The sequence below is a fragment of the Geodermatophilus sp. SYSU D00742 genome (assembly GCF_054049935.1).
Genome location: NZ_JBJGYJ010000037.1, coordinates 1 through 48,494 on the forward strand (window position 1 = coordinate 1; position 48,494 = coordinate 48,494).

The 48,494-nt window shown below is 75.7% G+C and carries 41 protein-coding genes, 4 tRNA genes and 1 pseudogene; 28 read left to right on the forward strand and 18 right to left on the reverse strand.

Annotated elements, in window-relative coordinates; all coding sequences use genetic code 11:
• Window positions 1-217: pseudogene (locus ACI78V_RS19690) on the forward strand (S-(hydroxymethyl)mycothiol dehydrogenase); the annotation flags it as partial.
• Window positions 214-822, forward strand: coding sequence for an MBL fold metallo-hydrolase (locus tag ACI78V_RS19695; protein ID WP_456853824.1), 609 nt, complete (start codon window positions 214-216; stop codon window positions 820-822). The pseudogene ACI78V_RS19690 and the gene ACI78V_RS19695, both read left to right, overlap by 4 nt.
• An 86-nt stretch (window positions 823-908) precedes the next feature.
• On the opposite strand, the gene ACI78V_RS19700 is transcribed toward ACI78V_RS19695, so the two are convergent.
• Entirely contained in the window at window positions 909-1,556 is a 648-nt protein-coding gene (locus ACI78V_RS19700; protein ID WP_456853825.1) for a DUF5701 family protein, read from the reverse strand.
• 143 nt (window positions 1,557-1,699) lie between these two features.
• Between ACI78V_RS19700 and purF the strand changes: the two genes are divergently transcribed.
• Complete coding sequence (gene purF / locus ACI78V_RS19705; RefSeq protein ID WP_456853826.1) at window positions 1,700-3,253, forward strand: amidophosphoribosyltransferase; 1,554 nt, start codon at window positions 1,700-1,702, stop codon at window positions 3,251-3,253.
• On the forward strand, window positions 3,250-4,311 hold the full coding sequence (gene purM / locus ACI78V_RS19710; protein ID WP_456853827.1) for a phosphoribosylformylglycinamidine cyclo-ligase: 1,062 nt from the start codon (window positions 3,250-3,252) through the stop codon (window positions 4,309-4,311). The genes purF and purM overlap by 4 nt, the downstream gene beginning before the upstream one ends.
• Before the next feature lie 138 nt (window positions 4,312-4,449).
• On the opposite strand, the gene ACI78V_RS19715 is transcribed toward purM, so the two are convergent.
• From ACI78V_RS19715 to ACI78V_RS19725, 3 genes are all read right to left on the reverse strand, one after another.
• On the reverse strand, window positions 4,450-4,674 hold the full coding sequence (locus tag ACI78V_RS19715; protein ID WP_456853828.1) for a DUF3073 domain-containing protein: 225 nt from the start codon (window positions 4,672-4,674) through the stop codon (window positions 4,450-4,452).
• A 182-nt stretch (window positions 4,675-4,856) separates the two neighbouring features.
• A complete protein-coding gene (locus ACI78V_RS19720; protein ID WP_456853830.1) occupies window positions 4,857-5,345 on the reverse strand; it encodes an ester cyclase in 489 nt (162 codons plus the stop codon).
• Between the two features lie 431 nt (window positions 5,346-5,776).
• Window positions 5,777-6,133, reverse strand: coding sequence for a hypothetical protein (locus ACI78V_RS19725; RefSeq protein WP_456853831.1), 357 nt, complete (start codon window positions 6,131-6,133; stop codon window positions 5,777-5,779).
• 189 nt (window positions 6,134-6,322) lie between these two features.
• Here ACI78V_RS19725 and ACI78V_RS19730 point away from each other — a divergent pair, with 189 nt between their 5' ends.
• On the forward strand, window positions 6,323-7,156 hold the full coding sequence (locus ACI78V_RS19730; RefSeq protein ID WP_456853833.1) for a GAF and ANTAR domain-containing protein: 834 nt from the start codon (window positions 6,323-6,325) through the stop codon (window positions 7,154-7,156).
• A 26-nt stretch (window positions 7,157-7,182) separates the two neighbouring features.
• Here ACI78V_RS19730 and ACI78V_RS19735 read toward each other — a convergent pair whose 3' ends face one another.
• Entirely contained in the window at window positions 7,183-8,253 is a 1,071-nt protein-coding gene (locus ACI78V_RS19735) for a Glu/Leu/Phe/Val family dehydrogenase (protein ID WP_456853835.1), read from the reverse strand.
• Between the two features lie 128 nt (window positions 8,254-8,381).
• Here ACI78V_RS19735 and ACI78V_RS19740 point away from each other — a divergent pair, with 128 nt between their 5' ends.
• The 4 genes from ACI78V_RS19740 (at window position 8,382) to ACI78V_RS19755 (ending at window position 12,754) form a co-directional block, all read left to right on the forward strand.
• Complete coding sequence (locus ACI78V_RS19740) at window positions 8,382-9,368, forward strand: sugar ABC transporter substrate-binding protein (protein ID WP_456853836.1); 987 nt, start codon at window positions 8,382-8,384, stop codon at window positions 9,366-9,368.
• 65 nt (window positions 9,369-9,433) lie between these two features.
• Window positions 9,434-10,414 (forward strand): ABC transporter permease, encoded by a 981-nt coding sequence (locus ACI78V_RS19745; RefSeq protein WP_456853838.1) that lies wholly within the window; start codon window positions 9,434-9,436, stop codon window positions 10,412-10,414.
• Window positions 10,411-11,229: an ATP-binding cassette domain-containing protein gene (locus ACI78V_RS19750; protein WP_456853839.1), complete on the forward strand. Its 819-nt coding sequence runs from the start codon at window positions 10,411-10,413 to the stop codon at window positions 11,227-11,229. The genes ACI78V_RS19745 and ACI78V_RS19750 overlap by 4 nt, the downstream gene beginning before the upstream one ends.
• 244 nt (window positions 11,230-11,473) lie before the next feature.
• Complete coding sequence (locus tag ACI78V_RS19755) at window positions 11,474-12,754, forward strand: M23 family metallopeptidase (protein WP_456853841.1); 1,281 nt, start codon at window positions 11,474-11,476, stop codon at window positions 12,752-12,754.
• 21 nt (window positions 12,755-12,775) lie between these two features.
• Here ACI78V_RS19755 and ACI78V_RS19760 read toward each other — a convergent pair whose 3' ends face one another.
• On the reverse strand, window positions 12,776-13,294 hold the full coding sequence (locus ACI78V_RS19760) for a hypothetical protein (protein WP_456853843.1): 519 nt from the start codon (window positions 13,292-13,294) through the stop codon (window positions 12,776-12,778).
• A 59-nt stretch (window positions 13,295-13,353) separates the two neighbouring features.
• Between ACI78V_RS19760 and ACI78V_RS19765 the strand changes: the two genes are divergently transcribed.
• Genes ACI78V_RS19765 through mftG form a run of 3 tightly spaced genes read left to right on the forward strand, consistent with a single transcriptional unit; the run spans window position 13,354 to window position 17,158 of the window.
• Window positions 13,354-14,223, forward strand: coding sequence for an MBL fold metallo-hydrolase (locus ACI78V_RS19765; protein ID WP_456853844.1), 870 nt, complete (start codon window positions 13,354-13,356; stop codon window positions 14,221-14,223).
• On the forward strand, window positions 14,220-15,539 hold the full coding sequence (locus tag ACI78V_RS19770; protein ID WP_456853845.1) for a class I adenylate-forming enzyme family protein: 1,320 nt from the start codon (window positions 14,220-14,222) through the stop codon (window positions 15,537-15,539). Before ACI78V_RS19765 ends, ACI78V_RS19770 begins: the two co-directional genes overlap by 4 nt.
• Complete coding sequence (gene mftG / locus ACI78V_RS19775; RefSeq protein ID WP_456853847.1) at window positions 15,536-17,158, forward strand: mycofactocin dehydrogenase MftG; 1,623 nt, start codon at window positions 15,536-15,538, stop codon at window positions 17,156-17,158. The genes ACI78V_RS19770 and mftG overlap by 4 nt, the downstream gene beginning before the upstream one ends.
• A 16-nt stretch (window positions 17,159-17,174) precedes the next feature.
• Here mftG and ACI78V_RS19780 read toward each other — a convergent pair whose 3' ends face one another.
• Window positions 17,175-19,229 (reverse strand): transglycosylase domain-containing protein, encoded by a 2,055-nt coding sequence (locus ACI78V_RS19780; protein ID WP_456853848.1) that lies wholly within the window; start codon window positions 19,227-19,229, stop codon window positions 17,175-17,177.
• A 255-nt stretch (window positions 19,230-19,484) separates the two neighbouring features.
• Window positions 19,485-19,691 carry a hypothetical protein gene (locus ACI78V_RS19785; RefSeq protein WP_456853850.1) on the reverse strand — a complete coding sequence of 69 codons (207 nt, stop codon included), beginning with the start codon at window positions 19,689-19,691 and terminating at the stop codon, window positions 19,485-19,487.
• A 186-nt stretch (window positions 19,692-19,877) separates the two neighbouring features.
• On the opposite strand from ACI78V_RS19785, the gene ACI78V_RS19790 reads away from it, so the two are divergent.
• A complete protein-coding gene (locus ACI78V_RS19790; RefSeq protein WP_456853852.1) occupies window positions 19,878-20,567 on the forward strand; it encodes a phosphodiesterase in 690 nt (229 codons plus the stop codon).
• Between the two features lie 6 nt (window positions 20,568-20,573).
• Here the strand turns inward: ACI78V_RS19790 and ACI78V_RS19795 are convergent, their stop codons facing one another.
• Window positions 20,574-23,156 carry an ATP-binding protein gene (locus ACI78V_RS19795; protein WP_456853854.1) on the reverse strand — a complete coding sequence of 861 codons (2,583 nt, stop codon included), beginning with the start codon at window positions 23,154-23,156 and terminating at the stop codon, window positions 20,574-20,576.
• A gap of 159 nt (window positions 23,157-23,315) precedes the next feature.
• Here ACI78V_RS19795 and ACI78V_RS19800 point away from each other — a divergent pair, with 159 nt between their 5' ends.
• The 3 genes from ACI78V_RS19800 to ACI78V_RS19810 all read left to right on the forward strand — a co-directional run bounded on the left by ACI78V_RS19800 (window position 23,316) and on the right by ACI78V_RS19810 (window position 27,048).
• Window positions 23,316-24,200 carry a hypothetical protein gene (locus ACI78V_RS19800; protein WP_456853856.1) on the forward strand — a complete coding sequence of 295 codons (885 nt, stop codon included), beginning with the start codon at window positions 23,316-23,318 and terminating at the stop codon, window positions 24,198-24,200.
• Entirely contained in the window at window positions 24,193-25,887 is a 1,695-nt protein-coding gene (locus tag ACI78V_RS19805; protein WP_456853857.1) for an FAD-dependent oxidoreductase, read from the forward strand. Before ACI78V_RS19800 ends, ACI78V_RS19805 begins: the two co-directional genes overlap by 8 nt.
• 168 nt (window positions 25,888-26,055) lie before the next feature.
• Complete coding sequence (locus ACI78V_RS19810; RefSeq protein ID WP_456853859.1) at window positions 26,056-27,048, forward strand: glycosyltransferase; 993 nt, start codon at window positions 26,056-26,058, stop codon at window positions 27,046-27,048.
• A gap of 139 nt (window positions 27,049-27,187) precedes the next feature.
• Here ACI78V_RS19810 and ACI78V_RS19815 read toward each other — a convergent pair.
• The 6 genes from ACI78V_RS19815 to ACI78V_RS19840 all read right to left on the reverse strand — a co-directional run bounded on the left by ACI78V_RS19815 (window position 27,188) and on the right by ACI78V_RS19840 (window position 30,126).
• Window positions 27,188-27,261, reverse strand: a tRNA-Phe gene (locus ACI78V_RS19815).
• Between the two features lie 24 nt (window positions 27,262-27,285).
• A tRNA-Asp gene (locus ACI78V_RS19820) sits at window positions 27,286-27,359 on the reverse strand.
• Window positions 27,360-27,374: 15 nt separating this feature from the next.
• Window positions 27,375-27,447: transfer RNA gene (locus ACI78V_RS19825), tRNA-Glu, on the reverse strand.
• A gap of 245 nt (window positions 27,448-27,692) precedes the next feature.
• Window positions 27,693-28,031 carry a hypothetical protein gene (locus ACI78V_RS19830; RefSeq protein WP_456853860.1) on the reverse strand — a complete coding sequence of 113 codons (339 nt, stop codon included), beginning with the start codon at window positions 28,029-28,031 and terminating at the stop codon, window positions 27,693-27,695.
• A gap of 23 nt (window positions 28,032-28,054) precedes the next feature.
• Window positions 28,055-29,572, reverse strand: a complete 1,518-nt coding sequence (locus tag ACI78V_RS19835; protein WP_456853862.1) for a metallophosphoesterase family protein — start codon at window positions 29,570-29,572, stop codon at window positions 28,055-28,057.
• Between the two features lie 74 nt (window positions 29,573-29,646).
• Window positions 29,647-30,126 (reverse strand): GtrA family protein, encoded by a 480-nt coding sequence (locus ACI78V_RS19840; RefSeq protein WP_456853864.1) that lies wholly within the window; start codon window positions 30,124-30,126, stop codon window positions 29,647-29,649.
• Window positions 30,127-30,356: 230 nt separating this feature from the next.
• Here ACI78V_RS19840 and ACI78V_RS19845 point away from each other — a divergent pair, with 230 nt between their 5' ends.
• The 3 genes from ACI78V_RS19845 to ACI78V_RS19855 all read left to right on the forward strand — a co-directional run bounded on the left by ACI78V_RS19845 (window position 30,357) and on the right by ACI78V_RS19855 (window position 33,546).
• On the forward strand, window positions 30,357-31,232 hold the full coding sequence (locus ACI78V_RS19845; RefSeq protein WP_456853866.1) for a Rieske 2Fe-2S domain-containing protein: 876 nt from the start codon (window positions 30,357-30,359) through the stop codon (window positions 31,230-31,232).
• Between the two features lie 51 nt (window positions 31,233-31,283).
• On the forward strand, window positions 31,284-32,171 hold the full coding sequence (locus ACI78V_RS19850) for a hypothetical protein (RefSeq protein ID WP_456853868.1): 888 nt from the start codon (window positions 31,284-31,286) through the stop codon (window positions 32,169-32,171).
• 580 nt (window positions 32,172-32,751) lie between these two features.
• On the forward strand, window positions 32,752-33,546 hold the full coding sequence (locus ACI78V_RS19855) for a class I SAM-dependent methyltransferase (RefSeq protein WP_456853870.1): 795 nt from the start codon (window positions 32,752-32,754) through the stop codon (window positions 33,544-33,546).
• Here ACI78V_RS19855 and ACI78V_RS19860 read toward each other — a convergent pair.
• On the reverse strand, window positions 33,497-35,233 hold the full coding sequence (locus ACI78V_RS19860; protein WP_456853872.1) for a LuxR C-terminal-related transcriptional regulator: 1,737 nt from the start codon (window positions 35,231-35,233) through the stop codon (window positions 33,497-33,499). The two genes, ACI78V_RS19855 and ACI78V_RS19860, sit on opposite strands and share 50 nt — an antisense overlap.
• Before the next feature lie 291 nt (window positions 35,234-35,524).
• On the opposite strand from ACI78V_RS19860, the gene ACI78V_RS19865 reads away from it, so the two are divergent.
• A tRNA-Lys gene (locus ACI78V_RS19865) sits at window positions 35,525-35,597 on the forward strand.
• Window positions 35,598-35,780: 183 nt separating this feature from the next.
• Here ACI78V_RS19865 and ACI78V_RS19870 read toward each other — a convergent pair.
• Window positions 35,781-39,026, reverse strand: coding sequence for an AfsR/SARP family transcriptional regulator (locus ACI78V_RS19870; protein ID WP_456853874.1), 3,246 nt, complete (start codon window positions 39,024-39,026; stop codon window positions 35,781-35,783).
• Window positions 39,027-39,193: 167 nt separating this feature from the next.
• Between ACI78V_RS19870 and ACI78V_RS19875 the strand changes: the two genes are divergently transcribed.
• The 5 genes from ACI78V_RS19875 (at window position 39,194) to ACI78V_RS19895 (ending at window position 44,333) form a co-directional block, all read left to right on the forward strand.
• Entirely contained in the window at window positions 39,194-39,439 is a 246-nt protein-coding gene (locus ACI78V_RS19875; RefSeq protein ID WP_456853876.1) for a cation transporter, read from the forward strand.
• Window positions 39,440-39,536: 97 nt separating this feature from the next.
• Entirely contained in the window at window positions 39,537-40,232 is a 696-nt protein-coding gene (locus tag ACI78V_RS19880; protein WP_456853878.1) for a DJ-1/PfpI family protein, read from the forward strand.
• Entirely contained in the window at window positions 40,229-40,948 is a 720-nt protein-coding gene (locus ACI78V_RS19885) for a DJ-1/PfpI family protein (protein WP_456853880.1), read from the forward strand. Before ACI78V_RS19880 ends, ACI78V_RS19885 begins: the two co-directional genes overlap by 4 nt.
• A gap of 95 nt (window positions 40,949-41,043) precedes the next feature.
• Window positions 41,044-41,736 (forward strand): DUF3159 domain-containing protein, encoded by a 693-nt coding sequence (locus ACI78V_RS19890; RefSeq protein WP_456853882.1) that lies wholly within the window; start codon window positions 41,044-41,046, stop codon window positions 41,734-41,736.
• Window positions 41,737-41,879: 143 nt separating this feature from the next.
• The gene (locus tag ACI78V_RS19895) at window positions 41,880-44,333 is read left to right on the forward strand and encodes a heavy metal translocating P-type ATPase (protein ID WP_456853884.1); all 2,454 of its coding nucleotides are present in this window, start codon (window positions 41,880-41,882) and stop codon (window positions 44,331-44,333) included.
• Window positions 44,334-44,375: 42 nt separating this feature from the next.
• Here the strand turns inward: ACI78V_RS19895 and ACI78V_RS19900 are convergent, their stop codons facing one another.
• The gene (locus tag ACI78V_RS19900; RefSeq protein ID WP_456853886.1) at window positions 44,376-45,008 is read right to left on the reverse strand and encodes a LysE family translocator; all 633 of its coding nucleotides are present in this window, start codon (window positions 45,006-45,008) and stop codon (window positions 44,376-44,378) included.
• 194 nt (window positions 45,009-45,202) lie between these two features.
• On the opposite strand from ACI78V_RS19900, the gene ACI78V_RS19905 reads away from it, so the two are divergent.
• The 3 genes from ACI78V_RS19905 to ACI78V_RS19915 all read left to right on the forward strand — a co-directional run bounded on the left by ACI78V_RS19905 (window position 45,203) and on the right by ACI78V_RS19915 (window position 48,459).
• Window positions 45,203-46,771, forward strand: a complete 1,569-nt coding sequence (locus ACI78V_RS19905; RefSeq protein ID WP_456853888.1) for a flagellin N-terminal helical domain-containing protein — start codon at window positions 45,203-45,205, stop codon at window positions 46,769-46,771.
• Window positions 46,772-47,172: 401 nt separating this feature from the next.
• Window positions 47,173-47,412 carry a hypothetical protein gene (locus tag ACI78V_RS19910; RefSeq protein WP_456853890.1) on the forward strand — a complete coding sequence of 80 codons (240 nt, stop codon included), beginning with the start codon at window positions 47,173-47,175 and terminating at the stop codon, window positions 47,410-47,412.
• 120 nt (window positions 47,413-47,532) lie between these two features.
• Entirely contained in the window at window positions 47,533-48,459 is a 927-nt protein-coding gene (locus tag ACI78V_RS19915) for a hypothetical protein (protein WP_456853892.1), read from the forward strand.
• The last annotated feature ends 35 nt before the right edge of the window (window positions 48,460-48,494 follow it).

Genomic DNA, 48,494 nt, shown 5'->3' on the forward strand with positions numbered 1-48,494 from the left:
GATCGAGGTCTTCGGCCGGGGTGGTGCGACGAAGTCCTCCTGGTACGGCGACTGCCTGCCCTCCCGGGACTTCCCGATGCTGATCGACCTCTACCTGCAGGGCCGCTTCCCGCTCGACGACTTCGTCTCCGAGACGATCGGCATCGACGACGTCGACGCCGCCTTCGAGAAGATGCACCACGGCGAGGTGCTGCGTTCGGTGGTCGTCTTCAAGTGAGTGCCCGGATCGACAAGACCGTCGTCAGCGGGGTCTTCAGCCTCGACGGGCAGGACTTCGACGTCGACAACAACGTCTGGCTGGTCGGCGACGACAGCGAGGTGCTCGTCATCGACGCCCCGCACGACGCCGCGCCGATCCTCGAGGCGGTCGGCGGCCGCACGGTGCGGGCGATCGTGCTCACCCACGGGCACAACGACCACATCACCGCCGCCGTCGCGCTGCGGGAGGCCACCGGGGCGCCGATCTGGTTCAACCCCGCCGACCGGATGCTGTGGGACGTGGTGCACCCCGACACCGCCCCCGACTCCGACCTGGTCGAGGGCACCCGGTTCGAGATCGCCGGGACGACGCTGACGGCGCTGCACACCCCCGGCCACTCGCCGGGCAGCACCTGCCTGCACGCCCCGGGTCTGAACACGGTGTTCACCGGCGACACGCTGTTCTGCGGCGGCCCCGGTGCGACCGGCCGGTCCTACAGCGACAAGCCGACCATCCTGAACTCGATCCGGTCCCGGCTGCTGAGCCTGCACGGCGACACCGTCGTCAGGACCGGCCACGGCGACGACACCACCGTCGCCGCGGAGGTCCACAACATCCACTGACAGGCCCCTCCCCCTCGTCGGGCCCCGCCCTCCGCACGCTCGGGGCGGGGCCCGGGAGTGCCCTGGAGGGGAGCGGTCCGGGCCTGTCAGGCGGCCGGCACACGTCGCTGGGCGGACGCGAAGCCCAGCCACGTGTGCCGGTTGCCGGCCCAGCACCAGCCGACCTTGGGTGCGTCGCGCCGCTCGCGGCCGTCGCGCCCCGTCCCGTTGCTGATCCACAATGCCGGCGTCCGGGCGTCGAGAACGCCGTTCGCCCTGCGCCGCCGCGAGCCGATCGTCATGAAGCAGCGGTTGCGGTCGAGGACCCCCGGCACCTGCAGCACCCAGTGGATGCCCTCGGTCAGCGTCAGCGGGGTGCGCCCGGCGCCGGTGAGCGCCGGCAGTGCCTCGTGCGGGCTCCGGTTCGCCATCGCGTCCCCGCGGTCCAGGTCCGCAAGCCCGTAGACCGGTCCGGCCGGCAGTTCCACCTGCTCGATCGGGGCGAAGGCGTCGACGTCGGTCATGTCCGCCACGACGAAGCCGCGGCGGCCCCGCAGCTCCAGCAGCGGCGCGAGCGCCGAGGCCGGCGCCAGGTCGGGGGAGAGCACGAGCAGCACGCCGGTGTCCTCGACGCGGGCGGCGCAGTCGCGCAGCTCGCGGGCCGACAACCCGGCGACCTCGTGCACGCCGAGGGCGACCAGGCGCTCGGCCTGGTCCGCGACGGGCGGGAGCGTGGTGGTCAGGGCGGCCGGCACGGGCACCTCCGGGCGGGGTGGGACACGGGCTGGGGGTCAACGCGCCGGTCGCCGTCCCGGGTTCCCGGGGACCGGGCGCCGGACGTGGGCACGGTCACCCCGCGGGTCGCGGGTCGGCGACCTCGCCCCGGTACCGTGGGGTGGTGCCTCGCGGTGATGGACGGCTGACGCACGACCTCGATCCCCAGTCCCCCGGACCCCAGGACGCGTGTGGCGTCTTCGGTGTCTGGGCGCCGGGGGAGGAGGTCGCGAAGCTCACCTACTTCGGTCTCTACGCCCTGCAGCACCGTGGTCAGGAGGCGGCCGGCATCGCGGTCTCCGACGGTGCCTCGGTCGTCGTCTACAAGGACCTCGGGCTGGTCAGCCAGGTCTTCGACGAGGCGACCCTCGGCAGCCTGCACGGGCACCTCGCCGTCGGGCACACCCGCTACTCCACGACCGGTGCGTCGACGTGGGAGAACGCCCAGCCCACCTTCCGCACCACCGATGCCGGCACCGGCCTGGCGCTGTGCCACAACGGCAACCTGGTGAACACCGCCGAGCTGGCCGCCAAGGCCGCCGACGCGGGGGTGCGGGGCGCGTTCAGCTCCACCACGGACTCCGACCTGGTGACGGCCCTCATCGCCGCCCGCCCCGACCTCTCGGTCGAGGCCGCCGCGATGGACGTGCTGCCGCAGCTGCGCGGCGCCTTCAGCTTCACGTTCATGGACGAGAACACCCTGTACGCCGCCCGTGACCCGCAGGGTGTGCGCCCCCTGGTGCTCGGCCGGCTCGAGCGCGGCTGGGTGGTGGCCAGCGAGACCGCGGCCCTCGACATCGTGGGTGCCTCGATCGTCCGCGAGGTCGAACCCGGTGAGCTGATCGCCATCGACGAGGACGGCCTGCGCAGCCAGCACTTCGCCCCTGCCGCGCCCAAGGGCTGTGTCTTCGAGTACGTCTACCTGGCCCGCCCCGACACCACGATCGGTGGCCGCGGGGTGCACGCCGCGCGGGTCGAGATCGGCCGCCGGCTGGCCAAGGAGCACCCGGTCGACGCCGACCTGGTGATCCCGGTGCCCGAGTCCGGCACCCCGGCCGCGGTCGGCTACGCCGAGGCCAGCGGTATCCCCTACGGGCTGGGCCTGGTCAAGAACTCCTACGTCGGCCGCACCTTCATCCAGCCGTCGCAGACGATCCGCCAGCTGGGCATCCGGCTGAAGCTCAACCCGCTGCGCGACGTCATCCGCGGCAAGCGGCTGGTCGTCGTCGACGACTCGATCGTGCGCGGCAACACGCAGCGGGCGCTGATCCGGATGCTGCGGGAGGCCGGCGCGGTCGAGGTGCACGTCCGGATCTCCTCGCCGCCGGTGAAGTGGCCGTGCTTCTACGGCATCGACTTCGCCAGCCGCGCCGAGCTGATCGCCAACGGTCTGGACGTCGACGGCGTCCGGGCCTCGATCAACGCCGACTCGCTGGCCTACGTCTCCGAGCAGGGTCTGATCGCCGCCACCGAGCAGCCCGCGACCCGGCTGTGCACCGCGTGCTTCACCGGCCAGTACCCGATCCCGCTGGGCGAGACGGAGGTGCTCGGCAAGCACCTGCTGGAGGGCATCGGCCGCCGGGTGGACGCCACCCGCTCGGTCAGCGGCTGGACCGGTCAGCAGGCGGGCAGCGCCACCGTGACCGGCGGCGCGGACGACGCCCTGACCCGCCCGTGAGCGCGGACGACGAGTTCACCTACGCCGCCTCCGGCGTCGACATCGACGCCGGGGAACGGGCCGTCACGCTCATGCGGTCGGCGGTGGAGAGGACCAACCGGCCAGAGGTCGTGGGCGGACTCGGCGGGTTCGCCGGCCTCTTCGCCCTGGACACGGCGAGGTACCGCAGGCCGCTGCTGGCCTCCTCCACCGACGGCGTCGGCACCAAGATCGCCCTCGCCCGCGCGCTGGACCGGCACGACACCGTGGGCATCGACCTGGTCGCGATGGTCGTCGACGACCTCGTGGCCTGCGGCGCGGAGCCGTTGTTCCTGCAGGACTACGTCGCCTGCGGCCGGGTCGTGCCCGAGCGCATCGCCGCGATCGTGACCGGCATCGCCACCGGCTGCACCCTGGCCGGGGCGGCGCTGGTGGGCGGGGAGACCGCCGAGCACGGCGACCTCATGGGGGCCGACGACTACGACCTGGCCGCCACGGCGGTCGGCGTCGTCGAGGCCGACGCGGTCCTCGGCCCCGAGCGGGTCCGGGACGGCGACGCGGTGGTCGCGATGGCGTCCTCCGGCTTCCACTCCAACGGGTACTCGCTGGTCCGCCGCGTGGTCGCCGCCGCGGGGCTCGACCTGCACGCCACCCCGGCCGGGTTGACCCGGCCGCTGGGCGAGGAGCTCCTGGAGCCGACGCGCATCTACGCCCTGGACTGCCTCGCCCTCGTCGCGCAGTTCGGCGTCGAGGGGGTGCACGCCTACGCGCACATCACCGGCGGCGGGCTCGCCGGCAACACCGCCCGCGTCGTGCCCGACGGCTTGGAGGCAGTGCTGGACCGGGGCACCTGGGCACTGCCCGCGGCGGTGCGGCTGCTCGAGGAGCACGGGGTGCCGCGCAGTGAGTCCGAACGGGCCTTCAACTGCGGCGTCGGCATGGTCGCCGTGGTGGCCCCGGAAGTGGCCGAGGGCGCGGTGGCGGCGTTGACCGCGCGCGGCGTCCCCGCCTGGGTCGCCGGCAGCGTGCAGCAGCGCACGACCGACGCCGGCGCGCGGCTGGCCGGCGGCTACCGCTGAACCCGGTGGCGGCCGGCGCGGCGGGCCGCCACCGGTCCTGACGGGCCGGCGGCGGGCGGACGACGCGCAACGACACCGCCGCCCCCGGGGGAGCGGCGGTGTCGTGCGGTCAGACCGGACGGTGCGGAGGCACCCGGATCAGCGGCTGGTGGCCCAGTCGTCGTCCGAGTCGTCGTCCGCCCAGCGGTCGGTGTACTCGTCGTCCTCGTCGTCGTCGTCGGTCGCCCGGTGAGGAGCGGTGTACGACGACGTCGGTGAACCGGCCAACTCGCGCTGGAGTGCGGAGAGGTCGGTGTTCGGTGAGCTGTACTTGAGCTCACGGGCCACGCGTGTCTGCTTGGCCTTCGCTCGGCCGCGCCCCATCGGCTCGACCCCCTCGTTACGGAGTACGGGAGCCCAGCTCCGGGCTGGACGGCCCGCGTGGCGACCCCGACTGAGTGACTGTGTCTCGACCGAGCTTACGACACGGATCCGCGACGGGCACGGGTCTCCCCCCGCTGTCCCCCGTCAGGGGTCGTGGGAGGCCGGACCCGTCCGTCCGGACGTCAGCGTGGCGCACGGGTGGGTGCCTGGTCGGTGGCCGCCCGCGGCCCGGGCACCGCTGCGGTGTCACCGCCGGCTCCCGCCAGCCCCAGCTGGGTCAGGAGGTCCACCTGGTCGTAGTAGAAGCGGTGGTGCACGGCCAGGCCGTCCCGCACGGTGACGATGTCGCACTCGCGGAGGCGGATGGCCCTGCCGGTGGGTGGCAGCTCGCCCTCGGGCGAGGTGAGCGTGCCCGTGTGCGTCCCGACGAGGTGGCCCTCGTCGATGGCGGTGTCGCCGCTCTCGTACTCCCGGCCGGACTCCCACGTCATGTCGGGGAAGCCGCGCCGGAACCCCAGGAGGTACTCGACGATCGCCGGACCGCCCTCGAGCCGGGGGCCGTCCGGCCGGTCGGCGACCGCGTCCGGGGCGTACAGCCGGCCCAGCGCCTCGGCGTCCCCGCGGATGACCCCGTCGGTGATGCGGTCCATGGTCTCGCGTGCCTGGCCCATGACGACCTCCTCAGCCGCCCGGTCGCCCGTCGGGCCGCGCGGCCGACGAGGAGCCGGGCGCCGTCGCGAGCAGCGCGTCCCGGGCCGGGCCCACGCCTGCGGCGGGACCGTCCCCAGGTTCGGTGGTGGCCGCCGCGAGGTGCAAGGGCCCAACGGCCCGGGGCCTCGGCCCGGCAGCCGGATCGTGGCCGGCCGGCCCGCGGCGGCCGAGCGCTCCCCGGCCGGCCGGTCGGCCGCGACCGCGGGGGAGATGCCCTCTGCTCCCGGGCGGCCCGGGACACCCGCAGCGCGTCGTGGACGGGACGGCCCCACTGGCCGTTGTTTGACCAGCGGAACCTCGACCGCCGGAGGGAACGGCGCCTGCCCCGGTGACCTGCCCCACAGGGTAGTCCCGGTTCGGACCACCCCGAGCGTCGCCTGCCGTGCCGGGGTCAGCGGTCGAGGGGGCCCTTGAGCAGAGAGGAGACGCGCTGACGGGTGACCCCGAACAACCGGGCGATCACGTCCATGGTCAGACCCTCACCGTGCAGGGCGCGGGCCTCGGCGCGTCGCCAGCGACTCCCGGCGTCGGCGAGTTGGGACAGGGTGTCGCTGATCAACTCCACGATGAGCGGACGTGGCTCGCCCGGCACGATCTCCCGGTAGGAGGCACCGGCTGCTCGCTGGTCCCGGATGTAGGCAGCGCGCTCGAGGATCTGCTCGCCATGGGTGATCATCTGACGGGCGGTGGCGCACACCTCTTCGAGCGCCGCCAGCGCCGGGTCCTCCGAGGGGTCTGGCCGCCGCACTGTGTCTCCTGTCGATCCGGGGCGACACCTCTGCTCGTTGCTGCCCACCCCAGGTTACCGAGTTGCGCAAGGCCCCTTGCGGGAAGGTCCATTGCCGCAATGGGCAGTGCCGCAAGACCCATTGCGTCCCGGATGCGCGTGTGCCACCGTCGGCACGTCGTCAGTCGCAGCAGGGGTCGGAGGTGCCTGGTGGCCGATCTCGCCCAGGTCATGTGTGACGTCGCAGCCCGCCTGCGCACCGAGCGGCACCCGCCGGTGCAGACGACGCTGGAGGCGATCACCGCCGCCGCCGTGGACGCCGTGCCCGGCGCCGAGGACGCCGGCATCAGTCTCGTGGTCGACCGCTCCCGGATCGAGGCCCGCGCGCCGACCGGAGAGCGCCCCACGGCCCTGGACACGCTCCAGGACCGGCTCGACCAGGGCCCGTGCTACTCGGCGATCCGTGAGGACCAGACGGTGCACGCGCCGGACCTGGTCGCCGAGGACCGCTGGCCCCGCTTCGCCGCCGCCGCCAGCGAGCGTGGGGTGGGCAGCATGCTCACCGTGCGGCTCCACCACACCGCGGGCCCGACGCTCGGCGCGCTCAACCTCTATGCCAGCACCCCACACGCCTTCGACACCGACTCCGTGACCATCGCCCGGGTCTTCGCGGTCCACGCCGCGCTCGCGTTGGCCGCCGCGGAACGGGAGGAGCACCTGGAGGCGGCGCTGCGCAGCCGTGACCGGATAGGTCAGGCCAAGGGCATCCTCATGGAGCGGTACCGGCTCACGCCCGACCAGGCCTTCGCCGTGCTCGCCAGCATCTCCTCGCACACCAACCGCAAGCTCAGGGACATCGCCGACGAGATCGCCACCACCGGCGCCGTCTCACCCGACCCGCGCGATCGTCCGGGCCACCGCCCGCGCGCCGAGCACCCGGACGTCGTGCTGACCGCGCTCATCGGCCTCGACCGACCGCCGGCGGCCCCCACGGGGGACCCGGGCCCCCGGGATGGAGACAGCCGCCCGGACCGACCGCGGTAGCGCTCGGAGCACCTGTGGCCGCGTGCTCACCGGTCACGCGGCAGCCGGATCGCCTGGAGCCGGCCGACCGCGGCCATGCGTTCCTCGGCCAGCCGGTCGGCCGCGACCGCGGGGGAGACGCCCTGCTCCTCGGCGGCCCGGAACACCCGCAGGGCGACGTCGAAGATGCCGGCGGCCCGGGCCTCGGCGCGGGGGAAGGAGAACCCGTGCCGCTCGTCCTCGACCTGGATCACCCCGCCGGCGTTGACCAGGTAGTCGGGTGCGTAGAGGACCCCGCGGGTCAGGAGCTGCTCGGCGATGCCGTCGTGGGCGAGCTGGTTGTTGGCGCCGCCACAGACGATCTCGGCCTCGAGCACGGCGACCGTCTCGTCGTCCAGGGCGCCGCCGAGGGCGCAGGGGGCGTAGACGTCCGACGGCGTGCGGACCAGGGTCGCGGTGTCGTCGACGGCGTCCACGGCGGGATGGCGGGCCAGCACCCGCTCCACCGCGCCCGGGTCCACGTCGGAGACCACGACGTCGGCGCCGTCGTCCACCAGCCGGTCGACCAGCCAGCTGCCCACCTTGCCGACGCCGGCCACGGCGACCGTGCGCCCGGCGAGCGAGGGCTTGCCCCAGCGGTGCTGCGCGGCGGCCCGCATGCCCTGGAAGACGCCGTAGGCGGTCAGCACCGAGGAGTCGCCGCAGCCGCCGTAGGCCTCCGAGCGACCGTGGGCGAAGCGGGTCTCGCGCGCGACGACGTCGAGGTCGGCGTTGTAGGTGCCCACGTCGCAGGCGGTCAGGTAGCGGCCGCCCAGGGACTCGACGAACCGGCCGTAGGCGCGTAGCAACGCCTCGGTCTTGTCCGTCGTCGGGTCGCCGATGATGACGCCCTTCCCGCCCCCGAGGTCCAGCCCGGCGAGGCTGTTCTTGTAGGCCATGGCCTTCGACAGGGCCAGGGCGTCGGCGACCGCGGCGTCCTCGTCGGGGTACGGGTAGAACCGCGTGCCGCCCAGCGCGGGCCCGAGCGCGGTCGAGTAGATCGCGATGACCGCGCGGAGACCGGACCCCGGGTCGGAGCAGAAGACGACCTGTTCGTGACCGGAGCCGAGAACGTCCACGCGGCGAGGGTAGAACGCGCCGGATCGCCCGACCGGGTGCCCGGGAGGCAGGTCTGCGCCGCGCCCGCGCGCGGGGGCGGGCATGATCCTGGGTCGGACCCCCCACCGACCCGGAGGACGACGGACCCATGGCTGCACCCAAGAGCCTGCTCGCACTGGCCGTCGCGGCGCCGTTGCTGCTCGCGGCCTGCACCACGGACGGCGGCAGCGGGGACGGCGGGGGCGGGGGCGGTGGGGCCGCCACCGACAGCGGTGGGGACCTCTCCTTCGCCGTCGTCACGCACGGCTCCGCCGGGGACGCCTTCTGGGACGTGGTGCAGAACGGCGCCGAGGCCGCCGGCGAGGACCTCGGGATCTCGGTGGACTACCAGAGCGACGGCGACCCGCAGCGCCAGTCGCAACTCGTCGACGCCGCGGTCAACCAGGACGTCGACGGCCTGGTCGTCTCGATGGCCAACCCCGACGCGCTGCAGGACTCGATCGAGGCCGCCGTCGCGGCCGGGATCCCGGTCGTGACGATCAACTCCGGGGGGGAGCGATCGGCGGAGTTCGGCGCCATCGGGCACGTCGGTCAGGACGAGGTGATCGCCGGGCGGGGCGCCGGGCAGCGGCTGGCCGCCGACGGCAGGCAGAACGTGCTGTGCGTCGTCCACGAGGCCGGCAACATCGGCCACGAGCAGCGCTGCGCCGGTGCCGCCGAGGGCCTCGGCCGGCAGCTCACCCCCCTGCAGGTGGACATCAACGACCTGCAGGGCGCGCAGTCGACGATCACCTCGCAGCTGCAGAGCGACCCGAGCATCGACGGCGTCCTCACGCTGAACTCCGCGGTCGCCGCGGTGGCCGTCGCCGCGGTGTCCGACGCCGGCTCGGACGCCGGGATCGCCACCTTCGACCTCAACCAGGACGTCATCAGCGGCATCCAGGCCGGCGACATCTCCTTCGCCGTCGACCAGCAGCAGTTCGAGCAGGGCTACCTGCCGGTGGTGATGCTCAAGCTGTACGTGGAGAACCTCAACACCGTCGGCGGCGGCCAGCCGGTGCTCACCGGCCCCGGCATCGTCGACGCCGAGAACGTCGACGACATCGCCGACCTGGCCTCGGCCGGCACCCGCTGAGCGCCGCCGCCGAGACCGCGCCGCGGGCCGACGAGCGGATCGCCGCCGTCGGCCCGCTGCGGCGGTTGCTGGTCAAGCCCGAGCTCGGCGCCCTCATCGGCGCCGTGGTGATCTTCGCGTTCTTCGCGGTGCAGTCGTCGGTGTTCCGCTCGCTCAGCGGCGTGGCCAACTGGCTGGACCCGGCGTCCACGCTCGGGATCATGGCGGTCGCGGTCGCGCTGCTGATGATCGGCGGGCACTTCGACCTCTCCGCCGGCGTGATGACCGGGACGACGGCACTGACGGTCGGCATCGTCGCGACGGAGCTCGACCAGCACATCTGGGTCGCGATCGCGGTCGCGCTGGTCCTGGCGCTGGGGATCGGGTTCCTCAACGGCTGGCTGGTGACCCGGACGGGGCTGCCCAGCTTCATCATCACGCTGGGCACCTTCCTCATGCTGCAGGGCCTGAACCTGGGCCTGACCAAGTTCTTCACCGGCACGGTGACCGCCGGCGGGATCGCGGCGGCGCCCGGCTACGGCAGCGCCGAGTGGGTGTTCGCCTCGCGGCTGCAGGTCGCCGGCGTGGAGTTCCGGGTGGCCGTGCTGTGGTGGGTGCTGTTCACCGCGCTGGCCACCTGGGTGCTGCTGAGGACGCCGTTCGGCAACTGGGTGTTCGCCACCGGCGGCGACGAGGTCGCCGCCCGCAACGTCGGCGTCCCCGCCCGGCGCACGACCATCACGCTGTTCATGACCACGGCCGCCGCGGCGTGGTTCGTGGGCACCACCCTCGCCATCCGGCTGACCTCGGTGCAGGCCAACACCGGCATCGGGCAGGAGCTGATCTACATCGTCGCGGCGGTGATCGGCGGCTGCCTGCTCACCGGTGGGTTCGGCTCCGCCGTCGGCGCCTCGCTGGGGGCGCTGATCTTCGGCATGACGCAGCTGGGCATCGTCTACCTGCGCTGGGACGCCGACTGGTTCTACTTCTTCCTCGGGGTGATGCTGCTGCTCGCCGTCCTGGCCAACCGGCTGGTCCGCCGCTACGCCGAGGCGGCGCGGCGATGACGGGCGCCCGAGTGGGCAGGGAGCCGGCCCTGCTGGAGCTGCGGGACGTCGGCAAGGACTTCGGCTCGGTCATCGCCCTGGACGGCATCAGCACCACGGTGCGGGCCGGTGAGGTCACCTGCGTCCTCGGCGACAACGGCGCCGGCAAGTCCACCCTCATCAAGATCCTCGCCGGGGTGCACCGGCCCGACCGGGGGCAGGTGCTGCTCGACGGGCAGCCGGTGTCGTTCTCCGCACCCCGCGACGCCCTGGACGCCGGGATCGCCACGGTCTACCAGGACCTCGCGATGATCCCGCTGATGGCGATCTGGCGGAACTTCTTCCTCGGTGCCGAGCCGTCCCGCGGGCGCGGGCCGTTCCGCCGGTTCGACTCCGCCGCGGCCAAGGAGGTCACCCGCCGCGAGCTGCACGCGATGGGCATCGACATCCGCGACCCGGACCAGCCGGTGGGCACCCTGTCCGGCGGCGAGCGGCAGTCGGTGGCGATCGCCCGCGCCGTCCACTTCGGTGCCCGGGTGCTCATCCTCGACGAGCCGACCTCGGCCCTCGGGGTGAAGCAGGCGGGCATCGTGCTGCGGTACATCGCCCAGGCGCGCGACCGCGGGGTCGGCGTGGTCTTCATCACCCACAACCCGCACCACGCCCACCCGGTCGGCGACCGGTTCCTGCTGCTCGGCCGCGGACGCAGCCTCGGCGACTTCGGGAAGGGCGAGGTCAGCGTCGAGGAGATCACCCGTCTCATGGCCGGCGGCGCAGAGCTCACCGAGCTGACGACGGAGCTGGAGCGGCCCTCACCGCAGAAAGAGGGCGGCTAGCCCTCAAGGTCACCCCCGGGGGTGACGAGAACAAGAGGGACAGGAGGGGAGCAGGCGCTCCGTGAGCACGGTGTGACACCTGTGCCGCGTGTTGGCTTTGTCACCGGTAGTGACGGTGCCACGCTGCGTCGGCCCCCCGCCCCCCTCTTCCCCAGGGAGCGTCATGCTGCACAGCCGTCCCCGCCGGCGCGCGTCCGGACCCCGCGGGGCCGCGACGCACCGCTCGTGGACGCGTGCCGGCGCCGTGCGGGCCCTCCTCGCCGGAGCCGTCACCGGGGCGGTGCTGCTGGGCACCGCCGCGCCGGCCGGCGCGGTCCCGGCGCCGCCGCCCAACCCCAGCGACGCCGAGATCGGCCAGGCGCAGACGGCCCAGGACGCCGCGGCCGCCGAGGTGGGGCGGATCGCCGCCCTCGTCGCTGCCGCGGAGGGTGAGCTCGAGCGCTACGCCGTCCAGGCCGAGGCCGCCGGAGCCGCCTACCTCGCCGCCGAGGAGGCCCTCGCCCAGGCGCAGGCGGCCGCCGAGCGCACAGCGGCGGAGCTGCAGGCCGCCGCGGATGCCGTCGCCGCCGCCACCTCCCGCATCGCCGGCTTCTCCCGCGACAGCTACATGAACGGCAGCACGCTGTCCACGGCCGCGGTGCTGCTCGACGCCCAGGGGCCGGCCGAGCTCGTCCAGCGGGCCGCAATGATCGACTACGTCTCCGACAACCAGATCGACGTGCTCGGCCAGCTCGAGGTCGCCCGGGTGCAGCAGGCCAACGCCGACTCCGCCGCCCGTGCCGCCCGCGACGAGATGGCCGCCGCCGAGGCCGCCGCCGAGGAGGCCAAGGCCGCGGCCGACAGCCAGCTGTCCGCCCAGCAGGCCGCCTACGAGCAGGTCGCCGCCCAGAAGGCCGCCTACGACGAGCAGCTGCAGGCCGCCCAGATCAAGCTGCTCGAGCTGCAGGGCGCCCGCGACGCCTACCAGCAGTGGCAGCAGCAGAAGGCCGCCGAGGAGGCCGCCGCCGCTGCTGCGGCCCGCCGAGCCGCCGAGGAGGCCGCCGCCGCTGCCGCCGCGGCCCGGGCCGCGGCCTCCAGCACCAGCGGGGGTGCCGCACCCTCCCGGGGCTCGGACGGGTCCGGCCCGTACGTGAAGCCCACGTCGGGCCGCACCTCCAGCTGCTTCGGCTGGCGCTGGGGAGCCCTGCACGGCGGCGTGGACATCGCCGCCCCCATCGGCACCCCCGTCTACGCGGCGCACTCGGGCATCGTCCAGCGCGCCGGCACCGCGACCGGCTTCGGCTACGCGGTCTACATCCGTGGGGACGACGGCGCGGTGAGCGTCTACGGCCACGTCGACCGCTACTTCGTCCGGGCGGGTGAGCGCGTGGTCGCCGGTGAGGAGATCGCCGAGGTCGGCAACCGCGGCCAGTCCACCGGCCCGCACCTGCACTTCGAGATCCACCCGGGCGGGGCCATGTACGGCGGGCAGGTCGACCCGGTGCCGTGGATGCGCGCCCGCGGCGTGAGCATCAGCGGCTGCTGAGAGGACCCCGCACGGGCCGGCTCAGCCGGTCGGTGCGGCGCCGCCGAGCCCGCAGTTGGCGGAGATGTAGCCGAGCAGGTTGGTCTGCGCGGCGCCGAGCCCCTGGATCAGCTGCTGCTCCGCCTGCGCGAACTGCTGCTGCCCCTCGGGGGTGTCCAGGTCGAGCGTCGCCGCGGTGGCCCGGAGTTGCCGCAGGCTGCCGACGAAGGTCTCCCAGTCGCCGGTGATCTCGGCCGGCGGCTGCACCTGCTCGAGCGTGCTCACGATCTGCGGCAGGTTGCCGGCGAGCTCGACGGGGGTGGCGGTCTGGAGGCTGCTGAAGGTCGCGAACGCGCTCGTCACCTGGGAGCAGAACCCGGCGACGGCCGGGTCCGCGGCCGGGCTCTGCGCCGGTCCGCTCGTGGTCGGGGCCGAGCTCGACGAGGGGGCGCTCGAGGAGGCGGCCGGCTCGTCCTCCCCGGAGCCGCCGCAGGCGGTCAGCAGGAGGACGGCCACGGCTCCGGCGACCACCGATCGGACGAGGGAGGCGGGCGTGCGCATGGCCGCACGCTAACCGCTGCGCGCGCCCGCCGGGCGACGCGCGGGCTACGGTGCCGGTCGTGCAGACCCCGGCCGACCCTCGCACCCGCTGGGACCTCCCGGCACCCGGCGAGCTGCCGCGGACGGCGGTGCTGGAGCCCCTCGTCACCCGCGTGCTGGCGCCCAACCCCTCGCCGATGACCCTCGACGGCACCAACACCTACGTGGTGGGCGCCCCGGGCGCGGACCAGGCCGTCGTCGTCGACCCCGGCCCCGACGACCCGGCCCACCTCGCGGCGGTGGAGGCGGCGCTGGCCGACCGCGGCGCCCGCTGCGTCGCCGTCCTCGTCACCCACCACCACGGCGACCACGCCGAGGCCGCGCTGCCCTGGGGGGCGCGGTTCGCCGTCCCGGTGGCCGCCGCCGACCCGCGCGTCGCCGGGCCGGGCGGGCGGGTGCTGGAGCCGGGGGAGCGGCTGACGCTGGCCGGCACGGCGCTGGACGTCGTCCCCACGCCCGGGCACACCGCCGACCACCTGGCCTTCCGGCTGGAGTCCGGTGCCGTGCTCGTGGGCGACCACGTGCTCGGCCGCGGGACGTCGGTGGTGACCCACCCGGAGGGGGACGTGCTGGCCTACCTGGAGTCGTTGCGCCGGGTGCACGACCTGGGCCCCAGTGCCCTGTACTGCGGGCACGGCCCGGAGCTGACCGAGGACCCCGCCGCCGTCCTCGACTTCTACCTGGCCCACCGGGCGATGCGGGAGGAGCAGCTGCTCGCGGCACTGGCCGACGGGCCGCGGACGGTCGACGAGCTGGTCGCCACCGTGTACGCGGAGGTGCCGCGGGAGGTGTGGCCGGCCGCCGCCCAGTCCACCCGCGCGACACTGGCCAAGCTGCTCGCGGAGGGCCGCGTCGAGGGCCGGCTCGACGGGCCGGTGCGGCTGGCGTGAGCGGGGCCGCGGTGGTCCGTGCCGCCGACAGCGAGCGCGACCAGCGGCGCGCGGCCGCCGCGCTGCGGACCGCCGGCCTGGTCCCCGGGGACCGCCTGCTGGTGTCGGCCACCTCCTCACCGGCGTTGCTCGCCGTCGTGATGGGCGCCCTGCGCACCGGCGTCGTCCCCGTCGTGCTCGACCCCGCGCTGCCGGCCGCCGAGCGCGCCGAGCTGGCCGCCGACGCCGACCCGCGGCTGGACGTCGGCAGCGCGCCGGCCCGGCTGCTCGGCGGGACGGCGGAGGCGGAGCTGGCCGACGTCCCGCTGGCCCGGCCGATGCACTACACGTCGGGCACCACCGGCCGCCGCAAGGGCGTGTGGTCCGGCGTGCTGGCCGAGGACGACGCCCGCGCGCTGGCCGCCGAGGAGATCGACCTGTGGGGTTTCGTCCCCGGGGACAGGCACCTGGTGCTCTCCCCGCTGCACCACTCGGCGCCGCTGCGCTTCGCGGTCCACACCCTGCTCGCCGGCGGTGAGGTGCTGCTGCCCGGCCCGTTCGACACCGCCCGCGCGGCGGCGGCGATCACCGGGCTGCGGCCCACGACGACGTTCTGCGTGCCCACCCACCTGCAGCGCCTCGTGGCGACCGCCTCCTCGGCCCACCCCGTCGACTGGTCCTCGTTCCGCCGGCTGGTGCACGCCGGCGCGCCCTGCCCCGAGCCGCTCAAGCGCGCAGTGCTCGCGGCCCTGCCCGCGGGCACGGTGTGGGAGTTCTACGGCTCCACGGAGGCGCAGTTCACCGTCTGCTCACCCGAGGACTGGCTGGCGCACCCCGGCAGCGTCGGGCGCGCCCGCCCGGGACGGCGGCTGGAGACCGACGAGCGCGGCCAGCTGTGGTGCGCGGTGCCGCGGTGGGCGCGGTTCGAGTACTGGCGGGCGCCGGAGAAGACCGCGGCGGCCTGGCGCGGCGACCGGGTGACCGTCGGCGACCTCGGCCGGGTGGACGACGACGGGGTGGTGTGGCTCGACGGCCGCCGCGAGGACCTCGTGATCTCCGGCGGAGTGAACGTCTACCCGGCGGAGGTCGAGGCGGTCCTCGACGCGCACCCGGACGTCGTGGAGAGCGCGGTCGTCGGCGTGCCCGACGAGCAGTGGGGCCAGCGGGTGGTCGCCGCCTACGTCGGCCCCGCGGAGCCGGCCGAGCTCGCGGCCTGGGCGCGGGAGCGACTGAGCCCGGCCAAGCGGCCCAAGAGCCTGCACCCGGTGGCCGAGCTGCCGCGCACGTCGACGGGCAAGGTCCGTCGGCTGGACCTCCCCGGGGTCCTCGGCCTGTGAGCGACCCGCCCGAGTGGGACGTCGTCGTCGTGGGCGCCGGCACCTCCGGCGCGCCGCTGGCGGCCCGGCTGGCCGACGCCGGACGCCGGGTGCTGGTGCTGGAGGCCGGTGCCGACCACGTCCGGCCCGCCGACTTCCCGCCGGTGCTGCGCGACGCGGCCAGGATGGGCGCCGCCGTCCCCGGGCACCCGGCCAACTGGGACCTCACCGGCATCCTCACCGGGGAGGTCACCTTCCCGGTGCCGCGCGGGCGGGTGGTGGGCGGGTCGAGCGCGCTCAACGGCGGCTACTTCATCCGCGGCACCCGCGCCGACCTCGACTCCTGGGCCGCCGCCGGCAACGACCTGTGGGCCTTCGACCGGGTGCTGCCCGCCTTCGTCCGCCTGGAGGCCGACCGCGAGTACGGCGACCGGCCCGGGCACGGCAACGCGGGCCCCGTCCCGGTCCGGCGGCCGTCGCCGGGGCACCCCCTCGCCGACGCCTTCACCGCCGCGGCGGCCGAGCTGGGGTTCCCCGCCGAGCCGGACAAGAACGCCGGCGGTCCCCCCGGGTACGGGCCGGTGCCGCTCAACGTGGCCGACGGCGTCCGGACCAACACCGCGATGGCCTACCTCTCCCCACGGCGCGGGCACCCCGGACTGACCGTCCGCGGTGGCGTGCACGTGCGGCGCGTCGTGGTCGAGGGCGGCCGCGCGGTGGGCGTGGAGACCCCCGACGGGGTCGTGCGGGCCGGGGAGGTGGTGCTCAGTGCCGGTGCGGTGGGGTCGCCGCAGCTGCTCCTGCTGTCGGGCATCGGTCCGGCCGACGACCTGCGGACCCTCGGCCTCGACGTGGTGGCCGACGTGCCCGGCGTGGGGGCGGAGTCCACCGACCACCCGGACCTCTACGTGACCTACCGGCCGGCCCGCCGGCTGCCGATGCCGCGGGACCTCCACCCGTTGTCCGGCGTCCTGCACACCACCTCCGACGGCGGGCGCACGCCCGGCGACCTGGAGGTCATGCCGTGGCTCAAGCCGTTCAGCCGGGTGATGGTGAGCCGCACCTCCGCGGGGGTCGCCGGCGCGCTGCGCCGCCCGGCCGCCACCCTGCGGGCCCTGCGCGGGGCCTCGCTGCACCGGCTGGTCGACACCGCGCGGCGCCGCGACGACCTCTTCCTCGGCGTGGGGTTGCAGGCGGAGGACAGCCGCGGCCGGCTCAGCCTCACCTCGACCGACCCGCACGTGCAGCCGCGGCTGGAGTACCGGTACCTGACCGAGGAGTCCGACCGGCGGCGGATGCGGGAGGGGGTCCGGCTGGCGGCCGAGCTGCTGCGGGCGCCGTCCCTGGCCCCGCTGGTGGCCGAGCGGACCGGCCTGCCCGACGACGTCCTGGACGACGACCGCGAGCTGGACCGCTGGATCGGCCGGCACCTGGCCACCGCCGTCCACCTGGCCGGGACGGCGCGGATGGGGCCGGACGCCGACCCGGGTGCGGTGGTGGACCAGCACCTGCGCGTGCGCGGCGTCGAGGGGCTGCGGGTGGTCGACACCTCGGTGATGCCCCGGGTGACCTCGCGCGGCCCCGCCGCGACCGCGGTGATGATCGGCGAGCGGGCCGCGGAGCTGATGACCGGGGCGTGACCGGTCGGCGCGCGGGCTACGGCGGTGGCGGCCCGGACGGCGGCTGCAGCGGGATGCCGGGCGGCGGGAAGAAGGCGGGTGGTTCCGCGGTCACGATGGGGGTCATGGCGTCCCGCCAGATCGGTGCCGCCCGGCCGCCGCCGAACCCGCCGACGTCCACGTTCGCGGTGGGGTTGAACAGCATGACGCTGCCGGCGTACCGGGGCGTGTAGCCGACGAAGGCGACGGAGAACCGGTCCTGGGCGGTCCCGGTCTTGGTGGCGATCTGGTGTCCGGGGATCGCGGCGTTCACGCCCGTGCCGTACGGCAGGGACGAGCCCCCGACGAGGATCTGGTTGAGCGTCGTGGCCACCGCCGGCGGCACCGCGTCCGGCCGGCACTCGGCGCCGGTCCCGACCGGCGTGCCGTCCGGGCGGGTCAGCGGCTGCCCGTTCCGGTCGAGGACCTCCACCACCGGCACCGGGTCGCACTGGGTCCCGTTGGCGGCCAGCGTGGAGTAGGCGCTGGCCAGCGCGAGGGGGCTGGTCGCCTCCGGGCCGAGCGTGAAGGAACCGCGGTTCTCGGCGACCACCCGGTCGGCGACGGGGTCGAGGGAGAACAGGCCCATCCGCTGGGCCATGCGCACCGGCCCCTCCACACTGCCCAGCTGGTCCTCGAGGGCGACGAAGTAGGTGTTGGAGGAGCGGATCAGCGCCTCGACCATGGTGAGCGTCGGCGGCAGGTCGCCCACGTTCTCGACGGTGTAGGGCGCCGACCCGTTGCGGTACACGCGCGAGGTGTAGGGGCTCCCGGTCGTGATCGTGTTCCAGGGCGGGATGCCGCGCTCCAGTGCCGCGGCGGCCACGAAGACCTTGTACGTCGACCCGGAGCCCTTGCTCGCCGCGACGTTGAGGTTGACCGACTCCTGCGCCGGGTCCTCGGCGTCGAACCCGAAGACCCGGTTGACGCTCATGGCCAGCACGTTGCCGGTGCCCGGCTCGACCACGGTGAACACCGCGGCGACCGGGTCGCCCATGGGCACGGCCGCGAGCACGGAGGCGTCGCCGGAGCGCTGCAGGTCCGGGCGCAGCGTCGTCCGGATGGTCAGCCCGCCGTCCTCCAGCTGCTCCTGGGAGATCCCCAGGACGCCGATGAGGTGCCGTTGCAGGAAGTCGCAGAAGAAGCCGCCGATGACGGCGTCCACACAGCCGTTGGGTGGTGCCGGCGAGGGGTTGGTCTCCACCGGTGTGGCCGAGACCTCGGCGAGCTGCTGGTCGGTGATGTGGCCGAGCTCGTGCATGCGGGTGAGCACCTGGTTGCGGCGCTCCCGGGCGCGCTCGGGATCGGCGAGCGGGTTGTCGGCCGTCGGCGTCTGCACCAGCCCGGCCAGCATGGCGGCCTGGGGGAGGGTGAGGTCCGCGGCGTCCACGCCGAAGTAGGTCTGCGCCGCGGCCTGGACCCCGTAGGCGCCCTCGCCGAAGTACACGATGTTGAGGTAGCGGGTGAGGATCTCCTCCTTGGGATAGGTCTCCTCGAGGGCCAGCGCCAGGCGGGCCTCGCGCAGCTTGCGGGCCACGCTCTGCTCGGTGGCCGCCTGCCGGTCCTCGGGGGTGGCCGCGATCTGCAGCAGCGTCTGCTTGACCAGCTGCTGGGTGATCGTCGAGCCGCCCTCCTCGACGGACCCGGCCGTCACGTTCCGCACGAAGGCGCGCAGGGTCCCCTCGATGTCGAGCCCGTTGTGCCGGTGGAAGCGCTCGTCCTCGATGGCCACCAGCGCCTGCTCCATGACGTCGGCGATCCGGTCGGCGGGCACGGGCGTCCGGTTGTTCCGGTAGAAGTAGGTGACCACCGAGCCGTCGGCGGCGAGGACGACGGTGTTGCCCGCCGGGGTGGCGTCGGTCAGCTCGACCGGGAGGGGCGCGAGCAGGGACGCCGAGTTGCTGGCGACCACGCCGGGGACCACGACCCAGGGGGTCAGCAGTGCGGCGACCAGTGCGCCGGCCAACGGCAGGCTGACCAGCAGCAGCGTGACCGCCCGCAGCCGCGGGTGGGGACGTCCGCCGTCCGTCCAGGGGGTGTGCGACCGAACCATGTCCGACCTCGCCGGCGCCGAGCCACCCGGAGTGAGCGGGTCGGCGCGGTCCGATCATGGCGCACGACGACGTTCCGGAACAGTCGGACGTGCGCGGCGGCCGGGAGTGCCCGGCGGTCCGCGGCCGCGGGCGGCCAGGAGTGCCCAGCCGCGGGCGCCGGGAGTGCGCGGCCGCCGGTGTCGGCGGCGGCCAGGGGCCGGAGCGTCCCGGCGGCGCGCTGCCCGCAGCCGCCGGGACGCCGGGTCAGGGGGCGGTCAGCGGGCCGCCGGGAGCTCCGAGGTCGGCACGGGCTCGGACCACGCGTCGGGGTGGCTGCGGCCGGTGGCGGCGACCCACCCGGGGCTCCCGGCGGTCGGCGCGGACCCACGGGTCGCCGGACGGGCGCTCAGGCCGACGATGAGCGCGAGCAGGGCGACCAGTCCGACGAGGACCCCGCCGATCACCAGGAGCGTCGTGAACATGTACTGAACGTATGTGCCGGACCGCTCCGTGTCACAGGGCGAATGCCCACCGACGTCGGGCGACCATTGCACAGGATCTGCCGGACCGCGACCCGTTCGTCCCATCCGTCACTGGCGGACCACGACGGGTGCGCAGGTCCTGGCCGGCCGGGGTATGGGACCGGGACGTCGTCGACAGGAGGACCCGTGCCCGACCTCTCCCGGACGGCCGGCCGCGTCGTCGCCGTCCCGCTCGGTGCGCTGGCCCGCCACCGCCGCGGCAAGCCGATGCACCCGCGCGGCGTCGTCGTGGAGGCCGTCCTCGAGCGCGCCGGCGGCCCGGAGGCCGAGGGGGCGCCCTGGCTGGCCGAGCAGGGCAGCCGCGAGGTGCTGGTGCGGCTGTCCCGCGGCGCCGGGCTGCCGGCCCCGCTGCCGGACCTGCTGGGCCTGGCCGTGCGGGTGCCCGGGGACCCACCGGTGGACCTGCTGCTGTCCAGTACCGGGCGCGGCCGGCTGACCCGTTTCGTGCCGGCCCTCCGGCGCGATGCCGCCACCGCGTACTCGTCGATCATGGGCTACCGGTCCGACGCCGGGACGCTGCACCTGGCCGCCTGGCCGGAGTCGCCGGCGTCCCTGCCGAGCGACCCCGAGCCGCTGGCTGCGGCGATCACCGCCCGCCGGCCGGTGTTCACCCTCGCCGCCGCCCGGGGTGGGGGCGCGTGGCACCCGTTCGGCCGGCTCGCGCTGCTCGCGCCGGTGTCCGGGACCGACCCCGACGTGCGCTTCGACGCCGTGCGGAACCCGCCGCCCGGGCTGCTGCCCGACGGCCCGATGGCGCGGTTCCGCGCCCCGGCCTACGCCGCCGCGCGCGCCGGGCGCAGCCGGCCCCGGCGCTGATGCGGCTCAGCCGGCCGCCGCGAGCCCCTCGTCCACGGCGGTCCACGGCTCCAGCAGCGCCCCCGCCGCCCGCTGCCGCCGGTCCTCGTCGGGGCCGAGGGCGGCCCTGACCGCGTCGTCGAGCCGGCGGGCGAGCGGCTGCAGCGGCGGCCAGACGGCGACGCCGGTCCGGGCGCGGGTGGCCGCGGCCGCCCCGGCGAGCCGGGCAGCCCGGGCGGCGTCCCCCCGGGCCAGGGCGAGCGCGGCCAGGCCGTCGAGGCAGTAGGCGAGCCCCTCCAGGTCGTGGCTCCGCCGGTGGAGGGCGGCGGCCTCGGCGAGGGCGTCCCGCGCGGCGGGCAGGTCGCCGGACAGGAGCGCGTCGAGGGCGAGCTGGTCCCCGAGGCGGGCGGCGAGGTGGTCGTCGCCGAGGGTGCGGGCCACGTCCAGCGCCTCGCGGTGCAGCCGCGTCGCCTCGGCGACGTCCCCCGCCAGGACGGCGACCGCGCCGCGGAAGAGCTGCGCGAAGGCGACCGACCAGGTGTCGCCGCTGTCCTGCAGCGCGGCGAGCGCCGCGTCGAGGGTGGGGGCGAGCCCGGCGTCGCCCGGCGGCAGGGTCATCGCCAGGCCGTTGAGCCCGTGCCCGAGCAGCCAGGGGTCACCGCGCTCCCGGGCGTCGGCGACCAGGCGTTCGAGCAGCGGCCGGGCCTCCGCGACCCGGCCGAGGGCGACCCGTGTGGCCGCCCGGGCCCAGAGCAGCCGTCCGGCCGGCTCCGGGGGCAGGAGTGCCGCCGAGGGCAGGGCGGCGGTCCGCTCGGCGAGCTCGCCCATGGCGACGAGCAGGCCCCGAGCCCACCACCAGCGTGCCAGCGGCGCGGTCAGCCGGACGGCGAGTTCGGCGCGGTCGGTGTCCACGGCCCAGCGCAGCGCCGCCTGGAGGTCGGCCGCCTCGGCCTCCAGGCGGGCCAGCCACAGCCGGTGCTCCGGGCCGTCCAGCGCCGCGCCGGCCTCGCGGGCGAACTCGGCGAGGTGCGCAGCCAGCCGGCCGCGGGTGGCCTCCTCCTCGCCGCGCTCGCGCAGCCGTTCGGCGGCGAAGGCGCGGACCAGCGCGAGCATCCGGAACCGCGGCTCGCCGGCGCCGGCGTCGGCCGGGGTGACCAGGCTGTGGGCGACCAGCGCGTCCAGCGCGTCCAGCACGTCGACGTCGTCGTCGGCGGCGCCGACCCTCTCGGCGGTGTCGAGGGTGAACCCACCGGCGCAGACCGAGAGCCGGGCCAGCAGCGCCCGCTCCGGCTCGGCGAGCAGCTCGTGGCTCCACGCGATCGTCTCCCGCAGGGTGCGCTGCCGGTCCGGGGCGTCGACGTCGGCCCCGCGCAGGTCCAGCGCGCGGTCCAGCCGGTGCAGCAGGGCCGCCGGGGGGAGGGTGCGCACCCGGGCGGCGGCCAGCTCCACCGCCAGCGGCAGCCCGTCGAGCCGGCGGACCACCTCCGCGACGGTCGCCGCGGTCGCGTCGGTCACGGTGAACGACGGGTCGGCCCGCTGCGCGCGGGCGGCGAACAGGGCCACGGCGGGGGCCGCCCGCACCTCGTCGGGCCGCTCCTCCCCGGGGTCGGGGACCGCGAGCGGGCCGAGCGGCACGTCGTGCTCCCCACGCAGGCCGAGCACCGCGCGGCTGGTCACGAGCAGTTGCGTCCGGGGGCAGCGCGCCAGCAGCGGGGCGGCCGCGGGTGCGGCCTCCAGCACCTGCTCGGCGTTGTCCACCACCAGCAGGGCGCGCAGGCCGGCCAGGCGCTCGGCGACCAGGTCCAGCAACGGACGGCGGCCCTCGGCGGTGACGCCCAGGGCGGCGGCCACCGCCACCGGCACCTCGCCGGGGTCGCGCAGCGGCGCGAGGTCGATCCACCAGACGGCGTCCCGGTCCGGCACGAGCCGCTCGGCGGCGGCCAGCGCCAGGCGGGTCTTGCCGGTGCCGCCCGGGCCGGTGAGGGTGACCAGCCGGACCGCCGGGTCGGTGAGCAGGCCGGTCACGAGCTCCAGCTCGGCCGAGCGGTCGACCATCGGGGTGGCCGGCGTGGGCAGCCACCCGGCGGACAGGCCCGGCGGCCGCGGGCGGGGCGCGGCGAACCGCTCGGTGAGCAGCACCGCCAGGTCGTCGGCGACGAGCTCGGCCAGCTGCGCGGGGTCGTCGTAGGGCGTCGTAGAGGCGCCGCTCTCGGACTGGATGCGGGCGATGAGCTCGGTCAGCCGGGGATCGCGGTCCGGCGCGGTGCGGCGGACGTAGAGCAGCCGCGGCTTGCCGCGGGACAGGTCGTACTCGTCCTCGAGCCCGGAGACGGTCATCCCGGGCGCGACCCACCCGTAGCGCTCCCCGTAGACGCCCACGAACACGTCGCTCTGGGCGAGGTAGGCGCGGTAGAGGTCACGCGGCGGGTGGGGCCGCGCGCCCGACTCGAACAGCACGGGGGTCAGCCGCATGCGGGCCACCGCCTCGCGCACGGCCCGCCGCTCGGCGGCCAGCTCCTCCATCGTCGAGGAGACGAAGACCCGCAGCCGCTGGTCGGGAGTGGCAATCGGCGCCGGGGCGTCGGTGGTCGCCGGTTCCGGTCCGGCCACGGACACCTCCCGCCGGGCGCCGCCGGGGGCCGGCGCTGCCCCCGGCGAGTCTAGGGACGGCGGCACCTCGCCGAAATGCCGTGACAGCGTCCGGGGCCGGTGGTGTGATGCCCCCATCCGAGAGCGGGACACGGGGGCCTGAGCGCACGGGAGATCCCAGTGGACACCACCGCCACGCGCACCGGGGCCCCGGCCGTCCCGGTCCGCCGGCTGCTCCCCGCGATGCGTGCCCTGCTCGTCACGTTCGCGGTGCTCACCGCGCTCGCCGTGGGCGCGCTGTTCGTGCTGGCCGACCAGACCGACGAGACGTTCGCGTGGACCATCCAGCCGCCGCTGACCGCGGCGTTCCTCGGCGCGGGCTACGCCGCCGGCTGCGTGCTCGTCGTCCTCTCGCTGCGGGACGGCGTGTGGGCGCGCACGCGGCTGCCGTTGCTGACGATCCTGGTCTTCGTCGTCCTGACCCTGGTGGCGACCCTCGTGCACGTGAACCGGATGCACTTCGACGACGACTTCGGCGGGCTGCCGCTGCTGCCGAGGACCGCCGCCTGGTTCTGGCTCGCCGTCTACGTCGTCGTCCCGGTGGGCATGGTCCTGGTGCTCTGGTGGCAGGAGCGGGCACCGGGGGACGACCCTCCTCCGCGGCACCCGGTGCCCCGCGTGCTGCGCGCCGCCCTCGCGGTCGAGTCGGCGGTCCTGCTGGTCGTGGGCACCGCGCTGTTCGTGGCGCCGGGGACGGCCACGACGCTCTGGCCGTGGACCCTGACCCCCTTCACCGGACGGGTCGTCGCGGCGTGGCTGGTGGCCTTCGGCATCGCGACGGCGCTCGCGGCGGTCGGTGGGGACCTGGAGCGACTCCGGACGGCGGCGATCGCGTACACCGTCTTCGGGGCCCTGGTCGCGGTCGCGGTCGCCCGGTTCGCGACCGCCGTCGAGTGGTCCGGCGCGGCGGCGTGGGTGTTCGCCGTCGTGGTCGTGGCGGTGGTGGTCACCGGGGCGGTCGGCTGGCGGCGCGCCCCTCTCCCCGGCGGCCGGCACCATGGCTGAGGCGCACCACGGGGCCCTGGTCGTCGTCTGCCGGGACCAGACGCCCCGGCTGGCCACGGTCCGGGAGCTCAAGCGGCGCTACGGGGGCGACTACGTGGTCATCGCCTGCGTCCGGGCCGAGGAGGTGTCGGGGGCGCTGGCCGCCTGGGGACACCCGCCCGTGGCTGCCCTCTTCGGCGGGCTGGGCGCGGACGACCCGGACGGGCTGGCGGTGATCCGGGGCCTGCACGCCCGGTACCCCACGGCCCTCGCCGTCGCGCTCGTGCGGTGGGGGGCCTGGGAGACCACCCGCCCCGTGTTCGAGGCGCTGACCCTCGGCCAGCTCGACCGCTGGGTCTACGCCCCCGAGGAGCACGTCGACGAGGAGTTCCACCGGGCCGTCACCGAGGTCCTCGACGAGTGGACGGCACGACAGGGCAGCGGCCGCGAGGCAGTGGTGATGATCGGTGAGCGCTGGTCGCCCCGGGCGCAGCACCTGCGCGACCAGATGACGCGCAACCGCATCCCGCTGGGCTACTACGAGGCGGGGACGCCGCTGGGCCAGGCGCTTCTCGAGGGGCTGGGGCTGGAGTCGCCGCGGCTGCCGGTCGTCGTGATGCGCTTCCACCCGGAGCGCCCGGTCCTGCAGGACCCCACCGACCTGGAGGTGGCCGAGGCCTTCGGCCTGTTCGAGCCGCTCGACCCCGCTGCCGTGTACGACGTGGTGGTGGTCGGCGCCGGCCCCGCGGGCCTGGGGGCCAGCGTGTACGCCGCCTCCGAGGGGTTGTCCACGCTGGTCCTGGAGGCCGAGGCCGTCGGTGGCCAGGCGGGCACCAGCTCGATGATCCGCAACTACCCCGGCTTCCCGACCGGGATCACCGGCAACCGGCTCGCCTTCAGCTCCTACCTGCAGGCCTGGGCGTTCGGCAGCACCTTCCACTTCATGCGCTACGCACAGCGCCTGCACACCGAGGACGGGCTGCACCACATCGGGCTCAGCGACGGCACCTCGGTGCGCGGTCGGACCGTCGTCCTGGCGCTGGGGGCCAGCTGGCGACGCATCGGCGTCCCCACGTTGGAGGAGCTGGTCGGCCGCGGGGTGTTCTACGGGGCGGCGGTCAGCGAGGCCCCGGCCATGCGCGGGCGGCACGTCTTCGTCGTGGGGGGTGGCAACTCCGCCGGCCAGGCGGCGGTGCACCTCTCCCGGTTCGCCGACCGCGTCACCGTCCTCGTCCGGCGGGCCGGGCTCTCCGAGACGATGTCGGACTACCTGATCCGCGAGCTGCAGGCGATCCCGAACGTCGACGTGCGGCCGCGGGCCGAGGTGGTCGGCGGGCGCGGCACCGAGTTCCTCGAGTCCTTCACCGTGCGCGACCTGGACACCGGTGCGGAGACCGAGGAGGTCGGCGTCCTCTTCCTGCTCATCGGCAGCGAGACCCGCACCGACTGGCTGGCCGGCACGCTGGCCCGCGACCGGTGGGGCTTCCTGCTCACCGGCAGCGCGGTGACCGCGCCCGACGCCGACCCGGCCTGGCCGCTGGAGCGGCCGCCCGCCCTGTTGGAGACCAGTACGCCCGGCGTCTTCGCCGCAGGCGACACGCGGCAGGGCTCGGTGAAGCGGGTCGCCTCGGCCGTGGGGGAGGGGGCGCTGGCGATCACGCTGGTGCACGCCCACCTGGCGGCGACGCGGGTGGCCACGGCACGCTGACGCACCCGGCCGGGGCGGAGGGCGTGACTCCTTCGGGTGGTGGCGGGCACCCAGGGTCATGTCACAGGTTCGCCACGCGGATCATGGGTAGGCCCGTTCGACCACTTCCGTCGAGGAGCACCGCCACCTGCCGTCGCAGTGCGCGGCCGCAGGAGGAGCACGACCGCCTTGAGCGCTGCCGAGAGCCGGGGGATCCGGGTGGTGACCGTCCCCCACACCGACGCCTACGTCGACGCCGTCCTCCCGGCCGGCGTCGTCCGGGTCGGGCCCGCGCACCCGCAGAGCCCGTGGCTGGACCCCGCCTACCTCGCCGCGCACGCCGACGAGGTCGACGTCGTCCACGTGCACTCCGGCTACGGCCACCTGCCCGAGGACGAGATGGTCAGCTGGACCGAGACGGTGCGCCGCACCGGCGTTCCGCTCGTGACGACGGTGCACCAGCTCCGGGACCCGGCGCAGCCCTCACCGCGGCGGCACGACGCCCACCTGACGGCGCTGCTGGCCACGGCGGAGGTCGTGCTCACGCTGACCCCCGGCGCGGCCGACGAGATCGCCGAACGCCACGGGCGGACGGCGATCGTCGTCGCGCACCCCTCGGTCGCCACCCCGGTGCCCGAGCTGGGTGCCGAGCGCGGCCTGGTCGGCCTGGCCCTGCGGGTCCCGGGGCCGGCGGTGCCCGACCCGGGCGGGCTGGTGCGGGCGGCGCTGTCGGGCGCGGTCAACGGCGGTGGCCGGCTGCGGGTGTTCCTGGACGACGGTGTCGAGCCGCCACTCGTGCCCGCGGCCGGCGACACCCTGGAGTACCTGTCGCGCAAGGCCGACGGGTGGGTGCAGCAGCTGCAGGAACTGCACGTCGCCGTCCTGCCGGAGAGCTACGGCACCCACTCGACGGACCTGGAGATCTGCCGGGACGTCGGCACCCGTGTGGTCGCGCCCAGCTGCGGGTGGTTCGCCGACCAGTGGTCCGACGTCGTCGTCTACGCCAACGACGAGGAGCGGGGCTTCGACCCCGTGTCGCTGGACGCCGCGGTCGCCGCCGCCCTGACCCGGCCGGCGCCCCGGTCGGCCGACCGCGCCTGGCGGGCCGAGCAGCGCGCCGCCGTCCGCGCGGTGCACGAACAGGTCTACGCACAGGTGGTCGCCGACCGCGCGGAGGCCTGACCCGTCGGACGCCGGCTCGAGGCCACGTGCGAGGCGACGACGGCGAGGCGCTCGTGGAGGCGCCGGGCGTCCGGACGGCTGGTGTCGGTCGTCAGCTGGACCAGGGCCCTCGAGGACGGACCGTGCCGGGGAAGATGTGTGGGCAGGGGCGGGGTCGAACCGCCGACCTCTCGCTTTTCAGGCGAGCGCTCGTACCGACTGAGCTACCTGCCCCTCCCGGTGCGGAACACCGGAGAGCGACCCTGACGGGACTCGAACCCGCGACCTCCGCCGTGACAGGGCGGCGCGCTAACCAACTGCGCTACAGGGCCTTGCTGGTGGTGCTGTGCCCCCAACGGGGTTCGAACCCGTGCTACCGCCTTGAAAGGGCGGCGTCCTGGACCGCTAGACGATGGGGGCTCGTGTTCGCCGGGGGCAGGCAGAACGATACATGGTCTCTGGAGCGCTTCCGACAGGGGGTACCCGAGGGGGTGGGATCGGGTGGTCTCCGGCCCCTGCGCCGCTCGTCGGACCAGTGGTGTGCAACGGCCGCGGAGGCTGCGAGCGTGGGCCAGCAGCGGTCGGCGGAGGGCGGCGAGGAGGTCAGCGGGTGAGGCGCGCCCGCTGCCACCGGAGCCAGGCCACCACCGGTGGACCGAGCACGATCAGCCCAGGGAGGCGGTGACCTCCACGCTGTTCTCCTCGACGGACGTGCACTCCAGCGACAGCGGCCCGGCGGTGACCGTCTCGCCCTGGGCGCAGGAGACGCTGGCGTTCCCGACGCGGAGCTCGGCTCGCCCGTCCTGGACGCCGCCGAAGGCCAGTGACGTGCCGAGGATGTCGACCTCGGAGCCGTCGCCGCTCAACGTCACCGAGCACGAGCTGGCGCTGCACGAGAAGTTGTTCGAGGTGAACGTGCAGGCGGACAGCGGCAGCAGGACCAGCCCGCCGGCGAGGGCGGCGGCGGCCAGGCGAGGGGCGCGGGTCGACGTCGTCGAGGACATGCTGCGAGCGTAGGCGCGCCGCCTCACCCGGTCGGGGAGGCGGGCGGAGCGGATCCGTCCGGCCCGCCGTCCGTACCGGCGCCATCCGTGCCCGGGTCGCCGTCCGTACCGGCGCCGTCCCCGGGAGGCGGGACGACGACGCGCTCGATGGTCACCTCGGTCTCGCCGAGCCCGCCCAGCGTGATCTCGTCGTAGGCGGTCAGCGCCCCCGTGCCGGGGTCGAGGTACAGCACGGTGCACGTCAGCGGCTCGGGGTACTCCCCCTGGAGCGCGCGGAGCCCGGCACCACCGGTCGAGCCCTGCACCATGAGCAGCGTCCCCTCGTCGAGCTCGGAGACCTCCCGCTCGTGCGTGTGCCCGGCCAGCACCAGGGGGACGACGCCGTCCAGCGGCCCCGCCTGTTCCGGGTCGTGGACCATCGCGACGGCCGGCGGCGACGGCAGGGTGTCGACGAACTCCACGAGCCCCTCCCCGGTCTCCTCCAGCGACTCGGCGGCCGGGGTGGCGTCCTGGTCGGGGGTGAACCGCGGGTCCGGCGTCCCGACGACCTCGATGCCGCCGACGGTGACCGCGGAGTCGTCGAGGACGGTCGCGTTCGGCTGGCCGGCGACCAGCCCGGCGGTCACGGCGGAGTCGTGGTTGCCACGGATGAAGACGTAGGGCACGTCCAGGGTGCCGATGCCGGCGATCAGCTGGTTCTCCGGCTCGCTGCCCCAGTCGGTGATGTCCCCGGTGTCCAGGACGCCGTCGACGTCGAACTGGGTCACCACCTGGCGCACCAGGTCGAACCCGGCCGGGTTGAGGTGCAGGTCGGAGACGTGCAGCAGGGCGACGCTGCCGTCGGCACCACCGGGCGCGGGCAGGGCCGACAGCGTCGAGTAGAGCGTGCTCACGTTGGTGACGAGGTCCTCCAGCGACGCCCGGTAGGCGTCGAAGCGGGCCACGATGTCCTGCGCGCTGCCGATCAGGCTGTTGGCGTTGACCAGCAGCCCGGTGTACTTCGGTTGCAGCAGCGCCTCCGGGCGCCAGGTGGCCGCCGCCAGCCCGCCGGTACCCGCCACCAGCGCGGTGGACAGGCCCAGGGCGAGGAGCACCTCGCGGCGCCGGCGGAGCATCAGCAGCGCGGCGACCGTCGCGCCGAGGACGGCGGCGACGGCGGTCAGGACGGTCACCCGCACGACGGCGTCCTGCAGGTCGGCGCTGACCTGGTCCACCACGCCGTCCAGGAGGGCCGGGTTCGTGGCCAGCGCCTGCGCGCGGATCTCGTCCACCCGGCTGAGCTGGATCTCCAGCCGCAGCGGGCCGTCGTAGGCATCGACCTGCAGCGCGCCCAGCGGGGGGACGTCGAGGTCCGCGCCGCCGCCGAGGGGCCGGTAGGCGATCGTCGCGTCGAACGGCCCGATGGCGGCGTCGACCCGACCGAGCAGCAGGATCCCGAGGAACGCACCGGCCAGGACGACGACCAACCGCAGCGCCCAGCGGCCGGCGCGGCGCAGGTGCACGGTGCCGCGCGAGGGGCCAGGAGGGGTCGGCGCGCTCACCCCTCGAGGCTAGTGAGCGCCCCGGGGACGTGCCGGGCGCTCGGCGGGCGCGCCGGCCCGCGGACGTGGTCGGTTCAGACGGTGTCGGTCGCGGCGGTGCGGAAGATCCAGCGCAGCGCGATGAACCGCATCAGGCCGATGAGCGCCGTCACCGTCACCACGCAGGCGACCTGCACGTACACGCTGACCGAGCTGACGGTCGAGTCGAGGACGCCGAGCGCCGCGCTGGTCGCGAACAGACCGATGACGGTGATCCCGCCGGCCTCCCACTGGGCGGTGAACCAGTGCACCCGCTCCTCGGCGCGGAACGTGCGCCGGCGGTGCAGCTCGTTGGCGAGCACGGTGGAGGCCGCCGTGGCGATCAGGTGGGCGGGCAGGTAGCCGAGCACCTCGAGGGCGACGAACAGCGTGGCGTAGACCAGCGTCGTCGAGCCGCCGACGAGGACGAAGCGGACGAACTGGCCGAACGTGTCCTCGGCACGGACCCGGTCGCCGATGCTGGTGACCACGTTGCCGACCACCCGGTGACGGGTCAGCAGCGACGGGCAGGTCACGAGCATCCTCTCGACGGCACAGGTCCTTTGTGCAGGTTCCTCCTGGCAATCGGCTGCACGCCAGCTGTTATTCCCCCGACCAGAGACGATTTCCTTGTGGACCTGCTCACGCCGGTGCAGGTCCACGAGCGGCACGTGCACGCCGTGCCGACCTGGTCACCCGCCGTTGCCGACCGCGCGGCGACGACGTCCCCGGCATCGGTGCGGGGCCACGCGGGTAGGAGAGGCCCATGAGCCTCATGGGGATCCTCGACCGGGTCGCAGACGTCGCGACCTTCGACAAGGCGATCGAACCGGCCCGCAAGGCCGTGCAGAGCCTCCCGGATGTCATCAAGGACGCCCTGCACGGCACCTGGCTGGGGCACCCGCTGCACCCGGTGCTCGTCCAGGTCCCCGTGGGCAGCTGGGTGTCGGCCGGCCTGCTCGACGCCGTCCCGCCGCTGCGGCCGGCCGCGACGGTCCTCATCGGCACGGGGGTCGCCGCCGCCGTCCCCGCGGCGCTGTCCGGGGCCGCGGACTGGTCGGAGCAGGGCTCGGGGGTCCGCCGGCTCGGCGCCCTGCACGCCCTGGCCAACACCGCCTCGCTCGGTCTCTACATCGGGTCCCTGGCCGCCCGGCGGCGCGGCCGCGGCACGCTCGGCCGGGTCCTCTCCTACACCGCGCTCGGCATCGCCACCGGCTCGGCGGCCATCGGCGGTCACATGTCCTACGCACAGTCCTCCGGGGCGTCGCACGCCGCCACCGCGGCCCGCGCGCTGTCCACGGACTGGATCGACCTCGGCCCGCTCGACGACCTGCCCGACGGGCGGCCGGCGCTGCGCACGGGCGCGGGCACGGGGGTGGAGGTGCCGCTGGTCGCCGTCCGCCGGGGGACGCGGGTCGACGCGTTCATCGGTGCCTGCTCGCACCTGTCCGGGCCGCTGTACGACGGCTCGGTCGCGGAGGTGCGCGGCCACGAGTGCCTGGTGTGCCCCTGGCACGGGTCGGCGTTCGACCTGGACAACGGCGAGCCGCGGCGGGGTCCGGCCGCCAACCCGCAGGAGAAGCTCGAGACCCGGATGGAGGCCGGCCGCGTGATGGCCCGCCTGCCCGGCCACCAGCGGTAGGCCGCCTCCGCCGGTCCCCGGCGGCGCGGTGCGGTCCTACGCTGCGGCGTCATGAGGCGCACGGCCGTCGGGGTCGCGGCCCTGCTGTGCGCGGCCTGCGGCACGGTCGGGGGCGGCGTGCCGGCCGCCGACTCCCCGCGCGCCGAGGCGTCGTCCGAGGAGGCCCCGTCCGCGCCCTCGACGCCGTCCGCCGTCCCGGCCGTGCCCGGCATCGAGGCCGAGGTGGTGCGGCTGCGCACCGATGTCGTGGTGGGCGGCCAGGTGCAGGTGCGGGTGACCGACACCGGCACCGAGCCGTTCACCGTCACCGCCGTGGCGCTCGACTCACCGGGCTTCTCGCCGCTGCCGCCCACGCCGGTGACCGCCGCGTTCGCACCCGGCCGGGTCATCGACCTGCCCACCCCGTACGGCGAGCCCGTCTGCACGGCCGCCCCCGACCCGGTCGCGGCACGGCTCACGCTGGCCCGGACCGGCGGGGTGGCGGAGGAGGTGCGCGTTCCGCTGACCGGCGACGACCTCGCCGTCGTCCACCGTGAGGAGTGCGCCGTGGCCGCGGTGCGCGCCGTGGCCGGCGTCGCCCTGACGGGCCTGGCACCCGACGGCGAGGCGGTCACCGGCAGCGTCGTCCTGACCCGGACCGGGGAGGACGACCGCCCGGTCGTGGTGACCGACGTCCGCAGCAGCGTCGTCTTCGACGTGGCGCTCGACGGCGTGCCCGTGGAGCTCGCGGCCGGGCGGGAGGAGGTGTCGGCCCCGGTGACCGTCACCGTGGCGACCTGCGAGGCGCACGTGCTCGCGGAGACCAAGCAGCCGTTCCTCTTCCCGCTGCAGGTGGCGGTGGGCGCCGCGGACGCCGTCCCGGTCCCGCTGCCGGTCGACGAGGCCCAGCAGGCGCTGCTCTGGACGCTGGTGGACGACGTCTGCGCGGAGCGGCGGTGAGTGGGATCCGGCCCGGCCGCCCCGGGGGGAACGGGACGACCGGGCCGGGGCTCGGGGATCGCTCGCGGGCGACCGGCCCGGGTGGCGGCGGTGTCCGTACCGCGCGGCCGCTCGGGCAGGAGTGACGCTAGGTGACCGCCACCGGCCCGGCGCATCCCCTGACCGGGTGACGTGCCGTGACAAACCACACCCACCGTGATCAGCCGAGTCGGAGCGGACCCGCCGGGGTAGGCGACGCCCCGTGTTCCTGTTCTTCTCCAGCCGCCTGGGCTGCCTGGGATCGCTGGTCCTCTCGGCCGCGTTGACCCTCCTCGTGCTGCTCCTGCTCGACGTGCTCTGAGCGGCCGGAGGGTGGGGGACGGCGCCGGAGACCGCGGCCTCGGCGTCCGCTCACCCTCTCGCACCGGGAGCTCTCGACGATCCGCGCGGCTGCGCGAGGAGCGAGCTCGGACAGCTCGCGATCGAGGCCCTGAGCACGGTGCCGGCAGGCCCGGGGCGGAATGGGGGGATCCACCCATGCGGCGCGCGTGACCAGCGGCGCACCCTTCCCCGGTCACCCCGTTCCGGGAGGAGTGTCCTCATGGCTGCTGTGACCACCGGTGCCTGTTCCGCCTTCGACGTCCCCGCGGAGGCGTACGACCGCCTGATGGGCCGCTACCTGCCCACGCTGGCGCCGGCGTTCGCCGACGCCGCCGGGGTGGAGGCGGGCATGCGGGTGCTGGACGTGGGGTGCGGACCCGGCGGCCTGACCCGGGAGCTGGTGGCTCGTTGTGGCACGGACGCCGTCGCCGCCGTCGACCCGGCGCCGTCGTTCGTCCGCGCGTGCCGGGAGCGCTGTCCGGGCGCGGACGTGCGGGAGGGCGTCGCCGAGGCGCTGCCCTTCCCCGACGGTTCCTTCGACGCCGTCCTCTCGTCGCTGGTCGTCGGCTTCCTCCGGGACGCCGACGCCGGGATGCGGGAGATGCTGCGGGTGACCAGACCGGACGGCACCGTCGCCGCCTGCGCCTGGGACGTGACCGGTATGCCGGTGCTGCGCACCTTCTGGGGCACCGCCGCGTCGCTCGACCCGGCGGTCGACCCGGAGCCGGCGCGCCCCGGCAGCCGGGATGGCGAGATCGCGGCCCTGCTCGAGAGCGCCGGCCTGGTCGACGTCCGTCAGGAGGTGCTCCACGCGACCGTGACCTACGCGGACTTCGACGACTGGTTCAGCCCCTTCCCGCTGGGGGTCGGACCGGTCGGTGCGTACTACCTGTCACTGGACGACGACCGGCGGGCAGCGCTGCGGGAGGCGACGCGGGCCGCCCTGGGCCGACCCGAGGGCGCGTTCACCCTGGAGGCACGGGCGTGGTGCGCGACGGGCGTGGTCCCTCGCTGACCCGGGGCACCCCCGGGACCGGCTCCCCCGTGCCCGCCCGGGCGAGGCAGTACGCGGGCACCTCCGCGCGGGTGCGCAGGCCGAGCTTGGCCAGGATGTTGGACACGTGGTGCTCGGCCGTACGTGGGCTCACGTACAACCGGGCCCCGACCTCGGCGTTGGACAGCCCCTGGCAGAGGAGGTCCACCACTTCCTGCTCGCGGGCCGTCAGCGTCCCGCCGGTGCGCGGGCCACCGTGCCCGCGGACCCCCAGCCGGCGGAGCAGGCCGGCGGCGGCGTCGGCGTCCCGGGCCGCCGGCAGCGCCTGGAAGGTGCGCAGGGCCGCGCGGGCCTCCGCGACGGCGACGGCCGGCCGGGCCCGGGCCAGCACGCGGGCGAGGTCCAGCCGGGCGCGCGCCTCCTCGAAGGGCAGGGCCAGCGCCCCGTAGGCCGACGCAGCGGACTCCAGCAACCGGGCCGACCCGTCCGCGCCTGCCGCGGCGGCCGCGAGGCCGCGTCCGTGGTCGGCCACCGCCCGGACGACGGGGTGCGAGCCCTGACCGGCCAGCTCACCGAGGTCCGCGGCCACGGCAGCGGCCGCGGCGACGTCCCCCCTGGCGAGGTGCGCCCGGACGAGCAGGAGCAGCGCCGTGGCCGTGAGCTCGCCGCGGGGGTGCAGGTCCAGAAAACGTTCGAGGCGGGCCACCGCGACCTCGGTCTCGCCCCGGAGCAGGTGCACCTCCGCCCGGGGCCTGAGCGCGTAGCTGTCGTGCTCCGCGCCCGCCAGCAGCTGCGCGGCCTCCTCCACCCGCCCCTGGCGCACCCGGAGGTCGGCCAGGCGCACGACCGCCGCGCCGCGCAGCGCGCGGTAGCTGCGGTCGTAGAGCTCCACAGCCGCGGTCAGCTCGCGCTCGGCGTCCAGCCACCGGCCGGCGGCGGTGAGCACACCGCCGTAGTGGGTGCGGCAGATGGCGCCGATCGGGATGCGACCGGTCCGCCGGACGAAGTCCTCGGCGAGTGAGAGCCACTCCTCGGCGCGGCGGACGTCCGAGACCAGCTCGCAGGCGTGCAGCATCTTGCAGTACATCGCACCGATCGAGATGAGGTCCTCGACCTCGCCGGCGGCCACGGCCGCCAGCGCCTCGTCGAGCAGCGCCATCCCCGCGGTGACGTCCCCCGCCGCCACGAGGTGCAGACCGCGCAGGCTCATCGCGTCGAGGACGACGTCGCCGAGGCCGTGCCGCTGCGCGATGTCGACGGCCGCGGCCAGGTGCCGCTCCCGCGCCTCGGGGTCCGCCGTGACCGTGGCCCGGGTGAGCTCCAGCCTCGCCCGCTCCGGGCGGTCGCCCGCCACCTCCATCAGGCGAACCGCCCGGGCCAGCCAGCCGCTCATCGCGGCACCGTCCCCGTTGAGCACCCAGTGCAGGTAGCCGACGAAGCGCGCGCAGACCGCGGCGCGGACGTCGTCGCCCTCGGTCCGGAAGGCGGCGAACGCCTGCTCGTTCCGGTGGATCGCGGCGGCGTAGTCGCCCGACGCGAACAGGGCCTGCGCGAGACCGTCCAGGGCCTCGCCGCACGGACCGCGGCCGGCCACCTGCTCGAAGCACTCACGGGCGTGGGTCCAGTTCCCCTCGCGTAGAGCGCTGCGGCCCTCCGCCAGCAGGTCCTCGACCGGCAGCGGGCTCCCCCGGCGCGACGGGCGGCTCAACGGCTCGCCCCGCGAGGCCCGCACCGGTGCACGACGCCACCTTGCTCCCGGGGTACGGCGATGTACAGCGGGCCGCGAGTGGGTCCACGGTGGCGACGGATGGCCGGGACTCCAGGCGCTCGCGATGCGCACCCGGCGAGCTGGTGGAGGTGGCGCCCTCCGCCGGCGGCCGGCCCCGTCGCCGAAGGCTCCCGCTGCTCCGGCGGGCGGTAGCCTCGCCAGCGGGCCGCAGCGCCGCAGATGTCCCACGCCTCGTCTCGTGGGTCCTCTGGAGGGTTCTGTGCACCCACCGGGCCTCTAGCTCAACTGGCAGAGCAGCGGACTTTTAATCCGCGGGTTGTGGGTTCGATCCCCACGGGGCCCACCCGTCCGACCGACGTGTGTTCCCCGCTGGTCGGTCCCCGAGCGGGGCCTCGCGGTGCCGTCGTGGCCGGAGCGTGGTCAGCGGCCCGGCGCGGTGGCCGATGGCGGCGCCCGGCCGTCCGCACCTACACCGTGCTCCTCGCCGGGGACCGGAGGTCGTCGATCCCCCTGCCCGGCGCCGACCTCAGCCCTGGGCGACGGCGGTCTCCAGCTCACGGGCGAGGGCGCCGGGGTGGGCCATGCCGACGCGGAACTCCGCGTCGAACTGCTGGTCACCGAGGAGTTCGCGGGCGCGGCGCGCGCTCCGCTCGGCGTCCGCGCGTTCGAGCCGGGAGGCCGGCCGATGCCGCCGCTGCCGCCAGGAGACCGCCGCCCCCAGCAGGCGGGCCGCGTCGGCGGCGTCGCCGCGGGCGACCGCCACGCAGGCGAGGCCCTCCAGCGCCGGGGCGTACCCGGGCGCGGTCTGCCACGCCCGGCGGTGGGAGAACGCGGCGCTGTCGAGGTCGTCGTCCTCGGCGACGTGCCCGAGGCCGACCAGGGCGGCGGCGGTCCACTCCGGTTCGGTCAGCCCGGACAGCAGCTGCTGTGCCGCGCTGAACCGCTCCCGCGCGGCGGCCGGGTCGCCGCGCTCGCGGGCGAGCCAGCCCTCACCGACCGCGGCGCGCGGATTCCCCGCGGCCCCGAGCTGGCGGGCGACGGCGTGGGAGTCGGCGAACAGGCGCGCGGCCCGATCGGGATCACCGAGCAGCAGGGTGACGTGGCCGGCACCGGCGAGGGCGTACTGGACGGTGTTCGCGGGGCCGACGTCGCGGACGCTGGCCAGCGACCCCTCGTACATCTCCAGGGCCTCCTCCAGCCGGCCCGCGCGGTGCAGGGCCATCCCCAGGTGGAACTGGATGGCCGACACACCCCACTGGTCGCCCAGGGCGCGGAAGGCCAGCAGGGCGCGGTGCCCGACGGTGGTGGCCGCGGTCAGGTCCCCTGTGCCGGCGTGCAGCTCCATCCGCACGAAGTCCGCCAGCGCCGCGCACCAGGCGTCACCGGCCCGGGTGAACTGCCGGTCGGCCCCTTCCAGCAGCGTGAAGGCCTCGGCCGGGTCGTCGGCACCGATGTTCTCGACGGCGAGGAGGGTGTCCGACAGCGCGGTGCCGAACCCATCGCCGAGGTGGGCGAACAGCGCCCGGCTCTGCGCGGCGGCGGCGGCGCACGCGGGATCGGGGTGCACGATGCAGGCGCCCGGCCGGGCGGCGACGGACAGCGCCTGCAGCGCCCGCGCCCGCGCGGCCGGAGCCCCGGCCGCAGCGGCGTCCAGCATGGCGGCAACCCGCGGGCCGCCGTCCGGGCGGGTGGCGAAGTACCAGTACCAACCCAGCGGGGCGACCAGCCGCAGCCCGGCGTCCGGCTCCCCGGTCACGTGCGCGGTGCACCAGGCGAGGGCGGCGTCGATGTCGTCGCGCTCGAGCGCCAGCCGCGGCAACCACCGCGCCTGACCGTCGCCGCGGAGCTCGCCCTCGGCGCGTTCGGCCAGCGCGGTGAGGTGGTCGACGTGCGCCCGGGCCACCCGGTCGGCCTCGCCGGAGTCGGCGAGGCGCTCAGCGGCGTACTCGCGGATGGTCTCCAGCAGGTGGTAGCGCGGGCCGACGTCCCGAGCGGCCGCGGCGCGGTCGACCACCACCAGCGACCGGTCGACCAGCCGGCCCACCAGGTCCACCAGCGCCGCCGGTCCCAGCGGCTGGCCGCCGGCGACGGCCTGCACCGCCTCCAGCGTCCAGCTGCCGCGGAACACCGACAGACGCCGCAGCAGCACCCGCTCGGCGTCGGTGAGCAGCTGGTAGCTCCAGTCGACGGTGGCCCGCAGGGTCCGCTGCCGCGCCTCTGCGGTGCGGGGGCCGGTGGTGAGCAGGGCGAAGCGGTCGCCCATCCGGGACGCGAGCTCGCCGACCGGTAGGGCCGCCACGCGGACGGCGGCGAGCTCGATGGCCAGCGGCATCCCGTCGAGGTGCCGGCAGATGTCCGCGACGGCCGCGGCGTCGGCCTCGTCGCGGACGGCGAAGTCGGGCAGGGAGCCGCGTGCCCGGTCGACGAAGAGCCGGGCAGCGGCGCTGACGGTCAGCTCGGCCGGGTCGGCTGTCTCCGGCGGGACCGGCAGCGGGTCGATGGAGTACTGGACCTCGCCGCGTGCGGCCAGCGGCTCGCGGCTGGTGGCCAGCAGTCGCACGCCGGGGCAGGACTCCAGCAGCCGCTCGGCCAGCAGCGCACAGGCGTCGGCGAGGTGCTCGCAGTTGTCCAGCACCAGCAGCGCGGCGCGGTCACGGAGGTGACCGAGCAGCTGGTCCTCGGCGGTCGCCGTCGCGACGTCGCGGACGTCGAGGGCGGCCAGCGCAGCCTGCGGGACCAGCCCGGGATCCGTGACGCCGGCGAGCCGGACGAACACCACGCCGTCGGGGAAGCCGGCTGCGGCGGCGCGGGCCGCCTCCAGCGCGAGGCTGGTCTTGCCGACCCCGCCGGGGCCGGTGACCGTGACCAGCCGGGCGCTCCGCAGCAGCTCGTCCACCCGGTCGAGGTCCGCCTCGCGGCCCAGGAACGAGGTCAACCGCGGTGGCAGCAGGCGGCTCGGCGGCGCGGCCGCCGGGTCCGCCGGTCGCGGTGACGGGTCGGGGGTGCTGCTCCGGACCGGTGCCCGGAGGTCGGCACGCTGCTGGAGGACGGCCTCCTGGAGATCGCGCAGTTCGGGGCCGGGCTGCACGCCGAGTTCGGCGTCGAGGACGTCGCGGGCCCGCTGGTAGGCGGCGAGAGCGTCGGCCTGCCGGCCCGCACGGTAGAGCGCGAGCATCAGCCGGCCGTGCAACCGCTCGCGCAGCGGATGGGCGGCGACGAGCGCCTCGAGCTCGCCCAGCACGTCGGTGTGGTGGCCGGCGGCGAGCTCCTGGTCGACCAGCTCCTCCCGGGCGGCCAGCTGCAGCTCGGTGAGCCGCACGGTCTCCGGTCCGGCCCAGACGGCATCGGTGAACTCGGCCAGCGCCGGACCGCGCCACAACGCCAGGGCCTCCCGGTACCGGTGCGTGGCGGCGGCCGGGTCGGTGTCGGCGGTGGCGCGGGCAGCCGCGACCCGGTCGGTGAAGCGCAGCGCGTCGACCCGGTCCCGGTCGACGTCGAGCAGGTAGCCCGGCGGCCGGGTGACCACCAGGGCGTCGGGCGCACCGGCGGCGGCCAGTGCGCGGCGCAGCCTGGACACCCGCACCTGGAGTGCGTTGCCCGGGCTGACCGGCAGTGTCTCGCCCCACAGGGCCTCGACCAGGGTCGGGACGCCGACGACCCGCCCGGCCGAGAGGGCCAGCAGCGCCAGCAGCTCCCGTTCACCGGCGCCGGGCACCGAGCGGACCCGACCGTCGACGACCACCTCGATCGGTCCCAGGACGCGGATCTCCATGCGGCGCCTTCCCCGGAACGGGTCCGTCTGGCGAGGCGCCGATTGTCGACCCCGCACCCGGGCCGGGACAACGAACCGTCGGCCGCCTGACCGCCGTCAGCAGGCGGACAGCGTTCGGACAGCGCCCTCGTGCACGGTGCGACCACCCACCCAGTCCGGGAGACGTCATGATCACCCTCCACGTGCCGGCGATGACCGCACGGCAGCACGTCCGGGCGATCAGCGCCTGCATCAGCGACGTCCCCGGCGTGCAGGTCCTCCAGGCCGACCTGGTCACCCGCACCGTGCGAGTGGTCGGCCCGGCCGATCCGGCCGCGGTCACCGCGGCCGTCGTCGCGGCCGGCTACGCCATCGCCCCGGCCACCGACCGCACCTCCTCCCCGGCACTCCCCGAACCGGAGGACGTCTCGTGAACACGTCTCCCTGCACCGACACCACCGGCCCCGCGGCCTCCTGCCACGTGCACAGCGGGACGACGTCCAGCCCCACCGTCACGCAGGAGGGGACGTCGTGACCGCCCGGGCCCGGCACCGGGAGAAGCAGCTGCTGGCGTTCCCGCTGTACCCGGGCGTGACGCCGCTGGACCTGGTCGGTCCGCTCACCGTGCTGCGCAACCTGACCGGCACCGCATACCGCACCGTCGTCGTCGGCGAGCGGACCGACCGGCTGTCCACCGACACCGCGCTCCAGGTGGTCCCGACCGCGACGTTCACCGACGTGCCCGCGCCCTACGCGGTGATCGTCCCCGGCGGCGGCCCGGCCGCCGTCGCGGCGATGGCCGACGAGGCGCTGCTCGGCTACGTCCGCTCCGCGGCGGACGACGCGCACATCGTGGGCGCCACCGGCAACGGCGCGCTCGTCCTCGCCGCCGCCGGCCTGCTCGCCGGGCGGCGCGCGGCGGCCCACTGGGCCTACGCCGACGAGCTGGAGCGCTTCGGCGTCACCTGGGCGCCGGAGCGCTGGGTGCAGGACGGGCGTTTCCTCACTGCCGCCGGCGGCGGGGCCGGCATCGACATGATGCTGGCCCTGCTGGCGCGGCTGAGGAGCCGCTCAGCGGCCGGTCTGGCCCAGTTGTTCATGGAGTACGACCCCGAGCCGCCGTTCGGCCCCCTCGGCCCGGACCGCGGCGATCCCGAGGTGGCCGCGCTTCTGCGCAGCCCACGCCGGCGCACCGCCCCCACCGACGACCGGGCAGAGGACAGGTGAGCGCCGTGCCCGCCGACGGCTCCGGCGAGAAGACCATCGCCGTCGTGCTGTACCCCGGGCTGACCGCCCTGGACCTGGTCGGCCCGCTGCAGGTGTTCACCGAGCTGCAGCGGTTCGTCCCGCAGTACCGCACCGTGGTCGTCGGCGCGCGGACCGAACCGGTGGTCACCGACCTCCCGCTGCACCTGGTGGCCGACCGGACCTTCGCCGAGGTCCCGCACCCGGACGTGCTCGTCGTGCCCGGCGGCCGGAGCGGCACCATCCGCGCGATGCGTGACGCGGGCGTCCGGGCCTACGTGCGCAACGCCGCCGCCTCCGCCGACGTCGTGGGTTCGGTGTGCACCGGCTCGCTCGTCCTCGGCGCCGTCGGCCTGCTCGAGGGCCGCCAGGCCACCACCAACTGGTTCTTCGCCGGCGTCCTCGAGCCGCTGGGCGCGACCTACCACCGGCAGCGGTGGCTCGAGGACGGCGACGTCACCATGTCCGCCGGGGTGTCGGCGGGCATCGACTGGGCGCTGCACCTGGTCGCCGACCTCACCGACGAGGCCACCGCCCGACGGGTGCAGCTGGCGCTGGACTACGACCCGCAGCCGCCGTTCGGCGGCATCGACTGGGCGCACATCCCGCCGCTGCCCCGCGCCGTGCGCGGCGCCATCGGCCTGCTGGCGCCGGCGATCACCGCGAGGCCCAGGCGGCTCACCCGGGCCGGCACCTGACACGGCCCGCGCAAGCGGGTGGACAGCGCCACGACAGGCCACCCGCCCAGTGTGGAGACGTCCTCCCACACGCCTCCGCCGGAGAGAAGGCACCGATGACCCTCACCGACACCGCCCCCCGCCCGACGACGTCGCCCGCCGGGGCGGCCCTCCGGGCGGCCGCACCCGCCACCGGCCTCCCGCCGGCGCTCGGCGGCATCCGCGGCCTCGTCGACGGCGGTCTGCCCCCGCTGGTCTTCGTCGCCGTCAACGGCGTCGCCGGCACGCAGACCGCCCGGCCGACGGCCCTGACCGCGGCGATCGGCGCTGCCGCCGTCACGGGTCTGGGCATCGTCGCGCTGCGGCTGATCCGCAGGGAGTCGCTGCGCCAGGCCATGGCCGGCCTGGCCGGCCTGGCCGTCGCCGTGCTCTTCGCCGCCACCTCCGGTGAGGCGCGCGGCTTCTTCCTGCCCGGCATCCTCGTCGACGCCTCCTACGGGCTCGTCTTCGCCGGCTCCGCGCTCCTCGGCCACCCGCTGGCGGGCACGGTCTACGGACTGCTCTACCAGCGACGTGACTGGCGCGACGACGCACGACTCCGCCGGGTGTTCGTCTGGGCCACCTTCGGCTGGTCGGCGGTGTTCGGCGTCCGCGCCGGCGTGCAGGCGTTCCTGTACCGGGAGGACCTCCCCGGCCTGCTCGCGGCCGGCAAGCTGCTGCTCGGCTGGCCGCTCACCCTCGCCGCCGTGGCGCTGACCCTCGCCGCCGTCCGCCGGGCCACCCGTCGCTCCCCGGCCGCAGCCGCGTGAACGGCCGCACCCGGGACGCGGACCTCGCGGCCGGTGTGCGCCCGCCGCGCGACCGCCGCCACGCACCGAGGCCTGCACAGACACGACTGCCCCACCACCACCGATGCGTCGACCCGGCCGCGGAGGCCGGGAGAGGAGAGGTCATGGCAACGCAGCAGACGACCGCCGTGCTCGAGGTGGCCGGCGTGCACTGGGCGTCGGAGAAGGTCACCGTGGAGCGCGTGCTCGGCCGACGCCCCGGCGTGCTGAGCGTCGAGGCCAACCCGGTCGGACAGACCGCGACGGTCACCTACGACCCCACGCGCACCTCGGTGGCCGACCTCGCCGCGTGGCTCCGCGACTGCGGCTACCACTGCGCCGGGCAGTCCGTCCCTCGGCACGTGTGCGACCCGGCGGCCGAGCCGGAGCCGCACCGCCCGGCCGGGCACCACGACGACCACCGGCCGGAGGAGGCCGGGGGGACGCCGCAGGAGCACGCCGACCACGTCAGGCGCGGTGGGGGCCACGCCGGCCACGCCGGGATGACCCCGCAGGAGGCGATGGGCCACGGCGGACACCACGCCGGCATGTCGATGGACGCCATGGTCCGCGACATGCGCAACCGGTTCCTGGTGGCGGCGCTGCTGTCGATCCCGATCCTGCTGTGGTCGCCGATCGGCCGGGAGGTGCTCGGGTTCACCGCGCCCGCGCCGCTCGGCCTGCGCGACGACGTCTTCTCGCTGGTCCTCTCCCTGCCGGTGGTCTTCTACAGCGCCTGGGTCTTCTTCGACGGAGCGTGGCGGGCGCTGCGTGCGAGGACGCTGGACATGATGGTGCTGGTCGCCGTCGCGGTGGGGACGGGCTGGCTGTACAGCCTGGTCGTCACGCTGACCGGGGGCGGCGAGGTGTTCTACGAGGCCGCCACCGTGCTGACCGCGTTCGTCCTGCTCGGGCACTGGTTCGAGATGCGCGCCCGCGGCGGCGCCAACGACGCCATCCGTGCGCTCCTCGAACTGGCGCCCCCGCGGGCGGTCGTCGTCCGCGACGGGCAGCCGGTGGAGGTGCCCACGGCCGAGGTGGTCGTCGGGGATCTGCTGCTGGTCCGGCCGGGCGCGAGGATCCCCGTCGACGGAGTGGTCGAGGACGGCGACTCCGAGGTCGACGAGTCGATGGTGACCGGGGAGAGCCTGCCGGTGCACAAGGCAGTCGGGGACGAGGTGATCGGCGCCTCGGTGAACACCACCGGCACGCTGCGGGTACGGGCGACGAAGGTCGGCGCCGACACCGCGCTCGCCCAGATCGTCGCGATGGTGCAGGAGGCGCAGAACTCGAAGGCCCCCGGCCAGCGGCTGGCCGACCGGGCCGCGTCCTGGCTGGTCCTCGTCGCCCTGCTCGGTGGCGGCCTCACCCTGGCGGTGTGGCTGCTGGCCGGCGCCGCGTTCGCCACGGCCATGCTGTTCGCGATCACCGTCGTCGTGATCACCTGCCCCGACGCCCTGGGCCTGGCCACCCCGACGGCGATCATGGTCGGCACCGGGCTGGGGGCCCGGCGCGGCGTGCTGTTCAAGAACGCCACCGCGCTGGAGACCGCCGCCCGGATCGACACCGTCGTGATGGACAAGACCGGCACCCTGACGAAGGGCGAGCCGGAGGTCACCGACGTCGTCGTCGACGGCATGGCGTCCGGCGACGTCCTGGCACTGGCCGCCGCCGTGGAGCGGGAGTCCGAGCACCCACTGGCCGCCGCCGTCGCCCGGCACGCCGGCGACCTCGGCGTGCCGGCGCTGGCCGCCACCGGGTTCCGCAACGTCCCCGGGCACGGGGCATCCGCGCAGGTCGCCGGACGCCGGGTGCTCGTCGGCAACGCGAAGCTGATGGCCGACGAGGGGGTCGACCTCGGCGAGCTCGGCGCGCGCCGGGACGAGCTGGCCGGCGCCGGCCGCACGGCCGTCCTCGTCGCCGTCGACGGCCGCGCCGCCGGGGTGATCGCGCTGGCCGACGCCCCGCGGGAGACCTCGGCCGCTGCCGTGGCCGCGCTGCACGAGGCCGGGCTCGAGGTCGTCATGCTCAGCGGGGACAACGAGGCCACCGCCCGGCGCATCGCCGGCCGGCTCGGCATCGACACCGTCATCGCCGAGGTGCTGCCCGGCGACAAGGCCGCGAAGGTCACCGAGCTGCAGCGGTCGGGCAAGCGGGTCGCGATGGTCGGCGACGGCGTCAACGACGCTCCGGCGCTGGCACAGGCAGACCTCGGCATCGCCATCGGCGCCGGCACCGACGTCGCCATCGAGACCGCCGACGTCGTCCTCATGCGCTCCGACCCGCTCGACGTGCCCACCGCTCTGACCATCGGCCGGGGCACCCTGCGCAAGATGCGGCAGAACCTGAGCTGGGCCATCGGCTACAACGCCGTCGCCCTGCCGATCGCGGCCGGCGTGTTCGAACCGGCGTTCGGCCTGGTCCTGCGGCCGGAGATCGCCGCCCTGTCGATGTCGGGCTCGTCGTTCCTGGTGGCGGTCAACGCGCTGCTGCTCAAGCGGCTGCACCTGCCCGCCGCACCCGAGACGGCGGCGGCGCAGGCGACGACGACCGCCTCGCCCGAGCCGCTGGCCCGTTGAGCCGGTGCGACGACCTCGCGGCCACCGGGTGGTCGTGCGGCGCTAGCGGCTGGGCAGGGCCAGCCGGAGACCGAAGCCGATCAGGACGATCCCGGTGGCGCCCTCGACGGTGCGGCTGACCCGCGGGCGCTGCAGCCACCGCCGCACGGCCCCGGCGCCCAGGATGAGGAGGGTGAACCAGGCGACGCTCAGGGCCGCGTGCACGCAGGCCAGCAGCAGGCCCATGCCGAGTGCCGAGGCCTCCGGCGGCAGGAACTGCGGCAGCGCGGCGACGTAGAAGGCGCCCACCTTCGGGTTGAGCAGGTTGGTCAGCAGGCCCGCGCGGGCGGATCGCCAGGCACCCACCGTCCCGGCCGGGCCGGCGCCGTCCGGGAGCCGGGCACCCCGGCGGAGTCGCCAGAGCATCCGCCCCCCGAGCCACAGCATGTACGCGGCACCGACGAGGCGGAGGGTGTCGTAGGCGACGGTGGAGGCGGTGACCAGGGCGGACACCCCGACGGCGGCGGCCGCGCCCCAGGCGACCACGCCGCAGACCACCCCCAGCGCCGTCGCGAACGCGTCGCGCCGGCCCCGGACGACGGCGGCACGCAGGACGAGGGCGGTGTCGAGGCCGGGGGTGATCGTCAGCAGCAACGCGACGAGGCCGAAGCCGACCACGGCCCCCGACGCGGTCACGGGCGCACACCGGGAGCGGAGGCCACGCGCCGAGGCTAGCCCGGTCCGAGGGGCCCACCGCCGACGGGGCAGCGCGTGGCGTCCCGACGCTGAGGTGTTCCGGCTCTCGGGTTGAGATCAGCTCCCCACCAGCCGTTACACCCCTCGTCGTCCCCGGCGGTGGGGCGGCGGGTCGGTCCGGCTGAGGGGGCGGTGTGGGGCTCGGCATCGCCACCAACACCGCGGCGGTGAACGCCTTCCGCCACCTGTCGACGAGCTACGCCGCGGTGCGCACCTCCCTCGAGCGGCTGTCCTCGGGCCACCGGATCAACCGCGCGGCCGACGACGCCGCCGGGCTGGCGATCTCCGTGGGCCTGACCTCGCAGGTCCGGGGCGCGGTCGTGGGCCTGCGCAACGCGCAGGACGCCGTCGACGTCGTGCAGACCGCCGACGGCGCGCTGAGCGCCACCACCGCGCTCCTGCAGCGCATGCGGGACCTCGCCGTCCGGGCCGCCAACACCGGCGCCGCGAACCCCGAGGTCACCGCCGCCCTCCAGGCGGAGATCAGCCGGCTCAAGGCCGAGGTGACCCGCATCGCCGGCGGGACGACCCTCCACGGGATCCCCCTGCTGGACGGCAGCTACCACGGCACCTTCCAGGTGGGCGCGCACGCCGGGGACACCATCGACGTCGCCATCGGCGCCGCCCTGGACACCGCCGGGCTCTGGCTCGCCGGCGTCGACGTGACCGTCCTCGGCGACCAGGCCGTGACGACCTCCGCGGCCCGGGGCCGGGGCGACGAGCCGCGGGCCGGCCTGCTCGTGTTCGTCGGGGCCACGACCCGGCCCGACGGCATCAGCCGGCTCAGCGGGACGGTGACCCTGGGCGCCGGCACCGTCGACCTCGACGCGCTGTCCGACTCCGACGGCGACGGCGTCGTCAGCAACCGCGAGGCGGTCGACCAGCTCAACGCCGCCGCCCGGGCCGCCGGCATCACCCACCGGCCGGACCCGTTCGTGGACGACGGCGACGACCTGGTCTTCCGCGGCCCGGTACCCACCGAGGACGCCACCGCCGCGGACCTGGCGGAGGCCAACCCGGCCTCCAGCGGCGGGCCCGCCCCGGACGTGCGGGTCGTCGCGGCCCGCACCGCCGATCCCGCGACGGCCGGCCTGATCGCGTTCCCCGGCTCCACCGCCGCCGACATCCCGGCGCTGCGGGGCCGCATCTCGGCCAACGGGGAGACCCTCGACCTCAGCGCGGTCACCTACACCGACACCGACGGCGACGGCACCGTCGACGGCGACGAGGCGCTGGCCCAGCTGAACGCCGCGGCCCTGGCCGCCGGCATCACCACGCGGGGCGACGCGTTCGCGGAGACCCGCCTGACCACCCTCGGCGAGGACGCGTACGAGGACCACGGCATCGCCGTCGTCTTCCGCGGCCCCGTGCCGGCGGACGACGCGACCGCCGCCGACCTGGTCGCGGCCACCCCCGTCCACACCCAGGACCCGCCTCCGCTCGACGCGATCGACGCCGCCCTCACGGCGGTGTCCACGCAGCGGGCCTCCCTGGGCGCCCTCCAGAACCGGCTCGAGCACGTCGTCGACCACCTGCGCGTGTCCATCGAGAACACCGCGGCGTCGCTCTCGCGGATCCGCGACACCGACACGAGCGCGGAGGCGGCCCGGCTGACCCGGGCCCAGATCCTCACCGGGTCCGGCGTCGCGATGCTGGCCCAGGCCAACCAGGCCCCGCGGAACGTCCTCACCCTGCTGGGCTGATCCCGCCACCGGCGGCCCGCGGACTCGGGCCGGCCGGATCCCGCACCGCCCGGCCGTCGTCCACGACCCGTCGTGCGCTCCGTCGACGTCGCGCACGACGCTGCCGTGCGCCGCGATCGGGCCGCCGCCGGCGGGTGCGACATGCCGGGTGGACCGGGTCGCACCGGAGTGACCACGGGCCGCTGACCTGCTCCGCACGCTCCCGAACAGGAAACGAGTCGACAAGGCACCGGGCGTAACGGCGGGTCACCGACCGCCGCCGCGGGCCACCGCAACGATTCAGTGACGGGGCGTCCCCGGGTCCGGCCGAGAGGGCTGGTCAGGGCCGCGCGGGCCATAACTTCTGCGCGTGTCCCCGGCACTTCCCCAGCCGCGGACAGGACGTCCCGAGGAGACCCTGCGTGAGCGCGCCCGCTGTACTGGTTCCCCATCCCCCCGACACGGCCGAGCAGCCCCCGGCTCACGACGAGTTGGGCCTGCTGATGGACATGTTCGTGCCCGAGCCGCCCGCCGGGACACGGCCCGAGGTGCCTCGTGTGCCCGGTGCGCGCCGTGCCGCCCTGCGCGCCCAGGTGCAGGACTGGGTGCGGCGCGCGGCCGACTGGGGCGCCGGACCGCAGGGGGCCTGGCGTGCCTGGTGAGCGCAGCAGCCCCGCAGCACCCCCGTGGACGGCGGACGGCGCCGCCCGGGAGCCCCGAGTGACCACGACCCGGTGCACCGCCCGTCCGGCGGTCCCCTCGCAGCACAGGAAGGCGGAGTGATGTTCCTCTGGCCGGCAGTGGCGGTGGTGGGCTTCGTCGTGCTGGCGGGGCTGGTCATCGCGCTGGGCACCAGGTCGACCGCCCGCTACGAGTTCGAGCGCAACCGGGTGCAGAGGCAGGTCCAGCCGGCGTCCGTCGCCGGCGCCGCGGGGCAGGGCTCCGTCGGCGACCGTGCCGCGGCGCGGCCGGCCGGTGGCCGGGCCGGCGACAGCGGCGCCCCGGGCCGGACCGGCACCGCCACCCGCAACGGTGGCACCCCGGTCCGTCAGCGGCGGCGCGAGCGGGTCGTGGCCAGCCACCCCGCGGGGAAGGGCATCGACCGGCCGTCGGGCTGGTGGCTGGTCGACGAGTCCGGCGACCAGCCGGGCGCACAGATCCTGGCGGGCCCCTTCCCCGACCGCATCGAGGCGGACTGGGCCGCGCTGTCGGCCGGGCTGCCGGACTCCGTCCGGGCCGTCTACGGCGTTCCCCGCGCCGACGGTGCCGTGGTGCGGCGGCAGTCGCCGCAGGAGCGGGCGTGGCTCGCCCAGCTCAGCGACCAGCTGGACCGGCTGCCCGAGGACTGGGACGACCTGCTGTCGGACACCGACGCCCTCACCACGCTCCTGGTGGAGGTGACCGCGGCCGTGGTCGAGGCCGGCCTGCCGCTGCACGACTGCGGCGGGCGGGGCGCGGCCGGGGGCGCCGCCGGCGGGGTCTGCCTGACCCCCGACCCCGGACGCCGGGGAGTGCTGGTCAGCTGGCGCCAGCACGACCGGATGAGCCTGCACCAGGTCCACGGTGCCGAGACCGACGCGGCGGTGCAGCGGACGATGAACGCCGCGATCGCCGGCGTCCTCGCGGAGATGGGCTTCCGGGTCACGCCGTTCGGGGCGACCGGCTGCCACCTGGTGACCGCCGTCCACCGGTCGGCGCTGACCTCCTGACGGCCGGGGCCGGCTCCCGGCGGCGCGCAGCCGCC

Excerpts from the sequence above, each read along its gene's own strand:
- ACI78V_RS19895 (WP_456853884.1), top strand. The coding sequence starts at position 41,880 with ATGGCAACGCAGCAGACGACCGCCGTGCTCGAGGTGGCCGGCGTGCAC.
- ACI78V_RS19845 (WP_456853866.1), top strand. The coding sequence starts at position 30,357 with ATGAGCCTCATGGGGATCCTCGACCGGGTCGCAGACGTCGCGACCTTC.
- ACI78V_RS19720 (WP_456853830.1), bottom strand. The coding sequence starts at position 5,345 with ATGGGCCAGGCACGCGAGACCATGGACCGCATCACCGACGGGGTCATC.
- ACI78V_RS19750 (WP_456853839.1), top strand. The coding sequence starts at position 10,411 with ATGACGGGCGCCCGAGTGGGCAGGGAGCCGGCCCTGCTGGAGCTGCGG.
- ACI78V_RS19855 (WP_456853870.1), top strand. The coding sequence starts at position 32,752 with ATGGCTGCTGTGACCACCGGTGCCTGTTCCGCCTTCGACGTCCCCGCG.
- ACI78V_RS19870 (WP_456853874.1), bottom strand. The coding sequence starts at position 39,026 with ATGGAGATCCGCGTCCTGGGACCGATCGAGGTGGTCGTCGACGGTCGG.
- ACI78V_RS19715 (WP_456853828.1), bottom strand. The coding sequence starts at position 4,674 with ATGGGGCGCGGCCGAGCGAAGGCCAAGCAGACACGCGTGGCCCGTGAG.
- ACI78V_RS19850 (WP_456853868.1), top strand. The coding sequence starts at position 31,284 with ATGAGGCGCACGGCCGTCGGGGTCGCGGCCCTGCTGTGCGCGGCCTGC.
- ACI78V_RS19760 (WP_456853843.1), bottom strand. The coding sequence starts at position 13,294 with ATGCGCACGCCCGCCTCCCTCGTCCGATCGGTGGTCGCCGGAGCCGTG.
- ACI78V_RS19780 (WP_456853848.1), bottom strand. The coding sequence starts at position 19,229 with ATGGTTCGGTCGCACACCCCCTGGACGGACGGCGGACGTCCCCACCCG.
- ACI78V_RS19805 (WP_456853857.1), top strand. The coding sequence starts at position 24,193 with ATGGCTGAGGCGCACCACGGGGCCCTGGTCGTCGTCTGCCGGGACCAG.
- ACI78V_RS19830 (WP_456853860.1), bottom strand. The coding sequence starts at position 28,031 with ATGTCCTCGACGACGTCGACCCGCGCCCCTCGCCTGGCCGCCGCCGCC.
- ACI78V_RS19785 (WP_456853850.1), bottom strand. The coding sequence starts at position 19,691 with ATGTTCACGACGCTCCTGGTGATCGGCGGGGTCCTCGTCGGACTGGTC.
- ACI78V_RS19890 (WP_456853882.1), top strand. The coding sequence starts at position 41,044 with ATGACCCTCACCGACACCGCCCCCCGCCCGACGACGTCGCCCGCCGGG.
- ACI78V_RS19875 (WP_456853876.1), top strand. The coding sequence starts at position 39,194 with ATGATCACCCTCCACGTGCCGGCGATGACCGCACGGCAGCACGTCCGG.
- ACI78V_RS19915 (WP_456853892.1), top strand. The coding sequence starts at position 47,533 with ATGTTCCTCTGGCCGGCAGTGGCGGTGGTGGGCTTCGTCGTGCTGGCG.
- ACI78V_RS19740 (WP_456853836.1), top strand. The coding sequence starts at position 8,382 with ATGGCTGCACCCAAGAGCCTGCTCGCACTGGCCGTCGCGGCGCCGTTG.